The following is a 54,585-nucleotide window of genomic DNA, read 5'->3' as shown; positions in this document are numbered from 1 at the left end:
TGTGGGTGAAGCCGCGGCCGGGATGGTCGCGGTCCTGGATCGGCGCGAACAGGGTGCCGAGGAACAGCGCGAAGCCGTCCGGATACTGGTGCTCGCTCAGCGTCTGGCGGACCAGGTCGGTCGGATCGCGGCTGATCTGGCTCATCTTGTTGGTGCCCTCGAGCCGATAGCCCTCGGGCCCGTCGATGACGAGATCGACTTCGGCCGAGCGGACATCGTCCATCGTGAAGGTTGCGTCGAACAGGCGGATGAACGGCCCCAGCGCGGTCGAGGCGTTATTGTCCTTGGCCTTGCCGAGCAGCAGCGCGCTGCGCCCCTCGAAGTCGCGCAGATTGACGTCGTTGCCCAGCGTCGCGCCGCGCGGCGTGCCGGTCTTGTCGACGATCAGGACGACTTCGGGCTCCGGGTTGTTCCAGTCGCTGTCCGAGCGCACGCCGATATCGGCGCCCCAGCCGACTGCCGAGAGCACCGGCGCCTTGGTGAACACCTCGGCATCGGGTCCGATCGCGACCTCGAGATACTGCGACCACATGCCGGCCTCGATCAGCGCGGCCTTGAGGTTGGCGGCTTCCGATGTGCCCGGCACGACCGAGCGGATGCCCGACCCGACCTTGGCTTCCAGGTCGCCGCGGATCTCGTTCGCCTTGTCGGCATCGCCACGCGCGCGCTCCTCGATCACCCGCTCGATCGCCGAGAGGGCGAAGGTCACGCCGCATGCCTTGACGCATTGCAGGTCGATCGGGGCGAGCAACTTGGGGCCGGTATCGCTACCAATGTCGGCCACGGCGCCGATATCGGTGCCGGCGGCGTTCGCGGGATCGGCCAGGTCGAGCAGGTCCGCCACGGTCGCGGCAGTGGCCGAGACGTCATAGATACGCCCGCCGCGCAGGATCACGGGGCTCGGGCCGGCCTCGGTAAGGATTCGGCCAACCAGAATCGCCTGGGCATGATCGACAGGCAGCATTTCCGCCGGAGACGCGTTCAAGATCCTCTCACCCCGATATTGCTTTTGATAGCGCTACCATGCGGCGCCGCGGGGGGAGCTGTCAAGCCGGTCGCACTGCTTTCGGGCTTATTCCGGAACCGCTTCCAGCAGGGAAATGATCTCGCCGACGATTTCGGCGGGCGGGCGCATCGTGCCGTCGGTGCTGGCATGCACCATCTGCCACGGGCCGAGCAGCCCGGCCTCGACGATCGACTCGTAATTGGCGCGCACGCGCTGCTGCAGCGCCACGTCCGCCTCATAGGCGTCGAAGCTCTTGTCGGTATAGCTGCGCTCGGCCTTTTGCAGGATCAGCGCACGCGCCAGGTCCCAGGGCGTGTTGAGATAGATGGATAGCGCGGGGACGGGCAGGGCGAACTGGCCGGTCTCCAGCGCCAGGATCCACTCCATCAGCGCCCGGCTCTCCCCGGCAGGCACGCGCGCGCCCTGATAGGCCATGTTCGAGGCGACATAGCGATCGAAGATCAGCACGTCATGTGCTGCGACGGCCTTGAGGATCTCGTCCCGCCACTCGAAGCGGTCGAGCGCATAGAGTGTCGCGGCGGCATGCGGGCTCACCGGCACCGGCATGTCGCCGGCCAGATAGCGGCCGATCGTCACCCCGGCCACGGTCTCGCCATAGCGCGGGAAGCCGATCACGGTCGCTGTCTTGCCGGCGGCCTGCAGCGTCTCGCAGAGCAGCCTGGACGTGGTGTTCTTGCCGACGCCGTCGGCGCCTTCGATCGCGACAATGATCCCCATGGGCAGCGCCCTAGCAATACGGGGCGGTCAGAGGAAGACGGCGGAGACGATCGCGGCCAGGCTCGACGGATCGCAATCGTCGAGCGGCACTTCCATGTCCGGATTGACGCTGTAGCCGATCATCCGTCCGTCGCGGCCGGAAGCGACCGAGAGCAGGCGCCAGCCTTCGCCTTCGCGCAGCGCCGCAAGGCCACCGGGAAGCGGCAGGCGATCGGGATCGGCGACCACGGTCGCCTGGGCGGGCAGGCCGCCGCCCAGCGTCGCGCGGCATACCTTGATGCCGAAGGCACGCACGCCGGCGATGTGCGGGGCCTCGACCGTCTCGCCGGTCGGCTGGTCGCCGATCAGCCCCTGGGGCAGCGGCACGCCGAAGACGGGCAGCAGCCGGACGGCGCCGACCGGCCCTGCCAGCGGCAGCGCCACGGCGGGCGCGGGCTCCGCCTGCGGCTCCGCGTTCAGCGCCATGGTCAGTTCGGCAATGCGCTCGCGGGTGCGGGCGATGCGCGTCTCGGGATTGGCGATGGTGGCCAGGAATGCATCCAGCGCGCCCATCGCATGGCGCTGCTCGACTTCCGCACGCAGGGCGGCTTCGTCGGTTACGCCGAACAGGGCGAACAAGGCGTTGTGGATTGCCGCGTTCCAGCGGCCGAACGGCTTCTGGGCATTTTCCACGCGGGAGAGGTTGACCGGAGGCAGCGCGAAATCGCGCTCGATCACGGCAATGGTCAGCGCGGGATCCAGCGTGCGACGGGCACGCAGCGCAGCCCCGAGCAGCACCGCGAACCGCTCCTCCTCCAGGTCGAGCTGGGCCCCGTCGCCGAACGGCGCGGCCCAGGCAGCGATGTCGAAATCCTTCGCGTCGATATCGAGCAGCAGCTCCGTCGGCGCGATGCCAAGAGCGGTGGCGATGCGGCGCAGCTCGTCCGGCCGGGCCACGACTTCACCGCGCTCGATCTTCGAAAGACGAATATAGGGTATTGCGGGAATATTTGCAGAAAGGCGCAGGAGCTTCGCAAAGCCATGGCGCTGGCGCTGCTCACGTACCCGGTTCGGGAAAACGATTGCACGATAGTAATCGATCAGGGGCTCGCCCGCGGATCCCACCCGCATCTTACCCTTGCCGTTCGCGCCTGCCATCAATGATCCCCTCGAATCTGAAGGTATCTTGAAGCAATTCAAGGATAATACAAGGTAAACGCCATTCCGTTAGTGGAATGAACCTGTGGATTGTCCGCCGATCAACAGTCCGCAGGGGCCGGCAGCGTCGAGATCCAGGATCATCGCCAGCGTGCTTTCCCCGGTGGCGTGGCGCAGCAGCCAGCTGTCCGCGGAAGGCGAGGGGTGGTCGGGTGCAAAGGCCACGCCCACGCCGTCGGTGATCACGCCGAGCGCGCCCGGCGGGGTCGGCCAGCGGCCGGCGAGATAATCGAGCAGCGCCGCCGCTGCGTCCTGCAGCGCGCCTTCGTCGCTGTCCTCGGGGCAGAAGGCGTCCGGAGACGCCGAGATGGTGGCGACGCGCTTGAAGTCGTGCTGGCGCCACCAGACCAGGTGGATCTGGCCGTCGGCAGTGGCCTCCAGGCCAAGGAACAGGTCGCTGCCGGTGGGCAGCAGCGGCTGGGCCAGTCGCGCCACATCCTGGGCGAGCGCGGTCAGGCGGCGATTGGGGCGCGGCAGCGAGCCGTGCGACTCCTCCTTGCCGGTCCAGTCGAGATTGCGATGCATCGGGTCCTCCATGCCTCTTGTGAGCATTATAGGATGGCTAGGCGCGCGCGGGGCGTTCCGATGCGATCAGTGGAGCGAAGCGCTCGACGGGGCCGGGGCGGCAAGCTGGGCCGTCTCGGCGCGCTCGACCTGCTGGACGGCCGGGGTGCTGAGCACCGGCGACAGCGTCGTCGGGTCGACGGCGCGGACGCTCGCCAGGCGGTTGTGCGGCAGGTTCGTGTCGGGCAGCAGCGGCGTGGTGCGCGCGGCCGGGGCCGGGCGGCGCTTCGGGGTGCCCGGCTGGCCATATTCGGCCATCACGGCGAAGCGCGGATCCTTGGCGGCGATCTCGGCGATCGCCTTGGCGGCGCGCTTGGTGATCTGGCGGACGCGCTCCTTGGTCACGCCGGTCTCGAGCGACAGGTCGTCGAGGGTGGCGGTCTGGAACACGCGGCGCTCGACGATCTCGCGGTCGCGGGCCAGCTTGGCTTCGAGCTTCTCCAGCTCGGCGGGGTCGATACCATAGGTGGCCGAGCGCAGGCGCGGACCTTCGGCGCGGCGCAGGGCGGCTTCGGCGCGCTTCGGGCGGGGGCGGCGGCGGAGTGCCTCGACACCAACCTTGCGGAGCTGGTCGACATAGGCGTCGATGAGCTGCGAGACGGCGCCTTCGGCGAGATAGTCGGAAGCGGCGGCTTCGGTGCGGAACACGGCTTCTTCGTCCTCGATCATCGCCTCGGGCGAGATCTCGTCGCCATCGATCGAGGTGGCGAGGGCGCTGAGCGAAACGGTGGTGGCCTCGACCTTCTTCGCCGACGGACGCTGATCGGTCATCAGGCGGAAGCGCAGGCTCTGCAGCTCGCCGCGGATCTGCCAGTTCACGAAGGTGGTGAACTGCGCCTTGGCGGGGTCATAGGCTTCGATGGCGCGGTGCACGGCGATGGCGCAGCACTGCTCGGCATCTTCCCAGTGTGCGGTCAGGCCGTACTGGCGGACGAAGTGGCGGATGCGCGGGGCGATCAGCTTGAGGATCTGGGCGAAGGCACGGTCGACATAGACGCGCTGGCGGTTGCTACGAGCGGCGCCGTCTTGCGGCGTATTCTCGATGACGGTGGCGACGGCTGCTTCCAGCGCGATCGTGATCTTCGACATTGCGTATCCCCTGTTTGTCCTGGCCAGCCGGGTCTCGGCCGCCGTTCACAGGGGCAACATGGCTTCTAATCCTTTAACAGAACCCTTAAATTCCTATATGTAGTCCTACCAATCAGGAGGTTTCCCCTACGGAACCCTCAACATGGTAAAACACGGTAAATATGTATTTTTATGGGGATATCGGCGCCTGAAAGGCGCCGCTGCCAGCATTATAGGATAAGAATAATTTAGCCGGCGAATTGTTCCGGACGGATTCGACGATCGATGAATCCGAGCAGCCATTGGCGATGTGCCTGGGTGGCATTGCCTGCCGCGGCGATTCGCTGATCGGCCGCGCCGCCGCCGATCTGGGCGGCAAGCAGCATGCGGGCGCGTCCGGCCTCGATGCCGCCGGCGAGGAACTTCTTCGCATCGCCCAGCCCGAGATGGTGCGAGAGATAGGCCGACTTGGCCAGGGTCTCGGCATCGGTGTCGACGCGGATGCCCGATTGTTCGAGCCGGGTGAGGTTCATCTTGGCGAGATCGGCGACGCCCAGGATCGATGCCTGGCCGTCATAACGGAGCGCCAGCAGCTCGCTGCGCGCGCCGGGCTGCACCTGGCCGCGCCCGTCGAGCCAGCCATTCTGTGATGCGACCTGGTTCAGCCAGGTGCCCGAAGTCTCGGCGAGTTGCTCCCAGGTACCGCTGAGGAACTGGCCAAGCCCCGCCGCGCTGGAACGCGGATTGCGCGACATGGTGTTCCAGACGCCGTCATGCCCCTTGGCCGCCTCGGCGTCGACGATCGCGGCAAGCGCGGTCGCGGGAATGCCGGTGCGCGCCTCGGCCATGGCGAGGGCCGGGGCGAAGCGGGTATTGGCGCCGAGCGCGAGGCCCGAAACCACGGCGCCGTTGGCAACCGATACGGTCGCGCCGGTGCTCATCATCGCGGCCATCTTGCGGCTGCTCTGCTCGGCGGCGTCGCCGATCGCGCCGCGCAGGTCCTCGACGCAGTCATTGGCGAAGCTCGCGCTGGCGGCGGGCTTCTGGTGGCAGGAGCAGGCACAGGCGCAGTGGCAGCCCTGTGCGGCGCCGGCCTGCACTCCGTTCTGCTTGCCGAGCAGCTCGAGCAGCGAATCGCCGGAAAGGCCGTTCTGGCCGATGCCATTGCCTTTGCGGTCGTCCTTGTCGCCATCGCCGAGCGCGGCCTTCCACAACCGGCTGGCAAGCTCGGTCTGGGCCTCGCTGTAGATCACCTTGGCGCGGTTGGCCGGGCTCAGCGAGGCAAGATCTGCGCGCGGGATCATGCGCTGCGTTCCGCATTGCGGCGGGCGATCACCAGCTTGGCGGCGGCGATATCGTCGATCATCGACTGTTCGGCACCGGCGGCGACGCGCTCGGCCTCGTCCTTGAAGCGGCCGGCGGCGCCTTCGATCGCGCGCATCGTGCCATAGGCCTCGACGGCCTGGGCGCGCAGCGAGGTCAGCCGCACATTGGCGAGTTGGGCCTGGTGGTCGAGCCGGGCGCGCTCGGCCTTCATCCGCAGCCGCCATGCATCGCTGGCGATCGGCACGATGGCGGCGAGCGCACGCTCCTCGCGCATGCGCAGGTCATGGGCGTGCGCCTGGCTGTTGAGCGTGGTGATCGTCTCGATCTCGACGCTGATCGACACCTTCACGGCATCGACCTCGCGGCGCTGGACCCTCAGGGCGGTGTCGAACGGAGTCATTGCTCCATCATCTCCATGCTGAGCGCGACGATCTCGCCGAGCGCGGCGAAGGCGGCGTCGGCATTGCCCTGGTCGTTCTTGCCCTGGTTGAGCATCTTCTCGATCTCGGGTGCCAGCGCGACGGCGCGGTCGACCTCGGGCGAGGAACCGGCCTTGTACGCGCCCAGCCGCACCATCTCTTCCATGTCGGTATAGGTGGAGAGCAGCTTGCGGGCGCCGACGCGGATGTCGTTCTGCTCGTCGTTCATGCAGTGCGGCAGCGTGCGCGAGACCGACTTGAGGATGTCGATCGCCGGATAGCGGCCGCGCTCGGCGATCGCGCGGCGCATCACGACGTGGCCGTCGAGGATGCCGCGCACCGCGTCGGCGACCGGCTCATTATGGTCGTCGCCATCGACGAGCACGGTGAACAGGCCGGTGATCATGCCCTTGCCCGGCTCGCCGGGGCCGGCGCGCTCGAGCAGGCGGGGGAGCTCGGCGAAGACGGTGGGGGTATAGCCCTTGGTTGCCGGCGGCTCGCCACTGGCGAGGCCGATCTCGCGCTGCGCCATGGCGAAGCGGGTGACCGAGTCCATCAGGCACAGCACGTTGAGGCCCTGGTCGCGGAAATGCTCGGCGACGGCGAGGGTGGTCCAGGCGGCCTGGCGGCGCATCAGCGCCGGCTCGTCCGAAGTCGCGACGACGACGACCGAGCGGGCCATGCCCTCCGGCCCGAGATCGTCCTCGATGAATTCCTGCACTTCGCGGCCGCGCTCGCCGATCAGGCCGATCACCGCCACGTCGCACTGGGTCCAGCGCGCCAGCATCGACAGCAGCACCGACTTGCCGACGCCCGAGCCGGCGAACAGGCCGAGGCGCTGGCCGCGGCACAAAGGCACGAACAGGTCGAGCGTGCGCACGCCCGTCTCGATCCGCTCGGCCACGCGGGCGCGGTTGGCGGCGGCGGGCGGCGGCGCCTTGATCGGCTGCGGGTCGGCGCCATTGGGGAGCGAGCCGAGCCCGTCCACCGGCTGGCCGAGCCCGTTGATCATTCGGCCGAGCCAGGCCTGGGAGGGGCGGACGCTGAACTGGCCGGCGCCGAGCTCGGCGCGCGCGCCCAGGCCCACGCCCTGCGGGTCGACGAACGGCAGGCACAAGGCGACTTCGCGGTCGAGCGCGGTCACTTCCGCCTGGACGATGCCGTTGGGCGCGGTGATCTCGATCCGGCTGCCGATCTGCGCGGCGCCGGCGAGCCCTTCCACTTCGATCAGCGCGCCGCGAACCGCGACGACGCGGCCGAAGCGGCGATCGGGCATCATGTCCCGGATCGCACGGGCTGCGCTGGCGAGCGTCTGCACCTTATAGCCTCAGGCGGCCTGCTGGGCGATGACGGCGTCCTCGAACGCAATCACGTCGCGCGCGGTGGCCAGTGCCTTGTAATATTCGCCCTGGGCGATCTCGCTGGCGAAGCGGATGCAGGCCGACTTGGCGTCCTGCGTGCCGAGCACGGCGATCAGCGCGCCGACCAGCCCGACCACGGCGTCGTGGTGGCTGTCACGGCTGGCCGGGTCGATATAGGCGAGCATGGCGGCGAAATAGAGCTGGCGCGCCGGGGTGGTCGCTTCCTCGGGGCGCATGATCTCGCGCCCGCGCAGGATGGACACCTTGTTCTCCACGGCGATCTGGGTGCGGCCCACCGCACGGATCACCGCGCCGTTGACGATTGCCTTCTCGCCATCGCGAAGCGTGATGCGAAGCATTGGGAAACAGCCTTTCGTTCGTTTGGCTGCATTATAGGATGTGTTTGCGGGGCAGTGTGCGCGCACCCGGCAATTTTTGCCCATCGAATCTTATTTGCGCCTTTGTTGGGGTCGGCGCCGCGCTCATCCTACAATTGGGGCGTGGGCCCGTGCGCGTTTCGCGGGCATCGAGGGAGTATTCGTCTTGAGCCTCTATTCCGCTCTCTATGCCGGCGTTTCCGGTCTCAACGCGCAGTCCAGCGCGATGGCAGCGGTTGCCGACAACATCACCAACATCAACACCATCGGCTACAAGGGCGTCGAAGCCCAGTTCAAGACGATGGTCACGGACGGCCGTGCCCGTTCGAGCTATTCGGCTGGCGGCGTCGTCGCCGCGCCGACCGCGATGATCTCGAAGCAGGGCATGATGCAGGCTTCGAGCAGCAGCACCGACATCGCCATCGACGGCAAGGGTTTCTTCGTCACCCGCACCGCCTCGGGCGGCCAGGGCGAGGTCGCCTTCACCCGCGCCGGCTCGTTCCGCGCCGATGAGGAAGGCTTCCTGAAGAACCCGGCGACCGGCCTGTACCTGTACGGCTATCGCCTCGATGCCGAGGGCAAGTACAACAACACCGGCAATATCGACGACCTGGAAGCGATCCGCGTCAGCGACCTGACCGGCACCGCGGCGGCGACGTCGCGCATCCAGGCGCGTATCAACCTCAACACCGCGACCGAGGTTTCGCCCGCTGCTGCCACCTACGCCACCGGCGACCTGGCGAAGTATGCGGCCGACAACACCTACACGCCGAAGACCGAGAACCAGTTCCAGCGCTCGTTCACTGTCTATGACCAGCAGGGCGGTTCGCACACGCTGAACATGGCCTTCATCAAGACCGGCCCGAATGCGTGGAAGGCGGAAGTCTATTCCGTCCCGGCCGCTGACGTCATGGACACCAGCGTGACTCCGCCTGTCGCCAGCACCAACGGCTTCATCGCCGGCGGCGACGTCAACTTCAAGCCGGACGGCAGCCTCGACCTCCCGTCGGGCAGCTGGCTGAACAGCGCGCTGAACATCACCTATGCCAACCAGGCGTCCTCGGTGCCGATCAAGCTCGAACTGGGCAGCGACGGCAAGATCGACGGCCTTACCCAGTTCGGCCAGCCGAGCTCGCTGATCTCGGGCAACACCGATGGCGGCACGCTGGGCAATCTGTCGCAGATCGAAATCACCAAGGACGGTGTCGTCAACGCGGTGTTCGACGACGGCACCACCCGTGCGGTGTTCCAGCTCCCGCTGGCGACCTTCCAGAACCCGGATGGCCTCACCCGCGTGTCGGGCAACGCCTACACCGCCAGCCGTACCTCGGGCGGCTTCACGCTGAACGAGCCGGGTGAACTCGGTGCGGGCGCCATCGCGCCGAACTCGCTCGAAGCATCGACGGTCGATCTCGCCAGCGAGTTCACCAACATGATCCGCTTCCAGCGTGCGTACAGCGCGTCGTCGAAGATCATCACGACGGTCGACGACATGCTGCGCGAAGTCAGCGACCTGAAGCGCTAAAACTCTAACTGAACGCAGGGGATCATGGCGCTCAACGACATTCTCGGTACCGCGATTTCCGGCCTGACAGCTGCTCAGGCCGGACTTCGCTCGGTTTCCAACAACATCGCGAATGTCGGAGTGGCCGGCTATGCGCGCGAGCGCGTCAGCCTCACCACGGGCGTGGTCGCGGGGCAGGTCAGCGGCGTGGTGGTGGGCGAGCCCACCCGCGTCGCCGACCGCTTCCTCGAAGCGACGGTCTATACTCGGGCGGGCGATCTCGGCCGCTCGGAAGTGGTCTCCAACTATCTGGATCGCATGCAGGCGCTGCTCGGGCAGCCGGGGGCTTCTTCGGGCCTCCCGGCGCGCCTCGACGCCGTCTCGGCCTCGGCCGTGGCGATGACGGGCTCGCTCGCCTCCACGCAGACGGTGGCACAGTTCACCAATGACGTGCAGGACGCGATCACTTCGATGCAGCAGATGGACAATGACGTGTCCCAGCTGCGTGCCGACGTGGAGTCGGAAGTCGGCTATTCGGTCGACAAGATCAATTCGCTGCTCCAGCGCATCCACGACCTGAACGGCACCATTGCCCAGGCGACCGGGCTCGGCCGCAGCGCCGGCGGCGCGGCCGACCAGCGGATGAGCGCGCTCCAGGAGCTGAGCGGGCTGATGCAGGTCACCATCCGCGATCAGCCGGACGGCCGCGTCTCGATCGAGACCGGCAATGGCCAGACGCTGCTCGACAAGCGCCTGCGCCAGCTCTCCTATCCCAGCAGCGGGTCGGTTTCGCAGGCTACCTATCCCCCGATCGAGATCCGCCTGGCCCAGCCCGACGCGGCGACCGGCGACAAGATCGATTCCGCCGCGATCGGCGGCAAGCTCGGCGGCCTGCTCGATCTGCGCGATCGCGCGCTGCCCGCGGTCCAGGAGCAGCTGGGTACGCTGTTCACCGGCCTGTCCCAGGCGCTCAACGCGGTTTCCAACGCCAACAGCACCGTGCCGCCGCCCGCCAGCCTCACCGGCCGCAACAGCGGCCTGGTCGGCGCGGACCGGCTGGGCTTCACCGGCGCGGCCACCTTCGCGGTGACCAAGGCCGACGGCACGCTCGTCGCCAGCACCAAGATCGATTTCGACGCGCTCGGCCCGACCGCGACGGTCGACGACATGGTCAACGCGATCAATGCGGGCCTGGGCGGCGCCGGCACGGCGAGCTTCGTCAACGGCACGCTCAGCATCAGCGCCACCGGCGCGGGCAACGGCGTGGCCGTCGGCCAGGACGCGACCAAGCCCAGCGCGCGCGCCGGGCAGGGCGTTTCGCAGTTCTTCGGTCTCAACGACCTCGTCCGCAGCGACAGCAGTTCGCTGGTCCCCTCGGGTCTCGCAACTGGCGACCCCCATGGCTTTGCTGCGGGCGAGACCGCGCAGATCGTGCTGCGCGACAGCTCGGGCCGGGCCCTGACCAGCTACACGCTGTCGCCCGCCGCCGGCGGTACCGTCGGCGACATGGTCAACGACCTCAACGCCAGCCCGCTCGCCAATTTCGGCACCTTCTCGCTCGACGATGCCGGGCGCATGCGCTTCCAGCCGTCGGCGAACGTCGCGGGTGCGACGCTGTCGATCCCGGCGGATTCGACCAATCGTTTCGGCACCGGCCGTTCCTTCTCGCAGATGATGAACCTCACCGGGGCATCGAGCGGGCTCGGCATGGCGGAGGTGCGCCCCGAGATCCTCGCCGATCCGAAGAAGCTCGGCCTTGCCCAGCTGCAGGATGTCGCGGTCGGCGCCAAGGCGCTCGGCTCGGGCGACACGCGCGGCGCGACCGCGTTCGTCAACAAGCTCGGCAGCGCGATCGATCTCGGCAAGGACGGCAAGTCGACGGTCGATGCCTTCGCCAGCAACCTGATGGGCCGGATCGGCCTCGATGCCAGCCAGGCCCAGGGCCGGCTCGCCGATGCCTCGGCGCGCAGTGCCGATGCGATCAACCGCCGCGACAGCTTCGCCGGCGTCAACATCGACGAGGAACTCTCGCAGATGGTCGTGCTGCAGAACAGCTATTCGGCCGCGGCGCGGGTGATCACCACCGCCAACGACATGTACGACACGCTCCTCGGCATGCTCCGCTAAGGGCCAGAAAGAAGGGAAGACCCATGACCCGCGTCGCCACCATTCCGCTCCAGAGCACCATGTCCAGCGCGATCATGCGCGCGCAGGAGAAGCTCGCAGCGACCCAGACCCAGCTTTCGACCGGCAAGAAGGCCGCGACCTTCGCCGATCTCGGCACCGAGTCCGTGCGCAACCTGTCGGCGCACACGCTGCTCGCGCGCCAGGAAGCCCAGTCCACCGTCTCGAAGCGCGTCGGTACCACTCTCTCGCTCTACCAGGCGAACATGGAAGGCATCGAGGACGCGACCTCGGACCTGCGCTCCAGCCTGATGAACGCGGTCGGCACCGGCGATTCCGCCGGCCTCCAGGAAGCGATCCAGACTGCCTTCGATCAGTTCCGCACCTCACTCAACGCGTCGGAAGGCGGCACGCCGCTGTTCGCCGGCAGCCAGATCGATCAGGCGCCTTTCTCGGTGAACACGCTGGCCGATGCGGCCGCCACGCCGGGTGCCAGTGCCTTCCACAACGACACTGTGAAGGCGAATGCCCGCGTCGCAGACGGCGTGGACGTGAAGTATGGCGTCGGCGCCAGCGAGATCGGCGCCAATCTCTACGAGGCGTTCCGCACGCTCGGCGCGGCTGGCGCGATCGGCACCAAGCTCACCGACGCCCAGCTCGATTCGATCAAGCAGGCGGTGTCGCAGATCGACACCGGCCTTGGCGATCTGCGCGCCGTCAATGCGGAGAACGGCCGCAAGCAGAACCAGGTCGATACGCTCGCCTCGCGCGGCGAGGAGCGCGGACTGGTTCTGAAGAACGTGATCCAGGAGAATGAGGACGCCGATCTCGGCCAGGTCGCGATCGACCTCGCCCAGCAGAAGAGCGTGCTCGAGGCGAGCTACTCGGTCTTCGCGCAGCTCTCGGGCCTGAACCTGACCAACTATCTGAAGTAAGCATTTCCTTCCCGCAAAGGGATGGGTCAGGAAAGGCCGGGCTCGATGCCCGGCCTTTTCCGTTTGGGCTCGGTTCGCCGCCATTCCCTTGCTTCCCCGGCGGAAGCCGGGGAGCACCAGTTCCTTGCAATGTAGGATTTCGCATGATTGGCTGGATCCGTCCGGGATCCAGTCCCGGCCGCTCTTTCTTCATGTCGAATAGGCGGGCGTAGCCCACCGATGCCTGCGGTTCCCCGGCGAAAGCCGGGGCCCGGGGCTTCTCTGCAGTGTCGCTCGTGACTCTGAACCCCGGCTTTCGCCGGGGAACCGCTACGATCGCCGTGCGCCCTCAGCCGCCCGCGTCGAGCAGGTCGCCGATCGCGCCGGCCGGGCTCGCCTCGGGGATCGCGGCGATCGCGGCGTCCAGCTTGGCGGGATCGATCCTGTCGATGCTGGCGGTCAGCATGTCGAAGGCGCCGGCGCTGGGCAGGCCCTTGAACGCGGCGGCATAGCGGCCCTGCAGGGCGCGCAGCTTGTCCTCGCGATTGGTCATCGCCAGCGCCACGGCATAGCGCAGCACGGCCGCCTGTTGCGGCGCGCCCAGCGCGCCCTTGGCGGCGGGCAGGCTCTTCTCGCTCTCGGTGACGAAGCTGCCCCAGTCCTGGGTGCGCCAGTGGATCTCGGCACGCACCGCCGCGCCGTCCGGCACGCCGTCCAGCGCGGCTGCCGCGGCATCGTCCTTGCCGAGCCGGTGGAGCGCCACGGCTTCCATCCGCTTGCGATCCCAGCGCATCTGGTTGGAATAGCTGGGCTGTTCGCTGTTCTGCAGGGCCTTGAGCGCCAGGTCGGGGCGGCCGGCGAGGATCTGCAGCGTCGCGACGCGCACCGACAGCGGGCCCTGCGCGACGTCCTGCGCGCGCTGGGTGAGCTGGTAGGTGAGGAGTTCGGCGGCGCGGGCGTAGAGGCCCGCGGTCTGCAGCCGGTCGGCGAGCCGGTTGGCGAGCAGGTCGCCGTCGCCGCCCGCCGGGGCCAGTTCGCGATAGTCCCAGTACAGGCCGGCCGCCTGGGGCAGCGGTATGCCGCTTTCCGGAGCCAGTACCGAGATCATGGTCTGCTGGAGCTCGGCGAGCATCGGGCCGGCCTGGGCGCCGAGCTTGAAATAACGCAGCAGCGTGGCGCCGCTCTTCAGCTCGGTGCGCAGATCCTGGGCTTCCTTGGCCAGGCCATATTCGATGGTCAGCGCGCGCCGCTCGACCGGGCCGCCGCGCCAGCCGAAGCGCAGCGCGTCGAGCTGCTTGATCGCGTCGGCCGGGCTGATCGCGTGGCCGTCGATCGAAACCTGGATCGTACCGAGTTTTGCGCCCGCTTTGACCTCGGATGAGCCGGTCAGCGCCGCGCGTTCGAATCTCAGCCGTGCGCCGGCGAGGTCGTTTTTCGCGAGCAGCGCACGTCCGCGCAGCAGGTTCGCATCGGGGTTCCGGTCGCTGAACAGGCCAAGCCATTGCAGCGCCGGGTCGGGCTGGCCGACATCGATCGCGGCGCCCGCGGCGGCCAGCATGAAGTCCACCCGGTCGTGCGGGGCACGGGCATTGATCGCCACGCGTGCGCATTCGATCTGGCCGACGGCTTCGGCCGCCGCACCCGAATGGGCAAGCGCGCGCATCCGCCAGGCACAGGCCTCGGGATTGCCGGTGAGCTCGGCGCTGCTCAGCGATTCCACCGCTTCGGCATCGCGGCCGAGCATGGTCAGCGCCGCGCCGCGGGCAAGCTGATAGGGCGCGACCAGCGCAAGGTCGGTATCGGCTAGGCGCATCACCTCGAGCACGCCCAGCGCCTCGGCACCGCGCTCGGCGGCGATCAGGCCCTTGGCATAGTTCCAGCGGACCGACTGGCGGGTGTCGGGCGTGGCGGTGGCGAGCTGGTGCCACGCTTCGGTGCCGGTCATACCGCTCCAGCCGTCGCCGCCGGTGATCATCGGCATCTGTGCCAGTGTGGCGGCGAAGCGGGGCAGGGCGACGCTCGGGATGGTCGCCGGCGGCGTGGCGCCAGCGGCAGGCGCGGGAGCAGGGGCCGCGGCATGCGCGGCATCGCCGCCATGGACCGTCGGTGCGGTCGTGGCGGGCGCCGTCGTGGTGCCGGCGGCAAGGATGAGGAAGAAGCTGCGCATCAGCCGAGCCCGAACGGACGGATGACGACGACGGCGATGCCGCCGCCGATGCAGGCGAGCAGGAATAGGATGGCTGGCATCATCGGCAGTGCCGGCTTGGCCGGTGCCGCGACGGGAGCCGGGCGGGGCCTGACGACTTCCGCGGTGCCCTCGATGGTGGTCCGCACATTCGGATGCCCCCCATCGCTGACGACACGCATCTTTCCCGGGCGCTGATCGTGGCTCAACTCGTCACCTGCTCACTGATTTCATTCTATTATAGAGTGATGGGCGCCCGCGCGGCGCCATGTACCGATATCGGAGGGCATGATTTTGCGACGCGAAACGCTGGTAGCGCTTGGGCTTGCGGCTTTGCCGATGCCGGGTGGCGGCGCTTTGGCCTCCGGCGGCGGCGCCGCGGGCGAGGGGCTGCACCTCGTGCCGATGGAAGAAGTCACCGTGCCGATCATCGACGCGGACCGGGTCAACGGCGTGCTGCGCTTCAAGCTGGTCATTGATGCCGGCACGGCGGAAGCGGCCACCAAGCTGAATGGCGAGATGCCGGTTCTGCGCGCCGCGACGGTCGCGGCCGGGCTCGAATTCGCCCGGCTCAACGCCTCGGCGTTGCGGGCAGTCGATGCGCAGCAGCTCGACCATGATCTCACCGCCGCCCTGAAGGCTGCCGAGCCCGGGCTGGTCCGCGTACTGATCGTCGAGGTCGACGCCCGCACCGGCTGATCGGTTCGCAACGCGCAAAAGAAAAGGGCCACGCCGGCACGTCGCCGGAGTGGCCCTTTTCTTTGTGCTTCAGCTCAGCGGCGTGCAGCCTGAGCCGGGCCGGTCGCCTGGCGGGGCGCAGCCTGGGGCTGGGCCTGAGCGTGACCGGCGTTGCGGCGAGCCAATGCCATGCTCAGCGACGCGGCGCCCTTGGGCGTCATCGCGGCCATGATCATCGCGGTCGAGCGTTCGCGCATGCGCTGCGCGACCTTCATCTGCACTTCCATGTCGAGCTGCTCGAAGACCACTGCAGCGGCCTTGGGCTTCATCGCCTGGTAGATCCGGGCCAGCTCGTCGAACTGCGAGTCCGCCGGGTTCGGCGCGCCGGGGGCGCCGCTGGGGCCGCCCGCCATCTGCTGCGCTTCATCCTGCTTCTTTCGTGCCTCGGCATCGGCGGCGAGCCGCGCGGTGGCGGCCTTGGCCGCCTGCTCGCGCAGGTCGAGCCCGCGCTTGCGGCGCGCGGCGGCGGCGTCACGGTCGTTCATGTCCTGGGTGATCGCATTGCCCAGCCGCGTGGTGTTCGGGCTGTTGTCCTGCTGGCCGGTCGCGATCGTCGCCGCATTGGCAACCACCGCCATCCCGGCCACGCCGGCGGTGAGGAGGAGGAGGGAAGGGCGGGCCATTACGCGGCTTCCGCCACGGGAGCCGCGGTCTCGCCTTCGCTGTCGGTCTCGACTGTCTCGGCATCCTCGCGGGCGTGGCGCTGGGCATTGGCCATGCTCACCGCGCTGACGATCCGCTCGGCAGCGGAATCAGCCAGGCCGGTCATCAGGCTGAGCTCGTCGCGCAGCTCCCGGGCGCGCTCGACCAGCTGGGCGTGGCGGGCGCAATCGGTTCCAAGCGTGTGCTTCATGTCCGAAAGCACGGCACGGGCCTGGACGGTGGCGACCTGGAGCGCCTCGACCACCTGGGTGAGCGCGCCGTCCTTCACGGTACGCAGGCTCTTCATCATCCGCACGCTCTGCACGAGCACGGCCATGCACAGGATGATCGTCAGCACATTGGCGAGTAGCGCGATGCTCATTGCTTCACCTTCTTGTCGGAGGAAACGTCGTTGATCAGGCGCACGGCAACCTTGCCGCTGCGCTGGCCGATCTGGCCCTGGGCGAGCTTTACGCCGCCACAGGCAATATCGAGTGCGTCGTCGGGGCTCTTGTGGAGCGCGATGGTCTGGCCGATCTCGAGGCTGCGCAAGTCTGCGATCGACATGGCCTTCTCGCCGAGCAGCACGCTCATCGAAACGTTGGTCTTGCGCACCTCGGCGGCCATATGGGCCTCCCAGATGCTGTCGCGGCCGCTCTTCTCGCCCATGAAGCGCTGGAGCAGCTTGTCGCGCACCGGTTCGAGCGTCGCGTAGGGGAACACCAGGGTGAACCGTCCGCCGCGCCCGTCCATATCGACCCGGAAGGTCGCGGTGGCGCAGATGTTGGAGACGCCTGCGATCGCGGCGAAGCGCGGATTGGTCTCGATGCGCTCCAGGTTCATGTTCACGGCTTCGATCGGCGCGAAGGCCTCGGAGAAGTCCGCGAGCGCCAGGCTCAGCATGCGCGATACCAGGCCGGTTTCGATCGTGGTGAAGGCGCGACCGTCGATGACCACCGGCGAACCACCGCCGCGACCGCCGAGCAATGCATCGACCACCGAGTAGATTAGGCCGGAATCGACAGTGACGAGACCGTAGCTTTCCCATTCCTCGATCTTGAACACGCCGACCATCGCCGGCAGCGCGACCCGGTTCATGAACTCGCCGAAGCGGGTGGAGGTCACTTCCTCCAGGCTCACGTCCACGCCGTCCGAAGTCAGGTTGCGCATCGAGCTCGCAAAGGTGCGGACGACGCGGTCACACACCACTTCGAGCATCGGCAGACGCTCGTGGCTGATGACCTTGGACTCGATGACGGCGCGAAGGCCCTTCTTGCCGACCGTGGGCCCGAAATCGCCGAACAGCGCGTCGATATCGGCCTGGTCGAAGCTGCCGCCGCCCATATCGCCCGGAGGGGCGGGGGGATCGGGGAGGTCAAAATCCTCGAGATCGATCATTGCTGCACCAGATCCTGGATCAGAATGTCCTTCACCTGGCCGTCGCCGAGCGTGGCCGTGGCGCGAACCATCATCTCTTCCTTGATGCGGAAGACGGCGGCCGAGCCGGAAAGGTCCTCGGGGCGCAGTTCGCGCAGGAAGGGCTGGAAGCTGTCGAGCACCAGAGGCAACTTCTCCTTCAGGTCGTCCGGGGCGACGCCGTCGCCGGGCACGATCATGAAGTGGAGCTTGAGGAAGCGGGCCTGGCCGTCGGGAGAACGCAGGTTCACCATCATCGCGGGCACGTCGAGGAATGCGTCCTTGCCGCTCTCGGTCCCTTCGCCGTGGCCGCCCTCGGCGCTCTTTGCTTCCGTCTTCGATCCATGCTCGCTCTTGGCTTCCTCAGCCTTGGCGCTCGAGCCGGAGAACATGAAGGCGGCACCACCGCCGCCGCCGAGCAGCAGAACGCCTGCCGCGGCACCGATGATGATGAGCTTCTTCTTCGACTTGGGCTTGGCTGCCTTCGCAGCCTCCGCGCCCTCCTCGATGATTTCCGGAGACGACATTCCCTGGTGACCTTCCGAAATCTGCACGCCGACACCGCGTCGGTGCATTTCGTTCTATTATAGGAGGAGCGCCCGGCAATTGTTGCCTAGTGCGAACTTTTTGAGGGACGTCCGGTGGACATTTCTTCCTATGTGCTGCTCAGCCAGGAAACGGCGCTTCGCCGTCGCATGGACGTGGCGGCGAACAATCTCGCCAACATGAACACGGTTGGCTTCAAGCGCGAGCAGCCGGTCTTCCGCGAATATGTGGAGAAGACCGACAGCGCGGTGAAGCCTGCGAAGCAGACTTCGTTCGTGCTCGATTATGGCGCGGTCCATGATTTCAGCCAGGGGGCCTTCCAGCCAACGGGTAACCAGCTCGACGTGATGATCGAAGGGCAGGGCTATCTGTCGGTCCAGGCGCCTGACGGCTCGACTGCATATACGCGCGCGGGGCAGCTCAAGATGCTGCCGAGCGGCGAGCTCGCCACCTCGAGCGGCAACAAGGTGCTGGGCGAGGGCGGCAAGCCGATCGTCATTCCGGCCGAGGCCGCGAACCAGATCGAGATCGGCAAGGATGGCACGATCAATGGTCCGGGTGGCCCCTTCGGTCGCCTGACGGTGACGCAGTTCGACGAGGCGGGCGTGGATCCGCGCGGCGACGGCCTGTTCAACGGCACCGGTGGCCGTGAGCTGCCCGCGGGCGAGACGCATCTGATGGCCGGCGGCATCGAAGGCTCGAACGTCAATGCGATCCAGGAAACCACCGACATGGTGGAGATCCTGCGCGCCTATCAGACGAGCCAGAACCTCTCCCAGAGCATGAACGACATGCGCAAGTCGGCAATCGACAAGCTCAGCCGGGTCGGCTGACGGGCGCCCTAAGCACAAGGAACTGAACCATGCGTACGCTTTCCATCGCTGCGACGGGCATGCTCGCACAGCAGACCAATGTCGATGTGATCTCGAACAACATCGCCAACATGAACACCACCGGCTTCAAGCGCCAGCGCGCCGAGTTCCAGGACCTTCTCTATGAGCAGGTCGTGCGTCCCGGTTCGTCGACCAGCGCACAGACCCGCAGCCCCACCGGCATCCAGATCGGCTCGGGCGTGAAGACCGGCGCGATCTACCGGATCAACGAGCAGGGCTCGGTCCAGCAGACGGACAACCAGTATGACCTGGCGATCCAGGGCCATGGCTATTTCCAGATCACGCTGCCCGACGGTTCGACCGGCTATACCCGCGACGGCTCGTTCGGCGTGTCGGACCAGGGCGAACTGGTGAATTCGGACGGTTTCCCGGTCCAGCCGGGCATCACCGTGCCGCAGAACGCCGTCAGCGTCACCGTCTCGAAGACCGGTCAGGTCGATGTCGTCCTCGGCGGCGGCGATCCCACCCCGCAGACGCTCGGCCAGCTCCAGCTCGCCACCTTTGTCAACGAAGGCGGCCTGGAGGCCAAGGGCGGCAACCTGTTCCTCGAGACCGCCGCTTCGGGCGCGCCGATCGCCGGTGCCCCGGGCGATCCGGGCTTCGGCACGCTGATGCAGGGCTTCGTCGAAGCCTCGAACGTCAATCCGGTGGCCGAAATCACTGCGCTCATCACCGCGCAGCGCGCCTATGAAATGAACAGCCGCGTCGTGAAGACCGCTGACGAGATGCTGGCGACCACCAGCCAGCTGCGCTGATGTTGAACCTCCTCGGCCTCGCCCTGCTAGCCTTCGGTTCGCCGGAGGACGTGCCCGTCGCCGTGCTCGGCCATGCCGTGCAGAAGGGCGACCGCATCGAGGCAGGCGACTTCTCGGTCGAGCAGCGCCCCGCGGCTTCGGCGCGTGGCGCGCTCACCATCGACCAGGCCGCCGGCATGGAAGCCGCGCGCAACCTGCCGGCAGGCACGGTGGTGCGCCAGGCAGACCTGATGCGGCCGCAGATGGTTCGTCGCGGCGAGCCGGTGACGATCCGTATCGTCAGCGGCCCGCTGATCATCACCGCCGCGGGCCGCGCGCTCGCCGGCGGCTCGAAGGGCGAGGCCGTGCGGGTCGTCGCCAACGCCACCAACCGCACGCTGGACGGGGTCGTCGAGGCCTCGGGCACCGTGCGGATCGTCACGCCCTAAATTCTAACGGTCCACTTGCAGCTTACAGGGAAAGTAGCATGCGTAAGATCATTCTGATTGCGGCGATGGCCGCCACGCTTTCGGGTTGCGGCGCAGTCGGTCGGCTCAAGGCCGTCGGCAAGGCGCCGAAGCTCTCCGAGATGCAGCCGGTCGACATGCCGGAGATCGAGCCGTCGCTCGCGGCGCCTGCGGATCGCACCCGCACCGGCACGCCGGCCGCGGTGGCCCAGCAGCAGGGCGGCAGCGCCTCGCTGTTCCGCACCGGCGCCGGCGCGCTGTTCCGCGATCAGCGCGCGAACAAGACCGGCGACATCCTGACGATCAAGATCAAGATCGCCGACAAGGCCGATCTGGGCAACAACACGTCGCGCACCCGCGGTGGCAGCGAGAGCGGTGGCCTGGGCGGCCTGCTCGGCATCAGCCCGGTCAAGAAGCTGCTCGGCGCCGACGCCAATGCCGCGCTCGAGACCAATTCGGGCTCGAAATATGCCGGCGGCGGTACCACCGCGCGCTCCGAGACGATCAACATGACGATGGCCGCCATCGTCACCCAGGTGATGCCGAACGGCAATCTGATGATCCGCGGCCGCCAGGAAGTGCGCGTCAACTTCGAGATGCGCGAGCTGATCGTCACCGGCATCATCCGTCCGGAAGACATCGCCCGCGACAATTCGATCAGCCACTCGCAGATCGCCGAGGCGCGCGTGATCTATGGCGGCAAGGGCCAGCTCACCGACGCGCAGCAGGCGCGCTGGGGCCAGCAGATCTACGACGCGCTCTTCCCCTTCTGAGCCGTCGCCACATCGACATGAGGATCGCCTCGCAGCCTGTGCTGCGGGGCGATTTTCTTTTGGGCTATGGTGCCCGCCGGGCCGCATTCCGTGGACCTGCTCGCCCCGATCGCGGTCTGCGCAAGTCGCTGAAATCGGGAGGCTTCGCGGCAAGGTTTCAAATTAACCTTTCGCTAACCATTTAAATTCGCGGACTAATTTTGGGCATCCTATAATTTTTCCCACAATGAACATGCGGGCGTACCGATCACGTTCCGTCGCGAACCGGCGTCTCCGGTTTGGGTCGCAGAAGCGGCTCTTCGATCCAAGAAGGATAGTAACATGGCATTTTCGGTTAACACCAACGTCGGTGCGATGGCGGCTCTCCAGAGCCTGAACGAGACCAACAAGGGCCTGTCGCAGGTTCAGAGCCGCATCAACACCGGCCTGAAGGTTGCGTCGACCAAGGACGACTCGGCTTCGTACACCATTGCTCAGGGCCTGCGTGGCGACATGGGCGGCCTCGCTGCCGTGTCTTCGTCGCTGAGCCGCGCCAAGAGCGTGACCGACGTGGCGGTGGCTGGCGCCGAGCAGATCTCGGACGTCGTGAACCAGATGAAGGCGAAGGCCTACCAGGCTGCTGACGCCGGCATCGACACGTCGACCCGTGACGCGCTCAACGCAGACTTCGTTGCACTGCGTGACCAGATCACCACGATCGTGAACTCGTCTGACTTCAACGGCACGAACCTGCTGAAGGCTTCGGGCGGCACCGTGACGGCTCTGCAGTCGCTGCAGGACTCGAACACCGGCTCGACCACCTGGGATCCGGATTCGCTGAGCGTTGCCAACCAGGGTCTCGACCTTGGTGGCTCGGTCGTGACCATCGGCGCCTCGGGCAACATCAGCAGCCAGGCTTCGGCTCAGGCGATGATCGACACGATCACCACCACCCAGAGCAACCTGAAGACCAGCCTCAGCACCCTGGGCGCTGCTTCGCGCAAGATCGACGCACAGTCGACCTTCACGAGCAAGCTCTCGGACGTGATCGAAGGCGGCATTGGCAACCTCGTCGACGCCGACCTGGCGAAGGAATCGGCGAAGCTGCAGGCCCTTCAGGTCAAGCAGCAGCTCGGCGTGCAGGCTCTGTCGATCGCCAACCAGGCGCCGTCGACCATCACGTCGCTGTTCCGTTAAGGCCAGACTTTTCCCTGGAGTCTATGGCCCTGACGAGGAGGCCGGGACGCAAGTCCCGGCCTCCTTTTTTTGTGCCTGTTGGGTCGGTTTCGGCGCGTTCGCGCGTCTATAGTGGTTGACGCCTCTATAATGATCCTAAGAGGAGAATAGGTCTTGTTTCCCAGGATCAGAGAAATCACGGATGCGTTCGGCGGCCGCCTGCAGGTGAGCGTCGAGGAGCATCCTTCAGGGGCACTGGTGGTACTCGAGCGGCCCGACATGCTCGGCCGCCCGCGCGTGATGCTCGACGGCTACGGCGTGGACGTGCTCTCGGGCTATATCATGTCGGCGCGCCTCGCCGTGCCGGATACGCTGCCCGACGAGCATATCGACGGCGTCTTCGCCACGCGTTTCCGCCTCGGCCTGGATCCCTGCGCGGCGCTTGCACTCACGCAGTCGAGCGGCCCGGCCCTCGATATTCCCGCGCCGTTCTGGGATCGGCTCTATGCAGAGCTCTGCCTGGTCGCGGCGCATGCACGCGAACTCGGCCGGCGCGCCGAAGCGCGTGTCCATTGATTCCGCAAAAACACATACGGGCTTGCCCGTACTACGCCCGGGGCCGCGTTTGCTGCATCTAGGGTACAAATTCCACACGAACGGGTCAGGGGTGACAAATGGGCGTTGGTGAATTGGCGTTTGGTACAGGGGTTTCCGCCAGCTACACGGTGACGCTTTCGTTGACGGTGGAGGACGCCCGCACGCTGTGGGCAGCCGCTGCCGAGCGGGCGCTGGCTGCACCGGGGATGACGCTGGCGGACGTGCTCGACACGATCGGGCCGCGCGAGGATCCGTCGATTGCGGATTGCATTGCTATGCTGACGGCGCCGGCGGCGCTGCCCGGCTGCACGCTGGACGGCTATGAGGTGCTGGACCCGGACATGGGCCTGGCTCCGGCACAGATCATCCAGCTGCCGACGCAGCCGCTGCTGCGCGCCGCGCTCGGCTGATCTTCCCGAACTTGTGAAACGGCAACGGGGCCCTTCGGGGCCCCGTTTTCGTATGTGCCGCCGATATCGGCGGGACGGTTCATATGCGGCTGATCAAGGCCGTGCCGCCTGCGTCGCGCACAAAAAAGAGCGGCCCGGTGGAGGAGGAGCCGGGCCGCTCTATTTTAAGCGAAAGGAAAACAGGGCGCCTGGGCGCCGGCAGAGAGGCGGACGGATCGCGAGGGGATTGATACGTCCGCCCGCCTCTCTTCTTTCATTATAGAGGACGGGAAGGGGCCTCCCAAACGTACGCCCCTCAGGAATTCCCCTAGGCGCCGGTGTCGGTGCCAGTGTTGGTGTCGGTATTGGTGGCCGGGGCGGTGCCGATGCGGATGAGCTTGCTCGAATCCACTTCGTTGCCGTTCACCGTCACCAGGACTGCGCCGTTGGCGAGCTGGACGTCGTTGACCACGCCGATGCTGTGCACCGTGGTGTTGGTGATCTCGCCGCCCGAGGCGTCGAGTGCCTTGATCGACAGCGAATACTTGCCGGCGGGCGCCTCAGTGCCGGTCGAGGTCAGGCCGTCCCAGGCGAGCGTGCCCTGGTCGCCCTTCACCTCCACCGTGCGCGTATCAACCACCTTGCCCGAGGCATCGGTGATCGTCGCGACGATCGAGGTGGCGGTGCGCGGGGTCGTCCAGCTCCACTGCGCGGCCTGGGTGTCGCTCAGGCCCGAGACGGGCGAGTCCACCTCCACCGCGCGGCCGATCAGCGACGAAGCCTGAGTCAGGTTCTGCGTGCCGAGCGTCGACAGGATGTCCTTGAGCGTCGAGGTCTGCGCCATCGACTGCTCGACCTGCGAGTACTGCACCAGCTGCTGGGTGTACTGGCTGGTGTCCATCGGGCTCAGCGGATCCTGGTTCTGCATCTGCGTGGTCAGTAGCTTCAGGAACATCGTGAAGTCGGCGTTCAGCCCGGTGCTGTTCGCGGTCGCGGTGCTGTTGGTCGCAGCCGTGTTGGTCGTGTTGGTGACGGTAGTCATGCTGGTGCGCTCCTAGGCGAGGAGATCGACCTGCCCGTCGCCGCGGATGCTGCGATAGGCGGTGTCGTTGGTGTCAGTTTCGTCATTGCCGGCAAGCTGGTTGCCGGAGGCGTTCTGGCCCTGCTGCTGCTGCGACTGGGCGTTGCCGCCCTCGCTGCGGCTCTCGAAGCGGAAGCTCTGCGCGTCGGCGCGGATCCCTGCCTGGTCGAGCGAGCGGCCAAGGTCCGGCATGTCCTGGCGGAGCAGGTCGAGCGCATGGGCGCTTTCCGCGCGCACCGTGGCGTGCAGCTTGCCGCCGTTGTCGAACGACAGCGTCACCTCGACCTTGCCGAGATTGTCCGGGCTCAGGCGGACGCGCAGCGTATCCTCGCCGGCCTCGACCTTGCGGGCGATCTCGACGCCCATCTGCTGGCCGAGATGGCCGGGCCGGGCAACGACGACCGGCTCCGCTGCGACTGCCGCGGGAGCGGTCTGGGTGCGAGCCGGATCGGTGGCGGCATGCGTGGGTGCGGCATGCGACGGAGCGGCGTCCTGGCGCAGCGTGAACGCCGGCGCCTGGCCGCGCTCGTCGCCGCCGGCTGCATTGTCGTTCTTGCCCTGTTTGCCCGTGATGGCGGAGACCGCGCCCGAGGCCTTGTCGGCCACGGTTGCGGAATTGGCACCTGGCGTGTCGGAAGCAGCGGTGCGCGCGGCATCGGCCTTGCGGCCGCCGATCGTGACTTCGCCGATCTGGCGCGTGTCGGAGGGCTGCGGCTTCACCGCGACTTCCCCGCGTACCGGCGCCTGGACGATCGCGACTGCGGCCATGTCGCCGGCCAGGGGCGCGGCATCCGGCGTTGCGGCGGGATCGATCTCGCCTCGCTTCTCCGCACCGTCGGTCTGGCGCGAGCCGCGCTTGACCGGAATCTTCGGAGCATCGGCGGGCTGCTCGGCCTGGACTTCGACCTCCGCTTCGCCCCGCGGCTTGGCGGGTACGCCGGGCTCGGGCGCAGGCTCGGCGAGCACGGGCTTGGAACCGGCTGCGGGCTTGGCATCGACGATCGGCGCGGACGGCTTGTCACCGGTGGGAGCCGGGGCCGCAGGCTCCGCCGTTACCGGCACCGCAACGGGTACCGGCATCATGTCGGCTTCCGGCTGCGCCTCGGTGGGCAACTGCACCACCGGCGCGGTTGCAGTCGGGGCCGCAGCGTCAAGCGGGGCCTCAGGCATCGCCACGGGGGCACATGCCGCCGGCGCCAGCGGCGCGGCGGTGGTGAGCAGTTGCGCCATGCTCAACGGCGTGGCGGGCGCAAGCGTGTCGTTCGCGGCGAGCGGCGGCGTGAGGCCGTTGGCCGGCGAAGCGGCGGGGTTCGCCGGCGCGCCGAGCAGCGCCGCGAAGCCGATGCCACCGGCTGCGGGAATGGCGCCTCCTGCGCCGAACAGACCCGTAGGAGACCCGATCGTGTTTATCTGCATTCAGGCGCCTCATGGGCGGGCATCTGGGCCCGCAATATTCCTTATAGGACGGTCTCGGCCACTAGGGTCGGGACCTCATCCAATTGTCCCGAGCGCACGGATGCGGGCGCGGGAATGGATCTCGTTCTGCGACAGCACGACGGTGGCCGGACGGACGCGCTCGATGATCGAGCGGACGAACGGGCGGATCGCCGGGCTGGTCAGCAGGCAGGGGATCTCGCCGTCCTGCGCCAGCCGGTCATAGGTCTCGCGGACGTGCTGGATGAACTTGTGCAGCGAGCTCGGCGCCATCGCCAGCTGGCGGTCGTCGCCCTGGCCCAGGATGCTCTCGGCGAACTCCTGGTCCCATTCGGGCGACAGGGTGACGACGGGGATCGCTTCGCCGCGGACCTGCGACGCGCTGATCTGACGGGCCAGGCGCGAGCGGACATGCTCGGTCATCTGGGTCAGGTTGCTGGTCAGCGGCGCAGCCTCGGCGATGCCTTCCAGGATCGTCGGTACGTCGCGGATCGAGATGCCTTCGCTCAGCAGGTTCTGCAGGATGCGCTGCACGCTCGAGATCGAGACCTTGCTGGGCACGATGTCCGCAACCAGCTTCTCGGAGTCCTTGTGGACTTCGGTCAGCAGCTTCTGCGTCTCCGAATAGGAGAGCAGGTCGGCGATGTTGTCCTTCACCAGCTCGGTCAGGTGGGTGGTAATGATGGTACCGCACTCGACCACGGTCAGGCCACGGAAGCCCGCCTCGTCGCGCAGCTCGCGATCGATCCACAGGGCGGGGAGGCCGAACACCGGTTCCGTGGTCGGCTCGCCGGGCAGGCCGGCCGGGCCGCCGCCGGGGTTGATCATGAGAAGCTTGTCGATGCGGATCTCGCCGCGCGCGGCCTCGGTTTCCTTGATCGTGATGACATATTCATTGGGCTTTAGGCCCATATTGTCGATGATCCGGACCGAGGGGAGGACGAAGCCGAAGTCGGTCGCCATCTGGCGGCGCAGCGCGCGGACCTGGTCGTCGAGGCGCGGCTCGCGCTCGGCCTCGTTGATCATCGGCAGCAGCGCATAGCCGATCTCGATGCGCACCGCGTCGATCGCCAGCGTCTGCGAGATCGGCTGCTCGACCACGGCGGCGGCGGCCTGCTCCTGCGCGACGGCGAGCTTCTCCATCGCGGTCTTGGCGGCGGCGTTCCTGCTCATCTTCCACGCGGCGAAGCCCGAGGCGGCCGAGAAGATGGCGAAGGGCAGGAAGGGCATGCCCGGCATGATCGCCAGCGCGCCCATCAGGAACGAGACCATCCCGAAGGCCTTCGGGTAGCGGCCCATCTGCTCGCTGAGCGCCGAGCCGGTCTTGCCCTTCACGCCGCCCTTGGAGACGAGCAGGCCCGCCGCGATCGAGATGATCAGCGCCGGGATCTGGCTGACCAGGCCGTCGCCGGCGGTCAGCACGGTATAGGTGTGGAACGCCTCGCCGATCGGCACGCCGTGCGAGACGACGCCGATCGTCAGGCCGACGACGATGTTGACCGCGGTGATCAGCAGGCCGGCGATCGCGTCGCCCTTCACGAACTTCGAGGCACCGTCCATCGCGCCGTAGAAGCCGCTCTCGGCTTCCACTTCGGCACGGCGGGCCTTGGCCTGGTCCTCGTTGATCATGCCGGCCGACAGGTCGGCGTCGATCGCCATCTGCTTGCCGGGCATCGAGTCCAGGCTGAAGCGCGCCGCGACTTCGGCGATGCGCCCGGCACCCTTGGTGATGACGACGAAGTTGATGACGATCAGGATGATGAAGATGGTGAGGCCGATGATGACCTCGCCGCCCATCAGGAACTCGCCGAATGCCCCGATCACGCCGCCGGCGGCGTCATGGCCTTCATGGCCGTGGGTGAGGATCAGGCGAGTCGAGGCGAGGTTGAGGCCGAGCCGCAGCATCGTCGCGACAAGCAGGATCGTCGGGAAGGCGCTGAGTTCCAGCGGCTTCTCGATGAACAGCGCCGTCATCAGGATCATCACCGAAACGGTGATCGACAGGGCGAGGCCCAGGTCGAGCAGCCAGCCCGGGATCGGCAGGATCAGCATCGCGATGATGGCGATCACGCCGACCGCGAGCGCCATGTCGCGGTTGGCGCCGATCCTCTGCATGAAGTTCACGATAACGGGAGGCATTCTGCTCTCACTTTATTTGGGGTCAGCGTGAAACGGCTCAGGCCGCGGGCGGCACGGCGATGCCGCCCTCGATGAAGGTGCGCAGCTTGTTGCGCATCGTGCGCACCGAGATGCCCAGGATGTTCGACGCCGAGGTGCGGTTGCCCTGGCAGCGCTCCAGCGTGCCGAGGATCAGCTCGCGCTCCACCTCTTCCACCGTGCGGCCGATCAGCCCGTTCACTTCGATGCGGCCATCGGCGACCGAGGGCAGCGATACGATCGCTTCCAGCGGCGAGCCGTCGGCGCGGGTCAGGTCCTCCGCCTCGATCTGCTGGCCATGGGCCAGCAGCGCGGCGCGGTGGATGCACTCGCGCAGCTCGCGGATGTTGCCCGGCCAGCCATAGGCGCGCAGCACCGCGATCGCCTGCAGCGAAAGCGGGCGGGCGGGCAGGCCGTCCGCCTGGGCGAACTCTTCCATGAAGTGTTCGGCGAGTCCGGCAATGTCATCGCCATGCTCGGTGAGCGGCGGCACCTCGATGCGGGCCAGGCTCAGGCGGACGAGCAGGTCCTCGCGGAAGCTGCCGGCTTCCACCGCCAGCTCCAGGTCCATGCTGGTCGAAGCGATCAGCCGTGCCTCGAAGGGCACGTCCTCTTCGCCGCCGAGACGGCGGAAGCGCTTCTCGATCAGCGCGGCGAGCAGCCGGGCCTGGGTGGCCGGGGCAAGCGCGCCGACTTCGCGCAGGAAGATCGTGCCGGTGCGGGCACCCTCGAGGCGACCGACGCGGCGTGCGGCGGCGCCCGGAAAGGCACCGGCCTCATGCCCGAACAGTTCGGATTCCAGCACATCGGCGGCAACGCCGGCGCATTCGACCGAGACGATCGGATCGGCACGGCCCGAAAGCCGGTGGATCTCGCGCGCCATCGTTTCCTTGCCGCTGCCCTTGCCGCCGCTCACCAGCACCGGCGAGCCGCTCGGGGCGACCGCGCCGGCCAGCGCCATGGCGCGTTCCAGCACGGGATGGCCGCCGATGCGCACCTGGCTCTGGCGCTCGACCACCGAAGCGATGGCCGCGGCGATCAGCTCGCGCTGCGGGGGCAGGGGAACATAGTCACGGGCGCCGGCACGGATAGCCGCCACCGCACGCTCGGCCGGGGCCGAGATGCCGCAGGCGAGGACCGGCACGACGAAACGCTCGGTGCGCAGGTCGCCCAGAAAGCCGACCACGTCTTCCAGCACGTCGATCATGACGAGATCGGCGCCCTGTTCGCGCAGCGTCTCCAGCGCGGGGGCGGGGGCGTCGGCCATGGTGACCTCCGCGCCGGCGCCCTGCGCCAGCTCCGCCGCCCGGCGGAACTCGCTGCCCGGCGCACCGATCAACAACATCCGGATGGGGCCCATGCTCAATTCTCGGCCCGCACGATCTCGGTGAGCGTGACGCCCAGCGCGTTGTCGATGAGGACGACTTCGCCGCGGGCGATCAGTCGATCGTTGACGAAGATGTCCACCGGCTCGCCGACGCGGCGGTCGAGCTCGACCACGGTGCCGGCACCCAGATGCAACAGGTCGCCGATCGGCATGCGGGCACGGCCCAGCACTGCCTGCACCTTCACCGGCACGTCGTGCACGGCTTCCAGGCCCTCGACGCCACCCTGGTGGGTGTCAACGCCGCCATGGGTATCGAAGTCTTCGAACACCGGCGCGGGCTGGTCGGCCGCGGTATCGGTGGGGATGATGTCGTGGGGTTCGATGTCCATGGTCATAATCCTATGCGTTCATCCACTGACGGATCACCGAGGCCGCTTCGGGCGGGCTGGCGGAGATCGCGTCCCCGATGCGCTTGAGCGCGGAGAGCTTGATGCGGCCGTCGACCTGGGCCAGCGCGATCTCCTGATCGAGCTGCGGCACGTCGGACTGGCTCATGTTTTCGAGCTGGGCCATCGCTTCGGTGTCGCCATCGGCGGCACGCTCGGCGAGCGCGAGCATCTCGGGCGAGTGCGTCGGCAGGGCAGGTGCCGCCTCGGCGAATTCCAGCGCGGGTGCTGGCTTCGGCTTCAGCATGCGCAGCGCCACCAGGCCGACCACGCCGATCACCACCAGCTGGAGCAGGCTCCAGATCCGGTCCATCGGCAGCGACGACAGGAAGCTGCTCGTCGCGTCGGCGGGCGTGTCGTCGGTGTTGAACTTCATGCTCTCGACGACGACGCTGTCGCCACGCTGGGTGTCGGCGCCCACGGCATTCTCGACCAGGCGCTGCAGGCGATCGATCTGCGGCTGGGCCAGGCCCTTATCGCCGCCATCGACCATCACCGCGACGCTCAGGCGCGTCACCTTGCCCGGGGTGCGGACGGTGACCGTCTTGGTCGAGCTGTTGTCGTAGGTCGTGTCTTCCGAAGTCTGGTTGCTGCCCGACTGGCGCGAGGCGCCCGGGGTGTTCGCCGCGCCCATCTGGGCGGCGGGCAGCTGGTTGCCGACCGAGGCAGTCTGCGGACCGGCATCGGTCTCGCGGTTCTGCTCGCCGGTCTCCACGCTCACCTGGCGCGAGATGACCTGCTTGTCCGGATCGAAGACGTTCGATTCCTCGCGCGACTGGTCACGGTCGATCTGGGCCGAGACTTCGGCGCGGACCTTGCCCTGGCCGACGATCGGCGCGAGCAGTGCTTCGATCTCGTCGCGCAGCTTGGCTTCGACGGCCTGCTGGCGCTCATCGGCGTCGCCGGCACTGGCGGTGCCGGGGTCGCCGGCACGGGCGAGCAGCGCGCCGGTCTGGTCGACGACCGAGACGGCGTCGGGCGAAAGCTCGGGGACCGAGGAGGAGACGAGGTAGCGGATCGAGGCGACGGTCTCGCTGGGGATGCGGCCGCGCGTCTTGACGGTGACTGCCGCGGTCGCCTTGCGGCTCTCCTCGGCGAACATCGCGCGCTCGGGCATCACGATATGGACGCGGGCGCCGGTGACGTTCTGGATCGTCTGGATCGACTTGGCGAGCTCGCCTTCGATCGCGCGCGTCTCGTTCATCTTGGCGCGGCTGGCGGAAACGCCGAAGGGCTGCTCTTCGTCGAGCACCTCATAGCCGATCTTGCCGCCCAGCTTCTCGCCGGCCAGGCTCATGCGGAGCTCGGCCAGCTTGTCCTGCGGCGCCATGATCGAGGTGCCGTCGGCCGAGAGCTGGAACTCGACATTCTGCGCCTTGAGCTTCTCGGTGATCGCCGAGGCGGCCGAGGGGTCAAGGTCGGTATAGAGGAAACCCATGCTCGGGTTCGAGCCGCGGGTAGCGACGAAGGCGAGGGCGGCGAGCAGCGCAAGCGCCACGCCTCCCATCAGCATCAGCCGCTTGGGCCCGATCTGGCCTACGAGATTTTTGATCGCTTCCAATGTCGCCCCGTGGGTGAGAACTGGTGGGGCGGATGCCCCTTGCGATCATTATAGAGGGGTGGGGGAGGCGGCAGTTTTTGCCGGGGGAAATTTTTGCCTAGTCGGTTGTGCCGGCTGGCTTTCCCCGAATCAAAAACCCCTCCCTGGAAGGGAGGGGCAGGGCTGGGTGGATGCTTGGCGATGCGGTTACGGCGCCGCATGAGGGTGCCGTAAGCCTGGCCGCGACCCACCCCCGACCCCTCCCTTCCAGGGAGGGGAGGTTTAGATCACGCCCCCTTCAGCAGCGTCTCGAGCTCGCCGAGCACCGCCGCGCGCCGCGCCGTGGCGTCGAGCGCCAGCCCGCCTTCTTCCCAGCCGATACGGGCATCGCCCACCGGGATGGTCTCGTCGGGCACCACGATCAGGTTGAGCTTGCGGCGGTCGCGCGACTGGCGGTCGGCGATGCGGCCCTCGATGTCGTCGAGCAGGTCGGGGTGGACGCGGATCTGCAGCTCGGTGCCGCGGGCGACCTGGCCCAGCGCGCGGCCGATCGCCTCGTCGATCGCGGCGCCCGGCGCCACTTCCAGCGCACGGCCGGCGATCAGCTCGGCGGCGGCGAGCGCCACTTCGGCGGCTTCGCCGGTCACGCGCTCGGAAACCTGGCCGAAGCGGGCGTCGATGCCCTCGATCCCGGCCTGCAGCGCATCGACGGCGCTCAGCAGCGCCACTTCGCGCTCGTTGCGCGCCTGGGCGAGCCCGGCCTCATAACCTTGCGCCCGCGCCAGCGCGAGCGCCGACTCCTGCTCGGAGCGGAGCAGCGCCAGCTCGGCGCGCAGCGTCGCCACTTCGAGCGTGGCGTCGGGGCCGATCGGCGCACCCTTGCCCGGCGGGATCGCGAAGATCCGGTCGAAGCCGAAGCGCTCGACATTCACATGGGCGTGCATGCTCATCGTATCGGTTCCTTAGATGATCATCGCGTCGTCGGACTTGGGGTCGACGAGCAGGATCTCGCCGCGGTCCGCCAGGTCCTTCGCCAGGCGTACCAGCGCCGACTGGGCTTCTTCGCAATCGCGTGCGCGCACCGGGCCCATGCCCGCCATGTCCTCGCGCAGCAGCTTCGACGCACGCTCGGTCATCGCACCGAAGAACAGCGTCTTCAGGCTTTCCGGCGCACCCTTCAGGGCCAGCGCCATCTGGCGCTTGTCGGCGCTGCGGACGATCGCGGCGATCGCCGGCGGCAGCAGGTTGCCGAGGTCCTCGAAGGTGAACATGAGGGCGCGGATCCGCTCGGCGCTTTCCGGCGCCTTGTTGTCCAGCGCGTTGAGCATCGCTTCCTCGGTCGAGCGGTCGAGCGAGTTGAACAGCTCCGCCATCGCCTCGTGCGGATCGCGCTTCTGCGAGCGCGACAGGTTGGTCATGAACTCGCTCTTCAGCGTCTGCTCGACCTGGTTGATGACTTCCTTCTGCACCGTCTCCATGCGCAGCATGCGCATCACGACGTCGACCGAGAAGTCGCGCGGCAGCTCGGCCAGCACGCGGGCCGAATGGTCGGGGCGCAGCTTGGAGAGGATCACCGCCACGGTCTGCGGATATTCGTGCTTGAGCGCACCGGCGAGGACGCTTTCCGAGACGTTCGACAGCTTGTCCCACATCGTGCGCCCCGAGGGACCACGGATGTCCTCCATGATCTCCTTCACCTTCTCGGCAGGCAGTATGCCGGCGAGCAGGCGCTCGGTCGTCTCGTAGCTGCCGTGCATCGACGACATCGAGGCGATCTCGCTGGTGAACTGGACGAGCAGGTGCTCCACCACCGGGGCCGGAATCCGGCCCAGCCCGGCGATGCACGACGACAGCTCCTTCACCTCGTCGGTGGTCAGCTGTTCCCAGATCGGGGCGCCATGATCCTTGCCCAGGGCCAGCATCAGCGCGGCGGCGCGCTGCGGGCCAGTGAAACGCTTGAGTTCGGGCGGTTCGGCAATCGGCGCCATGACGGTCATGATTTTTCGTTTCCCTCGCGAAAAATTTGCGCCCGTACACACGGGTGGGGGCGGCTTTCCCTCTATTATAGGATCGAGGAAGCGAGGCGGAGCGCGATGACGGTTAATTTATCTGGTAGTCTGATCGGCTTAAGTATTCTGACGGGGTCGAGTTCGACGATGACCTCGGCGGTGTCGGCGATCACCTATGACAGCAAGGCCGTGCGCGCTGCCAAGGCGCAGTTCACCACCGCGGCGACGATCGCGCCGTGGAAGAGCAGCAACGAGCTTCCGGTTAACGCCAGCCAGGTTGCGGCGATCACGGCGCTGCGCTCGATCATCACGCCGTCCACCACCGATGCCGGTGGTGCGTTCCTGCCCAAGGACGTGCAGACCAGCTTCACGGCCTATCAGGCGCTCGACAAGCTGCGCGTGCTGGCCGAGACGGCGAGCGCCAAGACCACGTCGGACGCCCAGCGCGCCAATCTCCAGAAGACTTTCCAGAAGGGGCTGGACGAGCTCCAGACCTATCTCAGCACCGCGCCGTCCGATCTGGTGAAGCTCGCCTATGGTAAGCCCTCGTCGAGCGTCACGACGAACAAGCTCGTCTCCACCAATGTGTACGAGACCGAGGGCAAGGGCCTGGTCAAGACGCGTGCCGAGGCCATTCCGGGCCTGACCGGCAGCGAGCAGTTCTCGATCACGCTGAGCAAGCCCGGCGTCTCGGCGCAGACCGTCACCGTCGATCTGTCGCAGGGCGCCCAGCCGCCGACGCTGGACTCGGTCGCGGCCCAGTTCAACGCCGCGATCCAGGCAATTCCCAATTTGAACACCGATGGCACGCCGCAGCTGGATGCCAACGGCAATACGGTGCCGCGCTGGAAGTCTACCCTCAAGGTAACCAACGAAAGCGGCAAATGGGGCTTCACGCTTTCGAATCCCACCGGCTTCGAACAGATCACCCTCGACCAGACCAACGCCAAGGACGCGCTGGTCGTCGCGACCGGCCAGACCGCGCTCGATGCACCGAGCTCGACCCAGCTCTTCCGCTTCGACGATCCTGCCGGTGACAATACCCGCACCGCCATGGGCACGATCCAGGCGCTCGATCGCCAGGCGACCGCGCAGAACGTCGCCGCCGGCAAGACCACCACGACCACTTCGACGACGACTGATCTCGACGGCAAGGTGAAGACCGTCAAGACGTCGACCAGTAACGTCTACGCCAATACCGATGCGGCCTCGGTCGTTACCGACGCGCAGGGCAACAGCTACATCGTCGGCACCACCAAGGGCGACCTTGGCGCCAACCTGTCTGATGGCGACAGCAACCTGTTCCTCACCAAGGTGGACGGCGCGGGCAATGTCGTGTGGCAGCGGAGCCTGGGCGCGACTGGTTCGTCGACCGGCGCCGCTGTCAGCCTCGGCCCAGATGGCAGCATCGTCGTCGCGGGCACCGTCACCGGCAGCTTTGGCGGCGCTTCCACCGATGGCGACATGGTCGTTGCGAAATATGCCGCGAACGGCGACGAGAAATTCTCCACCGTGGTTCGCTCGGGCGGCACCGATGTCGCCAAGGCCGTCGCGGTCGGCGCGGACGGCTCCATCTATGTCGGCGGCCGCATCGCATCGGGCAATGACGGCTTCGTCGCCCGGATCGACGCCAGCGGCAAGATCGCCGAGCGTCGTACCATTACCGGTGCCGGCAGCGACAGCGTCAATGCGCTCGCGGTCGACAATGACGGCAACGTCCTCGCGCTCGTCTCACATGACGGCAATGCCGAACTGCTCAAGATGCAGGGAGGGGCGCTCGCCACCGATCTCGGCAGCCTCAGCCTCGGCACCGCCGATGCACGCGTGCTCGCTGTCGCCGATGACGGCACGATCGGCGTGGGCGGTGCGACCTCCGGCGCGCTTTCGGGCACCCAGGTGAATTCGATCAGCGGCGGTCGTGATGGTTTCGTTACGCGGATCGACGCCAATCTGTCGAACGCCAGCACCACCTATATCGGCTCCTCGGCGGACGACCAAGTCGACAGCATCGCCTTCATGAACGGCGATCTCTATGCCGGCGGCCGCACCACTGGCGATCTCGCTGCGACGCGGCGGGGACCCACCGATGGCTTCGTCACACGTGTCGACGGCTCGACTGGCGCAGTCGAGAATACCACTCAATTCGGCCAGGCATTGCTGCGTACCGAGCCGGTCCGCGTATCGGCCGATAGCGGCGGCGCCAGCGCGGTCTCGGCGCTCGGCTATGGCCGCGGCACGATCAACGCGATCGCGTCGAACAAGGTGACCACCCAGACCGGCCTGAAGGCGGGCGACTATTTCTCGTTCAAGGCCGATGACGGCTCGGTCCGCAAGCTCACCATCCTCGCCGACGACACGCTCCAGTCGATCGCCACGCGCATGCAGGGCATGCTCGGCGCGTCCAAGGCGACCGTCACCGCCACCGCGGTCGATGGCGTCCAGCAGCTGCGCATCACCATGAAGCCGGGACATCAGCTGCAATTGCTGGCCGGCACCGGCGACAGCGATGCGCTCGCCAAGCTCGGCATGGAGCCGCAACGGATCTCGACCCAGGCGGCGGTCTCGAGCAGCGCGCCCAAGGTCCGTCCGGGCGGCAGCTTCGGCCTCGACCTGGGCGAGGGGCTCAACCTGAGCAACCTCGACATGGCCAAGGTCGCGCTCGGCAAGATCAAGGACGCGATCTCGATGACGCAGACCGCCTATCGCTCGCTCTATTGGGACGATTCCAAGAGCAACATCATCAACGGCACCAAGCGCAATTCCGCGACGGGCACCGAGAGCACCGCGATCGTGAATGCCCAGCTCGCAAACTATCAGGCGGCACTCGATCGCCTGAACAGCTCCACTCCTTCTTCATACGGGTTCTGATCCATGGACATGCCTCCGATTCTTGCCGGCATCCGCCGCCAGATGGACAACCTCTCCGATCGCCAGCGCGTGATCGCCCAGAACATCGCCAACAGCGAGACCCCGGGCTTCAAGGCGCGCACCGTCGAGGACGCCGATTTCTCCGATCTGGTCGGCAACAGCACGGGCGGCATCCGAGTCGCCAAGCCGCGCGTCGAGCTGACCGCCGGCATGAAGGGCCTGGGCGCGATCCAGCCGGCCGGCGCGGGCATCGTGCTCGACAAGGACATCAGCGAGACCAAGCCCGACGGCAACAACGTCACGCTCGAAGACCAGCTGCTCAAGCTCGGTCAGGTCCAGGCCGACTTCACCGCGATGACCAACCTCTACCGCAAGCAGATCAGCATGTTGAAAACCGCTGTGGGCAAGGGCGGCTAAGCGCTTCCTTCGGTTGTAGAATGCAAAAAGGCCCGCGAGCGATCGCGGGCCTTTTTTGTTAGCCCTCTCCCGATTGCGGGAGAGGGCTTTCGGAGAGATTTACAGCCGCGCGTTGATCGAGATCGGCGCCGGGGCCTCGCTCGAGGCCAGGCCGCCGCCTGCGCCATAGGTCATGTTGCGGGTGCCGGTCAGGCGCTGGGCCTCGGCGGCGATCGCGCCCATCATGTCGGTCGACAGCTCGATCTGGCGCTTGAGGATTTGCTGGTTGACGGTGGAGGCGTCACGCAGGCCGCGGCTCGCCTCGGCCAGCCGCTCGCGCTCTTCCGGAGCGAGCCGCTCGGCCCAATTGTCCGGCGCTTCGCGCTTCATCCGCGCCACTTCGGCTTCGATCCGGCCGGTCAGGCGCAGCTTGACCGCGGCGATCTCGGGCATCTCGGGGAAATAGGGCGCCCGGGACAGCTGCTCGCTTTCCTCTTCCATGATGTGGGTGAGGGACACCATTGCGTCGATGAGCTGTTCGGTCACTTACTTATTTCCCCCCTGAAGCTTGATGATCTGGTCGAGTACGACCGGCGCGAGGCCGATGCCGCCGCGTTCGGCGATCGAATTGCCGAGCTTCTCCGCCATGATGCCACGGAACATCTCCTCGCCGTGGCCGCCCGAGAACTCGCCATCGCCCTGCTGGACGCTCTCGAGCATCAGCTGGGTCATCTGGCCGAGGAACACCGCTTCGAAATTCTTGGCGGTCTCGCGGTTCTTGGCGTCGAGCTTGGGATTGTTCGTGCTGGTCGGGACCTGCGGTCCCGGCACATTGGTCACGTTCTGCATCACTGTACCTCGATGTCGGCCTGGAGGGCGCCGGCGGTCTTGATCGCCTGGAGGATGGTGATCAGGTCGCGCGGGGATACGCCCAGCGTGTTGAGCCCGCTCACCAGCGTCTGCAGGCTGGCGCCGTCGATCAGCGCCAGGCTGGCGCCGTTGCCGTCGTCCACCTGCACATTGGTGCGCGGCACCACGGTGGTCTGGCCGTTCGAAAGCGGTGCGGGCTGCGAGACCTGCGGGCTCTCGGTGACGGTGATGGTCAGGCCGCCCTGGGCGATCGCCACCGGCGTGATCCGCACATCGGCGTTCATCACCACGGTGCCCGATGCCTCGTTGATGACGACGCGGGCCGGCTGATCGACCTTGACCGCAAGCTCGCCGATGCGGGTGACCAGGTCGATCACGTTGCCGACGAAGTTCGGGCCCGGGGTGAGCTGCACGGTCGCGGGGTCGAGCACGGTGGCGCTGCCCGGATATTTGGCGTTGATCGCCGCGGCGATGCGATCGGCGGTGGCGAAGTCCGGGTTCTTGAGCGCCAGCTTGAGGCCGGTGGCCGACTGGAGCGAATAGGGGACTTCGCGCTCGATGATCGCGCCGCCGGCGATGCGGGCGGAGGTGGTCACGCCGCGGCTGACGCTGGCGGCGGCACCCTGGCCCTTGAAGCCGGAGACCGCGACATTGCCCTGGGCGACGGCATAGATCTCGCCGTCGAGGCCGCGCAGCGAGGAGACGATCAGCGTCCCGCCCTGCAGGCTGGTCGCGTCGCCAAGGGCGGAGACCTGTACGTCGATATGCGAGCCGTTGCGCGCGAAGGGCGGCATCGTCGCGGTGATCGAGACGGCGGCGACGTTCTGCGTCTTCATCTCGGTGCCGCGGATGTTCACGCCCATGCGCTCGAGCATGGCCTGCATCGATTCCTCGGTGAACGGCGTGTTGCGCAGGCGATCGCCGGTGCCGGCCAGGCCGACGACCAGGCCATAGCCCACGAGCTGGTTGTCGCGAACGTTCTCGACGTTGACGACGTCCTTGATCCGCGTCTGGGCCATTGCGGCCGGTGCGATGGCCGTGCTCAGCAGCAGGGCGATCATGGGAGCGGCGTAGCGCAGCATATAACCCCTGGGAGTGGAAAATTTCCGATAATTCTCTTATAGGATAGAGGTAGGCAAAAAGTGCCGAAGGACGAGATTTCGTGCGTATCGAGAACCTCCAGGGACCCATGCTGCAAAGCCTGCTGGCTGCGCTGCCGAAGGTCGCGTCCGGCTTCTCGGTGAAAGAAGGCGAGGCGCCCGCCGCGCCTGCGCCCGTTCCGCAGGGGACCAACGCCGCGCAGGCGCTCAATCCCTCGGTCGCGATGCTCGTCACGCTTGCCGCCGCCGATCCTGCGATCGAGCGCCGCCGCAAGCAGGCAGTCGATGCCCAGCGCGGTGTCGACATGCTCGATCAGCTCCACCGCGAGCTGGTCGCCGGCGTGGTCAGCCCGGCGAAGCTCCAGGCGATCGTCGAATGGTCCGAGACCTTCGAGCACAGCGACGATCCTGCTTTGGCGGCCATCCTGTCCGATATCGAGCTGCGCGTGCGAGTCGAACTGGCCAAACTCGATCTTCAGGCCTGATTTCACGCCCGGATTTACCCTACGGCATCAGCGACTTTTCAGTTTCAAATCCGAACGCATTTGCATACCCGGTTTTTGGAACCTAGGGAGGCGACAACGGTTTCGCGTTCGAAAGGGCGAGATCGTTTCACCCGTGACCGGCCGTGAGAGCCCGGCATGGAGACCCCTCGAGGAGAGTATGCCTATGTTGGCTTTGCTTATGGGGCTCGCCGTCGCAGCGGCCCCGGCACCCCAGTCCGGCGACGCAGTCGTCGGCCGCTGGAAGACCCCCGTGCACAATGGAATCGTCGAGATCGCGCGCTGCGGCACGTCGATCTGCGGCAAGATCGTCTCGTCCGACAAGCTGCGCACCAATCCGAACCTGGCCGATGCCCAGAACAGCGACAAGGCGCTGCGCAACCGGCGGCTGATGAACCTGCAGATCCTGTCGGGCTTCAAGCAGCAGGGCGCCGGCTGGTATGGCGGCAAAATCTACAATGCCGAGGACGGCAAGACCTATAGTGCCGAAGTGACGATGACCGGCAACGACCAGCTCAACCTGCGCGGCTGCGTATTCAAGCCCTTCTGCCGTACCCAGACCTGGACCCGCGTCCGCTGAGGCGCGTTTCCCAGTTTCCGTTCAGTACTGCGTATCAAGGATTACCCGAATGTCCCCCTACAAGGTTTCGCTTGCCACCGGCGGCGCGCTGTTCGCGCTGATCGGCTTCTCTCAGGCTGCCAACGCCCAGGCCTTCTACCTCCAGGAACAGTCCGCGCGCGCTGCCGGCCGCGCCTTCTCCGGTGAGGCCGCCGACACCGGCTCGGCTTCGATCTGGTGGAATCCCGCTTCGATCGGCGGCATCGAGAATGGCGATGGCACCATCTCCGCTTCCGTCATCCTGCCGCGCGGCGAAGTCGTCGACAGCGGCACGCTGATCGTCCGTCCGGGCCAGCCGGCCGCGCCGGTCGGCGGCAACGGCATCACCCGCAATCCGATCAACAACGGCGTGCTGCCCTCGGGCGCGATCGCCGTGCCGCTCAACGATCGCATCGCGCTCGGCGTGTCGATCACCTCGCCCTACAGCTTCACTACCGATTATCCGTCGGACAGCTGGGCGCGCTACAGCGCCGACAAGACCAAGCTGCGCACCATCGACATCCAGCCGAGCATCGGCGTGGCGGTGACCGACTGGCTGCGCGTCGGCGCCGGCCTCAACATCGAGTACACCGATGCCAGCCTGAGCAACGCGCTGCCCAACCTCGCCGCGACGCTGCCGGACGGCCGCCAGGAGCTGAAGGGCGACGGCTGGGACTTCGGCTGGACCGCCGGCGTGCAACTCCACTCGAGCCGCTTCACCCTGGGCCTCAGCTACAAGTCGGCGATCGAGCATACGCTGAAGGGTGACCTCACCGTCTCCGGGCTGGTCGGCCCGCTCGCGACGTCGAACCGGGCGCTCTCGGGCATCGAGGCGAAGTTCTACACGCCGTCCCAGGCGATTGCCGGCGCGCGCTTCGCGGCGACCGACAAGCTGACCCTCAACGCGCAGGTCATCCGCTATGGCTGGGACAAGTTCGACGCGATCCGCCTCGGTGCGCCGGTCAATGCCGCGCTCCCCGAGAATTATCGCACCAGCTGGAGCTATGCCGGCGGCGTCGACTATGCGGTGTCGCCCAAGGTGACGCTGCGTGCCGGCGTCCAGCGCGCGACCACGCCGACCCAGGATACCGAGCGTGACGCCCGCGTGCCGGATTCGGATCGCTGGAACTTCGGCCTGGGCGGGAGCTATGCGGCGAGCAAGAAGCTCTCGCTCGATCTCGCGGCCAACTATGTCAGCTTCGCCGACGCGCCGATCGACCGCGTGACCGCGGCCTATGCCGGCACCGCCGCGCAGACGCCGATCCTCACCGATGGCGAACTGCGCAACGCCAGCGCCGTGGTGCTGACCGCGGGTGCACGCCTGAAGTTCTGACGGACTTTGAACGATCGCGGGGAAGTGGCGCTCAGGCGCGCTTCTTCGCGATCTTCAGCACATAGCTGATGACTTCCGCCACGGCGGCATAATGCTCGACCGGGATCGGGTGATCGAGCTCGGCATTGGCATAGAGTGCGCGGGCGAGGGGGCGGTTCTCGACCAGCGGGATGTTGTTCTCGGTCGCGATCTCGCGGATCTTGAGCGCGATGGCATCGACGCCCTTGGCGACCACTACCGGTGCCGCCATCTGGCCGTGATCGTACTGCAGCGCGACGGCGTAGTGGGTCGGGTTGGTGATCACCACGCTCGCCTTGGGCACGTTCTGCATCATGCGGTTGCGCGAGCGCTGCATCTGGATCTGGCGGATCTTCGCCTTGATGTGCGGATCGCCTTCGCTCTGCTTGTGCTCGTCCTTGATCTCCTGGAGGCTCATCCGCATCCGCTTGAGGAACGCGCGGCGCTGCCAGACGAAATCGAACAGGGCGAGTGCGCCCACCAGCATCGCGATCGGGCGCAGCATCGAATAGACGATGCCATGCGTGGCGCTGCCCACTTCCTGCAGGTCGGCGCCGACCATGGAGTCAACGGTGGCGGCATGGGGCCATGCCAGATACGCGGCCACGCCGCCGACCAGGCAGAGCTTGGCGACGGTCTTGGCGTATTCCACCAGCGCCTGCTTGCCGAACATCCGCTTGGCGCCGCTGGCCGGGTTTAGCTTGGACCATTTGGGCTTGACCCGGCTCCAGCTGATCATCGGTCGGCCCTGGAGGATGCCGCCGATCAGCGCGATGGCGAACAGCGTGCCGAGCACCGGCATCAGCGCGGTGGCGGTGGCGCTCAGCACGCCGGTCGCAAAATCCTCGGCGCCGCGCGGCTCCATCCGGAAATCGTCGGCGCTGCCCCATAGCCGCACGAACAGATTGCCCATCAGCTGCATGGTATAGGTACCGAGACCGCCCATGACGACAAGCATGCCGATGAAGATCGCGGCATGCTTCATCTCGGGGGCCATCGGCACGTCGCCCTTCTCGCGGGCGTCCTCCAGCTTCTTGTCTGTAGGGTCGTGTGTCTTGTCGTCCTGGTCCGTATCGCCCGACATCACCAGCCTCCCTGCATCGCATCGCCCATGGCGCGGGCGAAGAAGGTGAGCATGGTGCCGAGCGTGGCTGCGGCCAGGCTGATGCCGAGCAGCAGGTTGAGCGGCTGGGCGATGAAGAAGACCTGGATCGCCGGGGCGACGCGCGCGGCGAGGCCGAGGGCTACGTTGAAGACGATGCCGTAGATGAGGAGGGGCGCGGCCAGGCTGAGGCCGAGCGTCATCGAACGGGTGATCGCCTCGACCGCGAGCATCGCGAAGTCATGCGCGGGCGGCAGACCGCCGACCGGGAAGCTCTGATAGCTGTGGACGATCGCGCCGAGCCAGAGGTGGTGGACCTGCATGCCCATGCAGACCAGCGCCGCCGCCATGGCGACGAACTTGGAGAGCATCGGCGCGCTGCCGCTCTGCGCGGGATCGAAGATCACCGCGGAGGACAGGCCGATCTGGGTGGAGATGATCGATCCCGCCATGGAGACCGAGAAGAACAGGATCTTGACGATCATGCCCATGGCCAGGCCGGTCATCAGCTCGGCGACGAGCACGGCAGGCAGGGCGGCGCCGGCCTCGACCGCGACGCGGGCAGGGGCGCCGACCAGGCCGTACATGGTGGCCGAAAGCCCGAAGGCGATCATTAGCCGGATGCGGCCCGGGATGGCATCGTCGCCGAACACCGGGAGCAGCATCAGCACCGCGCCCACGCGGGCGAAGACGATGAAGAAGGCCGAGGCCTGCAGGGCAAGATCGGGGGGCAGGGTCATCCGCCGGTCACGATCATGCCGCTGATCTTGGTCATGAAGTCACTCAGCGCCGCGCCGATCGTCGGGAGCATCAACAGCAGCACCAGTCCCATCGCCAGCAGCTTTGGGACGAAGGTGAGCGTCGTTTCCTGGATCTGCGTCAGCGCCTGGAGCAGGCCGATGACGGTGCCCACGATCAGCGAGGTCAGCAGCAGCGGACCCGCGATGGTGAGCACCAGCATCAGCGCACTCTGCGCCAGCGCAAGGACCTGCGACGGCAGCATCGCGGTTAGATCTGCATCCGCATGATATCGGAATAGGCGTTCACCACGCGGTCGCGCACGGCGACCATGGTGTCGAGCGCGGTCTCGGCGGCGCCGATCGCGGTGACGACGTCGATCAGGTCGCCCTTGCCGGCAACCTGCTGGGCCGACGCCTTCTCGGCGGTGCGCAGCTGGTCGGCGGTGCCGGTGACCATGTCCTCGACCATTGCGCCGAAGCCGCCGGCACTGCCGCCGGTCTTGATCGGGTCGGTCTTGCTGTTGGTACCGCCAAGGCCTGCGACGCGGCCATAGGCCGACATCGCATCAAGTGCTCCGATGGACATTCCGGGTATCCTTTACTTGAGGAGATCGATGGTGCGCATCGTCAGGCTCTTCGCGGCCTCGATGGCATTGAGATTGGCTTCGTAGCTGCGCTGCGCAGCCTTCATGTCGGCGGTCTCGATCAGGCCGTTGACGTTGGGCTTGAGGACATAGCCGTCCTTGTCCGCGGCCGGGTGGCCCGGCTGATAGACCTTGGTGAAATCGGACTTGTCGTTCTCGATCGACTTGACCTTCACGCCCATGCCGCCGGTCGAGCGATCGACTTCGGCCTTGAAGCTGGCGACGCGGCGGCGATAGGGATCGCCGCCCGGGGTGTCCGAAACCGAGTCCTGGTTCGCCAGATTTTCCGCGATCACGCGCATGCGCAGCGACTGCGCGCGCAGGCCCGAGGCGGAGATGCCGAGCGAGGTCTTGAGGTCCATGATCGTCCTTCCAGACAGCCCCCGATGGGCCGTTTCCTCCATTGTAGGCAAAAATTGCCGGGCCGGGCGCCGAGCGCGGAAAAAAGGTTCCTATAAGTCATCCAGAAAGGAACACGCATGTCAGTGCTCGACGGAATTATGGTCGATATGTCGATCGTGCTGGGCTCGGCCAATGTGCCGATCCGCCAGGTCCTGCAGATGAGCCGTGGCGCGATGATCCCGCTGGAAAGCAGCCAGGATGATCCCTCGCTCGTATATGTGAATGACGAACTCGTCGCGAAGGGCGTCGTCCTGGTCGACGGCGAAGTGATGTCGCTCGAGATCACCGAGCTCGTGAAGAAGCAGCGCCACTGATGGATATCCTGTCGATGCTGCGCACCATCGGTGCGCTCGGAATGGTGCTCGGCATGCTCGCCGGCGCGCTGTGGTTCGTGAAGCGCTATGACGTGAAGCTGCCCGGCCGCGTGAGCAGCTCGCGCCGCAAGCGTATCGAGATCGTCGAGCGGCTGTCGGTCGACGGCAAGCGCTCGGTCGCGCTGATCCGCCGTGACGGGATGGAGCATCTCGTGATGTTCGGCCCCGAGGGCCAGTCGACGATCGAGACCGGCATCGCCGCGCCCGAGCCGGCCGAGCCGGAAGTCACCGCGGAGCCGGTGCCGGCCGCCAACCTGGCCGAGGATCTCGCCGCGTTGCGCGGCAACTTCGCCAAGCTGGTCGATCGTGTCGAGCTGCCCAAGCTTCCCGAGATTTCGAAGCTGATCGAGCTGCCCAAGTCGATCGAGCTGCCGAAGCGCCCGGCCAAGCGCACTGCCGCCAAGGTGGCCTCGCCCACGGTAGTTGCAGCCTGCACGCCGTCGGCCCAGCGTCCGCCCAAGCGCGTCCGCGAGCCGCGCAACACCACGCGGTGGAACCGCGCAGCGGTCCGGGCCGCGATCGATGCATAAGATCCTCGCGGCGGCGGTCGCCGCCCTGATCCTCATGCCGGCTGAGGCGTATGCCCAGTCCAAGGGCACGACGATCAACATCGGCGGCGCTGACGGCGCGCTCTCGGCCAAGGCGATCCAGCTGGTGCTGATGCTGACAGTGCTCAGCCTGGCCCCGGGCCTGCTGATGACCGTCACCAGCTTCACCCGCATGGTGGTCGCGCTTTCGCTGCTGCGCACCGGTATCGGCGCGCCCGGCGTGCCGCCCAACCCCGTGATCATCAGCCTGGCGCTGTTCCTCAGCTTCTTCGTCATGGCCCCCACCTTCAACAAGGCGTGGGAGCAGGGCGTCGATCCCTACACCAAGGGCCAGATCACCGAGCAGGTCGCGTTCGAGCGCACCGCGGAGCCCTTCAAGAAGTTCATGCTCAGCCAGGTGCGCGACGGCGACCTCAAGCTGTTCGCCGATCTGGGCGGCAAGCCGATCCAGAACCGGGCCGAGACCCCGCTGACGACGCTGGCGCCGGCCTTCATGATCTCCGAGCTGCGCCGCGCCTTCGAGATCGGTTTCCTTTTGCTGCTGCCGTTCCTGGTCATCGACCTGGCGGTGTCGGCGGTGCTGATGGCGATGGGCATGATGATGCTCCCGCCACCAACGATATCCCTGCCGATGAAGATCATCTTCTTCGTGCTGGTGGATGGCTGGGCGCTGGTCGCCGGGTCGCTGGTCAAAAGCTTTGCCACATAGCGAAGCGGCCGAGTGTTCAGGGAAGAAAGGGCGGGTGCCGGGGGGCGTCCGCCCTTTTTGCTTTGGGGGGCGGAGGGTTGTTCAATCAATCCTCCCCGGAGGGGGAGGGGGGCAGCGAAGCTGGTGGAGGGGTATTCTCCACGGGCTATGTCGCTTGAGGCGCGCTCCCCTCCACCACCAGCTCCGCTGGCGGTCCCCCTCGCACTCCGGGGGAGGATTGCGGTGCCGTATATCTGTGCCGCCGATAGCTAACGCATCGAAGATATGCTTCACTCCGCAGATGACGCGTCGGAAAGGCTGCACCATCGCGCTCGTCGCCCTGGCGATGCTGCTGGCCTATGGCGTGCTGTTGCTGCTCTCGCATCTCCCCTGGCCCGTATCCGATCCGGCAAGGCTGGCGGCGATCCGCGGCGAAGCCCGAGCGCTGATCGCAAGATATCCGGCCAGGCCGCCGGAATATTATGCTTCCATCCCGGAGAGCCAATGGCCCGCTGCCATTGCGGGCCTCCATCCCGATCGCGTCATCGTGCACGAATGGGGCGTCGATATCCTGATCAAGCCCTTTTTCGATGGCGGCTGGGGATATCATGTCGGTGCCGGCAAGCGGGCGTTGCCGATGCTCGAGGGCTGTTATTCCGAGCTCAGCCACGAGGTCTTCTGGCACGGCCCCTGCTGAGCGAGGCCGTGGTTCCGTCCCGTCCTTGCAATGTGGGATTTCGCCTGGTCGACTGGTCTGGCTGGCCGCTCTGTCATTCTGTTGGAAAAATAGGATCATGCTGCCGCAAGAATATTGCGAAATCGGACGCGTCTCCGGGAAAATAGGGAAGATAGCGAGGGCGAAAACCCGCTCTTGGCCTGTACTTTGTGTACTTCCGCGAGTCGGAGCGCACCCGGTGTTGGAACGCAAAAAGAGGCGCCCGTGCCACGGCACGGACGCCCCAGTCTGCGTTAAGATCGTAAAATCGTTCAGCTATGCGCTGCGGGGCTGTCCAGCCAGGCCGAGAGTTCGGTGTAGGAAATCGGATCGTGGAAGGCGATGCCCGCGAATTCCTCGTTGCTCCAGCGCGTGGTGCAGCGGCGCGTGGGCAGGCCGGGGATCATCAGGATCACTTCGCTGTCGACGCGCAGCGTGCGCTGCAGGCGGAGGCAGGCGCCGCCCTGGGACAGGTCGGCAACGATCACGTCGATCGAGCGGCCGAGCGAGCTGATCCGCGCCGGCACGTCGGCGGTGAAGCGCGGCGAGCGCGGGCGCGCTGCGGTGGCTTCGGCTTGGGGCTTGCCTAGGATCGCGTTGACGTCGGCGGGTGCGTCGAAGCGGACGCCGGCACGGCTGCCCTTGGTCCACGCGATCGCGCCGCTCAGCTGGGCGCCACCGCGCAGCTCGACGCTGATCTTCATGGCCGGCAGCAGGGACGCGATCGTGTCGATCTGCATGCCATGCTCGGAGATATTCCGTACGCGGCAAAGCTGGCCGGGATTGCCCTCATGGCTCAGCTTGCCGACGAGCAGGGTGGCCACGGCACGTGGCGCGCGCTCGACCCAGTCGTCGCGATCCTCGAATGCGCTGGCGGGGATGGCTTCCACTTTGTCCTCGGCTGGTTGCGGGTTCTTCCTATTTTATAGGGTGGGCGACGGCGGAGGCGGGCCCATATCCTACAAAATACGTAGTTTACGCAGGAGTAGCCTGAGTGATCGCGACCTTGCGGACGACGCCGGCGCCGAACGCTTCGGGGGCCGATGCTTCCACTACCTTGCGGAACTGGTCGAGGCTGGGCAGCAGCCCGTCCTTGCCCGCTGCCATCGGCGTCTTGAAGGTGCGCATGTTGATGGCGTGGAGCAGCAGCGGCAGCCGCGCGGTCACCTCGGACGACTTGTCCTCCGGCACCTCGAGGTTGAACTGGAACTGGACATAGCCGGTCAGGCGGCCGTCATCGGCCGAGACAAGCGGTGCGAGCAGCTTGTCGACGGGCACGAACGCCGTCTTGACTTCCTCTGTAGCTGCCGGAGCCGAAGCGGCCTGGGCGGGGCGGGGCCCCAGCACCAGCAGGGTGCCGAATGCAGCAGCGCCCCCCAGGCCAAGCCCGGAGAGCAGCACGACGATCAGGAACAGGATCTTCTTCATGGCGCCGATACTCAGAACTTGAAGCTGCTGTCGGTCGGCAGCGACGAAGCTTCCGCCTTCAGGACGATGGTGATCCGCCGGTTCTCCGGTCGATCGGGCTGGTCCGGGAACACCGGCCGGGTGCCGCCCATGGCGACGACCTCTGCAAAGCGGTCCGCTGTCATGCCCGATGCGATCATCGCCTGGCGCGCGGCGAGCGCGCGGGCGCCCGAAAGCTGCCAGTTGGCGTCGCTCTGGCCGCCGCCCGAGGCATCGGTGTGTCCCTCGATCGCGATCTGGCCACCCGACTGGGCGAGCTTGGCCGCGGTCTTGGCGAGCAGCGAACGGGCGAACGGATTGAGCTCGGCAGTGCCGGCGCGGAACATCGACTGCTTGTCGGTGTCCATCAGCGTGATGCGCATGCCGTCGCGGTCGGGCTGGATCGCCACGCTCTTGCGGCCCTGGTCCTGCGGCACGGAATCGAGCGCGACCTGCAGCTCGCTGGCGAGGACGCGCATCGAGGTGTCGGGCACATTGGCGGTGCCGCCGCGCGCCGCGCCGCTGGTCGCGGCCTCGGTGGTTGGCGTGCCGTTGGCGCGGCTGCTGTCGTTCGACGAACGGCGCGCCTGGCCGCCGGCACCTTCCGACGTTCCCATCACGGGAGTCGACGGCGCGGTGTCCGACACGGTCGGCGAGAAATAGGCGGCGAGGCCCTTCAGGCGCTGCTTGTCCGGATTGGCGATCAGCCATAGCAGCATGAAGAACGCCATCATCGCGGTCACGAAGTCGGCATATGCGACCTTCCAGGCGCCGCCATGGTGACCCCCGGCGACCTTCTTGACCCGCTTGATGATGATCGGACGATCATTGCCGCCATAAGCTGGCATGGTCAGGCGCTCCGAAGCGCGTCGCGCATGCGCTGCTGCACGGCGCCGAGGCGGATATGGCCGATCGCGGTGAGCGAGTCCTCGCCCCCGGCAATCCGCTCGAGCAGGTTCACGCACTCATCGGCATGCTGGATGAGATAGTCGAAGTCCTGCAGCTGCTCGAGGTACGAGGCCGCGAAATGCTCGTCGCATACGAGCACTTCCGCCAGTGCCTCGAGCTTCACCCGCATCTCGCGGATCTCGTTCGCCACCACGGTGTGGAGCGTCGACGAGAAGGGGTCGAAGCCGGAGATCGCCTGCGAACCGGAGAGCTGTGAGGGGATGGGCATGCAGGACATCAGAACAGCTCCAAATCGCCACCGGAAACCGGGGCTTGAACGGGGACCGGCGGGCGCTCGGGCACGCGGTCCGTAACCTTGACGCAGCGGCTGCGGCCCTCATGCGGCAGGAACTCGATCTTGCGCGCGCTCGTTCCCCCCAGGTCCGCATGCGCCACCTGGATGCCTTCGGTTTCCATGAAGCGACGCGCGAACGACGCGTTCGAGGAGCCGATCGAGCCCAGTCCGGAGACGATGTTGGCACCCCCGTATAGATGCGCCATCAGCCGGCCGCGCACCGCGCCCTTCTGCATCATCCCGTTGATGACCACTTCCATGGCATGCACGCCGTAGCGCGCCATCTCGGCGGCACCCACGCGCTGGTCCGCGCTGGGCTCGCCGAGCAGGAAGTGGTTCATGCCCCCGACCCGGGCGACCGGATCGAACAGACAGGCCGCGACGCAGCTGCCGAGCAGGGTGGACACGACCACCCCCGGCTCGGCGACCACGGCATGCTCGCCCTGAACAATGGCGAGCCGGCGCATCAGGTGAGCTCGCCGAAGACGCGCTCGATCTTCTCCTTCAGCGCGGCGGGCGCGAAGGGCTTCACGACATAGTTGTTCACACCCAGGGCCGCAGCCTTCTGGACGATCTCCTTGTCCGACGAGCCGGTGAGCATGATGAACACCGTCTTGCCGATCACCGCATCGGTGCGGACCGCTTCCAGGAACTGGAGGCCGTCCATTTCCGGCATGTTAAAATCGGAGATGATCAGGTGCACGCGGTCGGCCTTGACCGAGGCCAGGGCTTCCTGGGCACTCGGCTTGTCGCGCACGTCCTTGAACCCGAGATCCTGCAGAGCGCGACGGATCATCGCGCGCATGCTGGTCTGGTCATCGACCACCATCACCTTGATCGCTGCAGCAGCAGGCATCAGACGCTCCCAATCTTTTCGCGGCAGGCCTTGAGGATCGCCTCAGGCATGCCAGACAAACCAACTTCATGTTCCACCGCACCCAGCTCCTTGGCTGACCGCGGCATCCCCCAGACCACGCAAGTTTCCTTGCTCTGGCCCAGCGTACGAGCACCTGCCTGGCGCATGGCCAGCATTCCTTGCGCACCATCCGAACCCATGCCGGTAAGGATCACGCCGACCGCGGCGGCGCCCAGCGGCGCGACCGAGTGGAACAGCGTGTCCACCGAAGGCCGGTGGCCGGAGACCGGATCGCCATCGCGCAGCTTGATATGGCCGCGAATGCCTCCGCGCAGCTCCATGTGGCGCTGCCCTCCAGGAGCAATATAGACGGTTCCAGGCAGCACCGGTGCGCCGTCCGTAGCTTCCACGACATTGACCCGGCATTCGCCGTTCAGCCGCTCCGCAAAGTTGCGGGTGAACGCGGCCGGCATGTGCTGAACGATCAGCACCGGCGGGCAGTTTTCGGGCAGGGCAGGGAGCAGCGAGAACAGCGCCTCGACGCCGCCCGTGGACGAGCCGAGCGCGATGATCCGCTCGCCGACCGCACCGGCCGCGAGGGTCGGCTGGACGGGCAGGCGCTGCGGCCCGGCGCGGGCGACCGAACGGGCGGCGGCCTTCACCTTCTCGCAGAGCAGCACCGCGTCGCGCTCGATATCCTCGGGCGTGCCGCTGGGCTTGGTGACATAGTCGACCGCGCCCAGGCGGAGCGCCTCGATCGTCACTTCCGCGCCGCGGGCGGTCAGCGTCGAGCACATCACCACCGGCATCGGCCGGAGGCGCATGATGCGCTCGAGGAACGACAGCCCGTCCATCCCCGGCATCTCGACGTCGAGCGTCAGCACATCGGGGTTGAGCTGCTTGATCATCTCCCGCGCTGCGAACGGCTCAGGCGCCATGCCGACGACCTCGATTGCCGGGTCCGCGGCAAGCATGCGCTTGAGCGTCGCGCGCATCGAGGCGCTGTCATCGACGATAAGCGTACGTACCGGTGCCATCAGTGCACCTCCGGCTTCTGATAGATGGTGTGACCGCACGAGCGCATGTGGCGCGCCGCCGGCCCGATCAGCCGTTCCGAGTGACCGATATAGAGGTGCGCGCCGGGAGCCAGCTGGTTGACGAAACCCGCCTCCAGCTCTTCCTTCGCGGGATCCCCGAAATAGATCATCACGTTACGGCAGAAGATCACGTCATAGGCGGCCTTGAGCGGCCAGGGCTCGAACAGGTTGAGCACCTTGGCCGTCACCAGCGCGCGTGCCTCGTCGGCCATCTGGTAGCCGCCCTGCACGGGCTTCATCCAGGTGGAGCGATAAGGCTCGGGCACCGCCTCGGCGACGTTGTCGGCGTAGAAGCCGCGACGTACCGATTCCACGACGTGGGGAGCGATGTCGGTGGCGAGCAGCCGGACGTCTGCGTTGCGCAGCCAGGTGGCCGACGTGCGGTCCGGGCCCAGCAGGCACATGGCGATCGTATAGACTTCCTCGCCCGACGAGCATCCCGCCGACCAGATCCGGATCGGACCCTGCTTGCGCTTGAGCACCGGCAGGACGTGTTCGCGGAAATGATCGAAGTGATGCGGCTCGCGGAAGAAATGCGTGTGGTTCGTGGTCAGCGCCACCACCATCGCATGGCGTTCCACCGGGTCGCTCTGCACGAGCGCGACATAGTCGGAGAACTTGGCCAGGCCGTGCTCGCGCAGCCGGCGCCCCAGGCGCGACTGGACGAGCGTGGTCTTCGCCTCGCTCAGCGCGATGCGCGCATCCTCGTGCATGATGGCGGCGATGGCGGCGAAATCGCGGGGCGTGAGCTCCGCATTCGCCGCCGCCATGCCCACCCCGACGCCGGCAGGCGCCAGGGCGCCCCCGGCGGCGGTCACGCTGCGAGATCCAGGTGCTTGGTCAGGCTCAGCGCGTCGAGGTCGAGCAGCAGCACCATGGTGCCCTTCTCGTCCCGGGTGCCGTCCTTCTGGCGCGTGGCGATGCGCACCAGGCCCGCGATCACGGTCGGCTCGATCGTCTCGACCTCGGGGGCCGGCTGGATCTCGGTCTCGCCGATGGCGACGATGTCGTTGACTTCGTCGACCAGGAAGCCGGCCTGCTTGCCCGCGATGTTGACGACCAGCACGCAGGAGCGGGCGTGGATCACGCTCGGCTCCCAGCCCAGGCGCTCGGCGAGGCCGACCACCGGGATCACGTTGCCGCGCAGGTTGGTCACGCCCTTGATGAAGCCCGGGACGTTGGGGAGCGGGGTCGGCTCGTCCCATTCACGGATTTCGATCAGCGCGCGCATGTCGATCCCGAAGGTCTGCTGGGCGAGCGAGAAGGTAACGATCTTGCGGTCGGTACCGGCGTTGTCGTTGGTCGTGGTCATGCTGCCAGTCCTTTCGGGGTATAACGGTTGGTGGAGGCGACGAGCGCCTCGATATCGAGGATGAGTGCGATCGAGCCGTCACCAAGGATGGTGGCGCCGCCCAGGCCGCGGATCGGGTGGAGATTCTGGTCGAGGCTCTTGATGACGACCTCGCGGCGGTCATCGATCGTGTCGACGACGAGGCCGACCTTGCCCGAACCTTCGCTCTCGACGATCACGACGAGGCTGTCCTCGACCGCGCGGTCGTCGTTCAGCCCGAAGATCTCGGTCGTGCGCTTTACCGGCACATATTCGCCGCGCATGTCGATCACTTCGCTGTCCGGCGCGGTGCGCTTGACCTGGCCCGGCTCGGGCTGGACCGTCTCGAGCACATGCGCGAGCGGCAGCACGAAGCGCTGGCCGGCGAGGCGGACGATCATGCCGTCCAGGATCGCCAGGGTGAGCGGCAGGATCATGGTGAAGGTGGTGCCTTCACCCGGAACCGAGTGGATCTCGATGCGGCCGCCAAGCGCTTCCACGTTCGAGCGGACCACGTCCATGCCCACGCCGCGACCCGAGATGTTCGAGATCGTTTCCGCAGTGGAGAAGCCCGGGGCGCAGATCAGCTGATCGATCTCTTCGTTGGACAGCTGCGCATCGGCGGGGATGATGCCCTTTTCGATGGCCTTGGCCTTGACCCGCTCGCGATTGATGCCGCGGCCATTGTCCGAGACCCGCACGAAGATGCGCGCGCCCTTCTGCTCGGCCGAGAGCTTGATCGTACCCTCAGGCGACTTGCCCGCGGCGATGCGCTCCTCGGCGCTTTCCAGGCCATGGTCCGCGGCGTTGCGGATCATGTGGGTCAGCGGATCGCCGATCTTCTCGATCACGCCCTTGTCGACTTCGGTCGTCTCGCCGGTGGTCTCGAGGTTGATCGTCTTGCCGGTCTCGACCGAGAGGTCGCGCAGCATGCGCGGCACGCGGCTGAAGGCCTGCTTGATCGGCTGGGCGCGCAGCGACATGACATTGTCCTGGATCTGGCGCGTCAGGCGGGCCAGTTCCGGGAGTTCCACGCGCTGGCGATCGGCCGGCGAGAGCCGGTCGGCCAGGATCGAGTTGCGGATCACCAGCTCGCCGACCAGGTTGAGCAGCAGGTCGAGCTTGCCCAGGTCGACGCGGATCGTCTGCTGCGCATCGCTGTTCGCCTTGGGGGCGATGGCGGGCGTATCGACGCTGCCGACGGCCGGCGAGGCCGCGGCGATCGTCTCGACGACGCGCTGCATCTCGGCGGCGAAGTCCTCGACGCCGGCGGTCACCGGCACGAAGCCGAACTCGTCCGCGGCGGCAACCTCGACTACCGGCGCGGTGGCCGGGGCAGCGTTCTCGTCACGGCGGACCTCTACGATCGAATCCGGTGCGACGAAGTCGAAGCAGTCGTTGATGTCGCTCTCGCTCACTTCGCCCGGAACGCGCAGCGTCCAGGTGAAATAGGCGTCCTCGGGATCGAGGTCGCGCAGCGGCGGCACCGTCGAGGTATCGACCGCGACGATCTCGGCGCCGAGCGCTTCGAGTTCGCGGACGATCAGCAGCGGCTCGCCGGCATTGGCCAGCGCGGCGCGCGAGGGCTTGAAGGTGACGATCCACGGTGCGTCCGCGGCCGGAGCCTCGGCGGGGGCGTCGAAATCGTCAAGCGACACGGCCATCGGCACGAAGCCGAACTCGTCCGCCTCGTCGGCGGCAGCCGGCGCGGCCGGAGTCTCCACCGCCGCCGGTATGGGGGCGGTGGAGTTGGCCACGGGCGCGCCGTCATCGGCGCCCTTGTTCTCAAGAACCTGCTCGAGCGCGGCGAGCGCGGCCTGGTCGGCCGGGCGGGGCGCCAGGCCCTTGGCGGATTCGACATGGTCGGTCAGGATGTCGAAGGCGCTCAGCATCACCTTGACCACGCCGGGGCTTGGCGGGATCTTGCCGCCGCGCACTTCGTCGAGGACGTTCTCGAACTTGTGCGCGAAGGCGGTGAGGTCAGCATGGCCGAACGCGCCGGCGCCGCCCTTGATCGAGTGGACCGCGCGGAACACGCCCGCGATGGTTTCGGCCGAGACGTCGCCGGCCTGCATGGCCGAAAGGCCCTGCTCGGCGGTCACCAGACCTTCGGCGCATTCTTCGAAGAAGATCGCCTGGATTTCGTCGAGTTCGTCGCTCACGGGCACACGCGGCGGATGGCCGCCCCCAGCTTGGTGGCTTCGAACGGCTTGGTGATCCAGCCGGTGGCGCCGGCCGAGCGGGCGCGGGCCTTCTTCTCGTCCGAGAATTCGGTCGACAGCACGAGGATCGGGGTGCCGCGGAACTCGGCGACGCCGCGCACCGCTTCGATCAGCTCGAAACCGTCCATCTTCGGCATGTTGATGTCGGTGATGAGAAGGTCGGGCTTCACTTCGTGCATGCGCTCGAGGCCGTGTTCGCCATCATTGGCGCTTTCGATGCGAAAGCCCTGGGCGGTCAGCGACGTCTTGAGCAGCATGCGCATGCTCGCCGAATCATCGACGGTAAGGATCAACTTGCTCACAGAACGTCTCCGGTCTCGAGGCCGATCGCCGCTGCCAGCTGGCTGCGGTTCACGCGATCGACG

Annotated in this window: 63 protein-coding genes (2 of these 63 running past the window's edge); 20 read left to right on the top strand and 43 right to left on the bottom strand. The window is 67.0% G+C overall.

What is annotated here, in order from left to right; translation table 11 throughout:
• The 9 genes from O3305_RS09470 to O3305_RS09430 form a co-directional block, all read right to left on the bottom strand.
• A protein-coding gene (locus tag O3305_RS09470) for a fumarylacetoacetate hydrolase family protein (protein ID WP_269576486.1) crosses the window boundary here: on the bottom strand, positions 1-964 show its 5' portion. The gene continues 140 nt to the left of window position 1, outside the view; only the first 964 of its 1,104 coding nucleotides appear in the window; its start codon is at positions 962-964; the stop codon falls past the left edge of the window.
• Between the two features lie 108 nt (positions 965-1,072).
• On the bottom strand, positions 1,073-1,744 hold the full coding sequence (locus tag O3305_RS09465) for a dTMP kinase (protein WP_269576163.1): 672 nt from the start codon (positions 1,742-1,744) through the stop codon (positions 1,073-1,075).
• A gap of 27 nt (positions 1,745-1,771) precedes the next feature.
• Positions 1,772-2,881: a helix-turn-helix domain-containing protein gene (locus O3305_RS09460; protein ID WP_269576162.1), complete on the bottom strand. Its 1,110-nt coding sequence runs from the start codon at positions 2,879-2,881 to the stop codon at positions 1,772-1,774.
• Between the two features lie 69 nt (positions 2,882-2,950).
• On the bottom strand, positions 2,951-3,466 hold the full coding sequence (locus tag O3305_RS09455; RefSeq protein ID WP_269576161.1) for a hypothetical protein: 516 nt from the start codon (positions 3,464-3,466) through the stop codon (positions 2,951-2,953).
• A gap of 66 nt (positions 3,467-3,532) precedes the next feature.
• Positions 3,533-4,594, bottom strand: coding sequence for a sigma factor-like helix-turn-helix DNA-binding protein (locus tag O3305_RS09450; RefSeq protein ID WP_269576160.1), 1,062 nt, complete (start codon positions 4,592-4,594; stop codon positions 3,533-3,535).
• Between the two features lie 227 nt (positions 4,595-4,821).
• Positions 4,822-5,877: a peptidoglycan-binding protein gene (locus O3305_RS09445; RefSeq protein ID WP_269576159.1), complete on the bottom strand. Its 1,056-nt coding sequence runs from the start codon at positions 5,875-5,877 to the stop codon at positions 4,822-4,824.
• A complete protein-coding gene (locus tag O3305_RS09440) occupies positions 5,874-6,299 on the bottom strand; it encodes a hypothetical protein (protein ID WP_184168660.1) in 426 nt (141 codons plus the stop codon). The genes O3305_RS09445 and O3305_RS09440 overlap by 4 nt, the downstream gene beginning before the upstream one ends.
• Positions 6,296-7,636, bottom strand: a complete 1,341-nt coding sequence (gene fliI, locus O3305_RS09435) for a flagellar protein export ATPase FliI (protein ID WP_269576158.1) — start codon at positions 7,634-7,636, stop codon at positions 6,296-6,298. Before fliI ends, O3305_RS09440 begins: the two co-directional genes overlap by 4 nt.
• Positions 7,637-7,645: 9 nt before the next feature.
• Positions 7,646-8,038, bottom strand: a complete 393-nt coding sequence (locus O3305_RS09430; RefSeq protein ID WP_269576157.1) for a flagellar biosynthesis repressor FlbT — start codon at positions 8,036-8,038, stop codon at positions 7,646-7,648.
• A 184-nt stretch (positions 8,039-8,222) separates the two neighbouring features.
• Between O3305_RS09430 and O3305_RS09425 the strand changes: the two genes are divergently transcribed.
• The 3 genes from O3305_RS09425 to O3305_RS09415 are packed head-to-tail and all read left to right on the top strand — an operon-like array spanning position 8,223 to position 12,619.
• Positions 8,223-9,581 carry a flagellar hook protein FlgE gene (locus O3305_RS09425; protein ID WP_269576156.1) on the top strand — a complete coding sequence of 453 codons (1,359 nt, stop codon included), beginning with the start codon at positions 8,223-8,225 and terminating at the stop codon, positions 9,579-9,581.
• 24 nt (positions 9,582-9,605) lie between these two features.
• Positions 9,606-11,687: a flagellar hook-associated protein FlgK gene (locus O3305_RS09420; RefSeq protein WP_269576155.1), complete on the top strand. Its 2,082-nt coding sequence runs from the start codon at positions 9,606-9,608 to the stop codon at positions 11,685-11,687.
• Between the two features lie 23 nt (positions 11,688-11,710).
• Entirely contained in the window at positions 11,711-12,619 is a 909-nt protein-coding gene (locus O3305_RS09415; protein ID WP_269576154.1) for a flagellin N-terminal helical domain-containing protein, read from the top strand.
• Positions 12,620-12,947: 328 nt separating this feature from the next.
• On the opposite strand, the gene O3305_RS09410 is transcribed toward O3305_RS09415, so the two are convergent.
• Together O3305_RS09410 and O3305_RS09405 are read right to left on the bottom strand one after the other, a co-directional pair.
• Positions 12,948-14,765 carry a hypothetical protein gene (locus O3305_RS09410; protein ID WP_269576153.1) on the bottom strand — a complete coding sequence of 606 codons (1,818 nt, stop codon included), beginning with the start codon at positions 14,763-14,765 and terminating at the stop codon, positions 12,948-12,950.
• On the bottom strand, positions 14,765-14,932 hold the full coding sequence (locus O3305_RS09405; RefSeq protein ID WP_269576152.1) for a hypothetical protein: 168 nt from the start codon (positions 14,930-14,932) through the stop codon (positions 14,765-14,767). The genes O3305_RS09410 and O3305_RS09405 overlap by 1 nt, the downstream gene beginning before the upstream one ends.
• A 139-nt stretch (positions 14,933-15,071) precedes the next feature.
• Between O3305_RS09405 and O3305_RS09400 the strand changes: the two genes are divergently transcribed.
• Positions 15,072-15,482, top strand: a complete 411-nt coding sequence (locus tag O3305_RS09400) for a hypothetical protein (protein ID WP_269576151.1) — start codon at positions 15,072-15,074, stop codon at positions 15,480-15,482.
• Positions 15,483-15,556: 74 nt separating this feature from the next.
• On the opposite strand, the gene O3305_RS09395 is transcribed toward O3305_RS09400, so the two are convergent.
• The 4 genes from O3305_RS09395 to O3305_RS09380 are packed head-to-tail and all read right to left on the bottom strand — an operon-like array spanning position 15,557 to position 18,154.
• Positions 15,557-16,144 (bottom strand): MotE family protein, encoded by a 588-nt coding sequence (locus tag O3305_RS09395; RefSeq protein ID WP_269576150.1) that lies wholly within the window; start codon positions 16,142-16,144, stop codon positions 15,557-15,559.
• The gene (locus O3305_RS09390; protein WP_269576149.1) at positions 16,144-16,545 is read right to left on the bottom strand and encodes a DUF6468 domain-containing protein; all 402 of its coding nucleotides are present in this window, start codon (positions 16,543-16,545) and stop codon (positions 16,144-16,146) included. Before O3305_RS09390 ends, O3305_RS09395 begins: the two co-directional genes overlap by 1 nt.
• Positions 16,542-17,561, bottom strand: a complete 1,020-nt coding sequence (gene fliM / locus O3305_RS09385) for a flagellar motor switch protein FliM (RefSeq protein WP_269576148.1) — start codon at positions 17,559-17,561, stop codon at positions 16,542-16,544. The genes O3305_RS09390 and fliM overlap by 4 nt, the downstream gene beginning before the upstream one ends.
• On the bottom strand, positions 17,558-18,154 hold the full coding sequence (locus O3305_RS09380; RefSeq protein ID WP_269576147.1) for a flagellar basal body-associated FliL family protein: 597 nt from the start codon (positions 18,152-18,154) through the stop codon (positions 17,558-17,560). Before O3305_RS09380 ends, fliM begins: the two co-directional genes overlap by 4 nt.
• A 66-nt stretch (positions 18,155-18,220) precedes the next feature.
• On the opposite strand from O3305_RS09380, the gene flgF reads away from it, so the two are divergent.
• The 7 genes from flgF to O3305_RS09345 all read left to right on the top strand — a co-directional run bounded on the left by flgF (position 18,221) and on the right by O3305_RS09345 (position 23,154).
• Positions 18,221-18,958: a flagellar basal-body rod protein FlgF gene (gene flgF, locus O3305_RS09375; protein ID WP_269576146.1), complete on the top strand. Its 738-nt coding sequence runs from the start codon at positions 18,221-18,223 to the stop codon at positions 18,956-18,958.
• A 29-nt stretch (positions 18,959-18,987) separates the two neighbouring features.
• Positions 18,988-19,773 (top strand): flagellar basal-body rod protein FlgG, encoded by a 786-nt coding sequence (flgG, locus tag O3305_RS09370; RefSeq protein ID WP_269576145.1) that lies wholly within the window; start codon positions 18,988-18,990, stop codon positions 19,771-19,773.
• Entirely contained in the window at positions 19,773-20,201 is a 429-nt protein-coding gene (flgA, locus tag O3305_RS09365) for a flagellar basal body P-ring formation chaperone FlgA (protein WP_269576144.1), read from the top strand. Before flgG ends, flgA begins: the two co-directional genes overlap by 1 nt.
• Positions 20,202-20,239: 38 nt before the next feature.
• Positions 20,240-20,992 (top strand): flagellar basal body L-ring protein FlgH, encoded by a 753-nt coding sequence (gene flgH / locus O3305_RS09360; RefSeq protein WP_184168645.1) that lies wholly within the window; start codon positions 20,240-20,242, stop codon positions 20,990-20,992.
• 321 nt (positions 20,993-21,313) lie between these two features.
• Positions 21,314-22,168, top strand: coding sequence for a flagellin (locus tag O3305_RS09355; protein ID WP_269576143.1), 855 nt, complete (start codon positions 21,314-21,316; stop codon positions 22,166-22,168).
• A 153-nt stretch (positions 22,169-22,321) separates the two neighbouring features.
• Entirely contained in the window at positions 22,322-22,723 is a 402-nt protein-coding gene (locus O3305_RS09350; RefSeq protein WP_184168643.1) for a hypothetical protein, read from the top strand.
• Positions 22,724-22,836: 113 nt separating this feature from the next.
• The gene (locus tag O3305_RS09345; protein WP_269576142.1) at positions 22,837-23,154 is read left to right on the top strand and encodes a hypothetical protein; all 318 of its coding nucleotides are present in this window, start codon (positions 22,837-22,839) and stop codon (positions 23,152-23,154) included.
• A 307-nt stretch (positions 23,155-23,461) separates the two neighbouring features.
• Here O3305_RS09345 and O3305_RS09340 read toward each other — a convergent pair whose 3' ends face one another.
• The 8 genes from O3305_RS09340 to O3305_RS09305 form a co-directional block, all read right to left on the bottom strand.
• The gene (locus tag O3305_RS09340; RefSeq protein WP_269576141.1) at positions 23,462-24,175 is read right to left on the bottom strand and encodes a flagellar hook assembly protein FlgD; all 714 of its coding nucleotides are present in this window, start codon (positions 24,173-24,175) and stop codon (positions 23,462-23,464) included.
• Positions 24,176-24,187: 12 nt separating this feature from the next.
• Positions 24,188-25,630 (bottom strand): flagellar hook-length control protein FliK, encoded by a 1,443-nt coding sequence (locus tag O3305_RS09335; protein ID WP_269576140.1) that lies wholly within the window; start codon positions 25,628-25,630, stop codon positions 24,188-24,190.
• Positions 25,631-25,705: 75 nt separating this feature from the next.
• Positions 25,706-27,787: a flagellar biosynthesis protein FlhA gene (gene flhA / locus O3305_RS09330; protein ID WP_269576139.1), complete on the bottom strand. Its 2,082-nt coding sequence runs from the start codon at positions 27,785-27,787 to the stop codon at positions 25,706-25,708.
• A 37-nt stretch (positions 27,788-27,824) separates the two neighbouring features.
• Positions 27,825-29,150, bottom strand: a complete 1,326-nt coding sequence (locus tag O3305_RS09325; protein WP_269576138.1) for a sigma-54-dependent transcriptional regulator — start codon at positions 29,148-29,150, stop codon at positions 27,825-27,827.
• Between the two features lie 17 nt (positions 29,151-29,167).
• Positions 29,168-29,521 carry a flagellar motor switch protein FliN gene (gene fliN / locus O3305_RS09320; RefSeq protein ID WP_269576137.1) on the bottom strand — a complete coding sequence of 118 codons (354 nt, stop codon included), beginning with the start codon at positions 29,519-29,521 and terminating at the stop codon, positions 29,168-29,170.
• Between the two features lie 10 nt (positions 29,522-29,531).
• Positions 29,532-31,139, bottom strand: coding sequence for a flagellar basal-body MS-ring/collar protein FliF (gene fliF / locus O3305_RS09315; protein WP_269576136.1), 1,608 nt, complete (start codon positions 31,137-31,139; stop codon positions 29,532-29,534).
• A 266-nt stretch (positions 31,140-31,405) separates the two neighbouring features.
• Positions 31,406-32,068, bottom strand: coding sequence for a FliH/SctL family protein (locus O3305_RS09310; RefSeq protein ID WP_184168635.1), 663 nt, complete (start codon positions 32,066-32,068; stop codon positions 31,406-31,408).
• Between the two features lie 12 nt (positions 32,069-32,080).
• Positions 32,081-33,115 (bottom strand): flagellar motor switch protein FliG, encoded by a 1,035-nt coding sequence (locus O3305_RS09305; RefSeq protein WP_184168634.1) that lies wholly within the window; start codon positions 33,113-33,115, stop codon positions 32,081-32,083.
• A 159-nt stretch (positions 33,116-33,274) separates the two neighbouring features.
• Here O3305_RS09305 and O3305_RS09300 point away from each other — a divergent pair, with 159 nt between their 5' ends.
• On the top strand, positions 33,275-35,995 hold the full coding sequence (locus O3305_RS09300) for a hypothetical protein (RefSeq protein ID WP_269576135.1): 2,721 nt from the start codon (positions 33,275-33,277) through the stop codon (positions 35,993-35,995).
• 3 nt (positions 35,996-35,998) lie between these two features.
• Positions 35,999-36,412 carry a flagellar basal body protein gene (locus O3305_RS09295; RefSeq protein WP_184168632.1) on the top strand — a complete coding sequence of 138 codons (414 nt, stop codon included), beginning with the start codon at positions 35,999-36,001 and terminating at the stop codon, positions 36,410-36,412.
• 99 nt (positions 36,413-36,511) lie between these two features.
• Here O3305_RS09295 and O3305_RS09290 read toward each other — a convergent pair whose 3' ends face one another.
• The 3 genes from O3305_RS09290 to O3305_RS09280 are packed head-to-tail and all read right to left on the bottom strand — an operon-like array spanning position 36,512 to position 38,322.
• The gene (locus O3305_RS09290) at positions 36,512-36,937 is read right to left on the bottom strand and encodes a flagellar protein FlgN (RefSeq protein ID WP_269576134.1); all 426 of its coding nucleotides are present in this window, start codon (positions 36,935-36,937) and stop codon (positions 36,512-36,514) included.
• Positions 36,938-37,240 (bottom strand): rod-binding protein, encoded by a 303-nt coding sequence (locus O3305_RS09285; protein WP_269576485.1) that lies wholly within the window; start codon positions 37,238-37,240, stop codon positions 36,938-36,940. It abuts the gene before it with no gap.
• Positions 37,240-38,322 (bottom strand): flagellar basal body P-ring protein FlgI, encoded by a 1,083-nt coding sequence (locus O3305_RS09280; protein WP_269576133.1) that lies wholly within the window; start codon positions 38,320-38,322, stop codon positions 37,240-37,242. Before O3305_RS09280 ends, O3305_RS09285 begins: the two co-directional genes overlap by 1 nt.
• A 101-nt stretch (positions 38,323-38,423) precedes the next feature.
• Here O3305_RS09280 and O3305_RS09275 point away from each other — a divergent pair, with 101 nt between their 5' ends.
• The 3 genes from O3305_RS09275 (at position 38,424) to O3305_RS09265 (ending at position 40,795) form a co-directional block, all read left to right on the top strand.
• A complete protein-coding gene (locus O3305_RS09275; RefSeq protein WP_269576132.1) occupies positions 38,424-38,846 on the top strand; it encodes a flagellar assembly protein FliX in 423 nt (140 codons plus the stop codon).
• Between the two features lie 184 nt (positions 38,847-39,030).
• Positions 39,031-39,444: a DUF2147 domain-containing protein gene (locus O3305_RS09270; protein WP_184168628.1), complete on the top strand. Its 414-nt coding sequence runs from the start codon at positions 39,031-39,033 to the stop codon at positions 39,442-39,444.
• A gap of 49 nt (positions 39,445-39,493) precedes the next feature.
• The gene (locus O3305_RS09265; protein ID WP_269576131.1) at positions 39,494-40,795 is read left to right on the top strand and encodes an OmpP1/FadL family transporter; all 1,302 of its coding nucleotides are present in this window, start codon (positions 39,494-39,496) and stop codon (positions 40,793-40,795) included.
• 31 nt (positions 40,796-40,826) lie between these two features.
• On the opposite strand, the gene flhB is transcribed toward O3305_RS09265, so the two are convergent.
• The 5 genes from flhB to flgC are packed head-to-tail and all read right to left on the bottom strand — an operon-like array spanning position 40,827 to position 43,661.
• Positions 40,827-41,897: a flagellar biosynthesis protein FlhB gene (gene flhB / locus O3305_RS09260; RefSeq protein WP_269576130.1), complete on the bottom strand. Its 1,071-nt coding sequence runs from the start codon at positions 41,895-41,897 to the stop codon at positions 40,827-40,829.
• Complete coding sequence (gene fliR / locus O3305_RS09255; RefSeq protein ID WP_269576129.1) at positions 41,897-42,655, bottom strand: flagellar biosynthetic protein FliR; 759 nt, start codon at positions 42,653-42,655, stop codon at positions 41,897-41,899. Before fliR ends, flhB begins: the two co-directional genes overlap by 1 nt.
• Positions 42,652-42,918, bottom strand: a complete 267-nt coding sequence (locus tag O3305_RS09250) for a flagellar biosynthetic protein FliQ (RefSeq protein WP_184168624.1) — start codon at positions 42,916-42,918, stop codon at positions 42,652-42,654. Before O3305_RS09250 ends, fliR begins: the two co-directional genes overlap by 4 nt.
• A 5-nt stretch (positions 42,919-42,923) precedes the next feature.
• Positions 42,924-43,241, bottom strand: coding sequence for a flagellar hook-basal body complex protein FliE (gene fliE, locus O3305_RS09245; RefSeq protein WP_184168623.1), 318 nt, complete (start codon positions 43,239-43,241; stop codon positions 42,924-42,926).
• 12 nt (positions 43,242-43,253) lie between these two features.
• A complete protein-coding gene (flgC, locus tag O3305_RS09240; protein WP_269576128.1) occupies positions 43,254-43,661 on the bottom strand; it encodes a flagellar basal body rod protein FlgC in 408 nt (135 codons plus the stop codon).
• A gap of 117 nt (positions 43,662-43,778) precedes the next feature.
• Between flgC and O3305_RS09235 the strand changes: the two genes are divergently transcribed.
• The 4 genes from O3305_RS09235 (at position 43,779) to O3305_RS09220 (ending at position 46,008) form a co-directional block, all read left to right on the top strand.
• The gene (locus O3305_RS09235) at positions 43,779-44,015 is read left to right on the top strand and encodes a FliM/FliN family flagellar motor switch protein (protein ID WP_184168621.1); all 237 of its coding nucleotides are present in this window, start codon (positions 43,779-43,781) and stop codon (positions 44,013-44,015) included.
• On the top strand, positions 44,015-44,605 hold the full coding sequence (locus O3305_RS09230; protein ID WP_269576127.1) for a FliO/MopB family protein: 591 nt from the start codon (positions 44,015-44,017) through the stop codon (positions 44,603-44,605). The genes O3305_RS09235 and O3305_RS09230 overlap by 1 nt, the downstream gene beginning before the upstream one ends.
• The gene (fliP, locus tag O3305_RS09225) at positions 44,598-45,332 is read left to right on the top strand and encodes a flagellar type III secretion system pore protein FliP (protein WP_184168619.1); all 735 of its coding nucleotides are present in this window, start codon (positions 44,598-44,600) and stop codon (positions 45,330-45,332) included. Before O3305_RS09230 ends, fliP begins: the two co-directional genes overlap by 8 nt.
• A 280-nt stretch (positions 45,333-45,612) precedes the next feature.
• Positions 45,613-46,008, top strand: a complete 396-nt coding sequence (locus tag O3305_RS09220; RefSeq protein WP_269576126.1) for a hypothetical protein — start codon at positions 45,613-45,615, stop codon at positions 46,006-46,008.
• 290 nt (positions 46,009-46,298) lie between these two features.
• Here the strand turns inward: O3305_RS09220 and O3305_RS09215 are convergent, their stop codons facing one another.
• The 12 genes from O3305_RS09215 to O3305_RS09160 all read right to left on the bottom strand — a co-directional run.
• The gene (locus O3305_RS09215; RefSeq protein ID WP_269576125.1) at positions 46,299-46,916 is read right to left on the bottom strand and encodes a PilZ domain-containing protein; all 618 of its coding nucleotides are present in this window, start codon (positions 46,914-46,916) and stop codon (positions 46,299-46,301) included.
• 85 nt (positions 46,917-47,001) lie between these two features.
• Positions 47,002-47,454, bottom strand: coding sequence for a hypothetical protein (locus O3305_RS09210; protein ID WP_269576124.1), 453 nt, complete (start codon positions 47,452-47,454; stop codon positions 47,002-47,004).
• Positions 47,455-47,465: 11 nt separating this feature from the next.
• A complete protein-coding gene (locus O3305_RS09205; protein ID WP_269576123.1) occupies positions 47,466-48,320 on the bottom strand; it encodes a flagellar motor protein MotB in 855 nt (284 codons plus the stop codon).
• Between the two features lie 2 nt (positions 48,321-48,322).
• On the bottom strand, positions 48,323-48,658 hold the full coding sequence (locus O3305_RS09200) for a hypothetical protein (RefSeq protein ID WP_269576122.1): 336 nt from the start codon (positions 48,656-48,658) through the stop codon (positions 48,323-48,325).
• Complete coding sequence (locus O3305_RS09195; protein ID WP_269576121.1) at positions 48,658-49,182, bottom strand: chemotaxis protein CheD; 525 nt, start codon at positions 49,180-49,182, stop codon at positions 48,658-48,660. The genes O3305_RS09200 and O3305_RS09195 overlap by 1 nt, the downstream gene beginning before the upstream one ends.
• On the bottom strand, positions 49,182-49,571 hold the full coding sequence (locus O3305_RS09190) for a response regulator (RefSeq protein WP_184168612.1): 390 nt from the start codon (positions 49,569-49,571) through the stop codon (positions 49,182-49,184). Before O3305_RS09190 ends, O3305_RS09195 begins: the two co-directional genes overlap by 1 nt.
• Positions 49,571-50,608 (bottom strand): protein-glutamate methylesterase/protein-glutamine glutaminase, encoded by a 1,038-nt coding sequence (locus O3305_RS09185; protein WP_269576120.1) that lies wholly within the window; start codon positions 50,606-50,608, stop codon positions 49,571-49,573. Before O3305_RS09185 ends, O3305_RS09190 begins: the two co-directional genes overlap by 1 nt.
• Positions 50,608-51,486 carry a CheR family methyltransferase gene (locus tag O3305_RS09180; protein WP_409372639.1) on the bottom strand — a complete coding sequence of 293 codons (879 nt, stop codon included), beginning with the start codon at positions 51,484-51,486 and terminating at the stop codon, positions 50,608-50,610. The genes O3305_RS09185 and O3305_RS09180 overlap by 1 nt, the downstream gene beginning before the upstream one ends.
• A complete protein-coding gene (locus O3305_RS09175; RefSeq protein ID WP_184168610.1) occupies positions 51,483-51,980 on the bottom strand; it encodes a chemotaxis protein CheW in 498 nt (165 codons plus the stop codon). Before O3305_RS09175 ends, O3305_RS09180 begins: the two co-directional genes overlap by 4 nt.
• A complete protein-coding gene (locus tag O3305_RS09170) occupies positions 51,977-54,160 on the bottom strand; it encodes a chemotaxis protein CheA (protein WP_269576119.1) in 2,184 nt (727 codons plus the stop codon). Before O3305_RS09170 ends, O3305_RS09175 begins: the two co-directional genes overlap by 4 nt.
• Positions 54,157-54,522 carry a response regulator gene (locus tag O3305_RS09165; RefSeq protein ID WP_269576118.1) on the bottom strand — a complete coding sequence of 122 codons (366 nt, stop codon included), beginning with the start codon at positions 54,520-54,522 and terminating at the stop codon, positions 54,157-54,159. The genes O3305_RS09170 and O3305_RS09165 overlap by 4 nt, the downstream gene beginning before the upstream one ends.
• A protein-coding gene (locus O3305_RS09160; RefSeq protein ID WP_184168607.1) for an STAS domain-containing protein crosses the window boundary here: on the bottom strand, positions 54,519-54,585 show its 3' portion. It continues 251 nt past the right edge of the window; the window shows 67 of its 318 coding nt (coding positions 252-318); its start codon lies off the right edge, out of view — the gene reads right to left on this strand; it ends in the stop codon at positions 54,519-54,521. Before O3305_RS09160 ends, O3305_RS09165 begins: the two co-directional genes overlap by 4 nt.

The sequence above is a fragment of the Sphingomonas sp. NIBR02145 genome (assembly GCF_027359115.1).
GTDB classification, from domain to species: domain Bacteria; phylum Pseudomonadota; class Alphaproteobacteria; order Sphingomonadales; family Sphingomonadaceae; genus Sphingomonas; species Sphingomonas kyeonggiensis_A.
The sequence above is the reverse complement of the archived record's forward strand: the minus strand, read 5'-3'. Positions and strand labels throughout refer to the sequence as shown.

Bases quoted from the DNA above. Each gene is read 5' to 3' on its own strand.
- O3305_RS09465 (WP_269576163.1), bottom strand. From the start codon at position 1,744: ATGGGGATCATTGTCGCGATCGAAGGCGCCGACGGCGTCGGCAAGAAC.
- O3305_RS09220 (WP_269576126.1), top strand. From the start codon at position 45,613: ATGACGCGTCGGAAAGGCTGCACCATCGCGCTCGTCGCCCTGGCGATG.
- O3305_RS09195 (WP_269576121.1), bottom strand. From the start codon at position 49,182: ATGCGCCGGCTCGCCATTGTTCAGGGCGAGCATGCCGTGGTCGCCGAG.
- O3305_RS09280 (WP_269576133.1), bottom strand. From the start codon at position 38,322: ATGATCGCCCTGCTGCTGAGCACGGCCATCGCACCGGCCGCAATGGCC.
- O3305_RS09265 (WP_269576131.1), top strand. From the start codon at position 39,494: ATGTCCCCCTACAAGGTTTCGCTTGCCACCGGCGGCGCGCTGTTCGCG.
- O3305_RS09420 (WP_269576155.1), top strand. From the start codon at position 9,606: ATGGCGCTCAACGACATTCTCGGTACCGCGATTTCCGGCCTGACAGCT.
- O3305_RS09285 (WP_269576485.1), bottom strand. From the start codon at position 37,240: ATGCAGAACGTGACCAATGTGCCGGGACCGCAGGTCCCGACCAGCACG.
- O3305_RS09325 (WP_269576138.1), bottom strand. From the start codon at position 29,150: ATGTTGTTGATCGGTGCGCCGGGCAGCGAGTTCCGCCGGGCGGCGGAG.
- O3305_RS09450 (WP_269576160.1), bottom strand. From the start codon at position 4,594: ATGTCGAAGATCACGATCGCGCTGGAAGCAGCCGTCGCCACCGTCATC.
- O3305_RS09400 (WP_269576151.1), top strand. From the start codon at position 15,072: ATGATTTTGCGACGCGAAACGCTGGTAGCGCTTGGGCTTGCGGCTTTG.
- fliP (WP_184168619.1), top strand. From the start codon at position 44,598: ATGCATAAGATCCTCGCGGCGGCGGTCGCCGCCCTGATCCTCATGCCG.
- O3305_RS09445 (WP_269576159.1), bottom strand. From the start codon at position 5,877: ATGATCCCGCGCGCAGATCTTGCCTCGCTGAGCCCGGCCAACCGCGCC.
- flhA (WP_269576139.1), bottom strand. From the start codon at position 27,787: ATGCCTCCCGTTATCGTGAACTTCATGCAGAGGATCGGCGCCAACCGC.
- flgH (WP_184168645.1), top strand. From the start codon at position 20,240: ATGCGTAAGATCATTCTGATTGCGGCGATGGCCGCCACGCTTTCGGGT.
- flgG (WP_269576145.1), top strand. From the start codon at position 18,988: ATGCGTACGCTTTCCATCGCTGCGACGGGCATGCTCGCACAGCAGACC.
- O3305_RS09185 (WP_269576120.1), bottom strand. From the start codon at position 50,608: ATGGCACCGGTACGTACGCTTATCGTCGATGACAGCGCCTCGATGCGC.
- O3305_RS09335 (WP_269576140.1), bottom strand. From the start codon at position 25,630: ATGCAGATAAACACGATCGGGTCTCCTACGGGTCTGTTCGGCGCAGGA.
- O3305_RS09410 (WP_269576153.1), bottom strand. From the start codon at position 14,765: ATGCGCAGCTTCTTCCTCATCCTTGCCGCCGGCACCACGACGGCGCCC.
- O3305_RS09455 (WP_269576161.1), bottom strand. From the start codon at position 3,466: ATGCATCGCAATCTCGACTGGACCGGCAAGGAGGAGTCGCACGGCTCG.
- O3305_RS09415 (WP_269576154.1), top strand. From the start codon at position 11,711: ATGACCCGCGTCGCCACCATTCCGCTCCAGAGCACCATGTCCAGCGCG.
- fliM (WP_269576148.1), bottom strand. From the start codon at position 17,561: ATGATCGATCTCGAGGATTTTGACCTCCCCGATCCCCCCGCCCCTCCG.
- O3305_RS09380 (WP_269576147.1), bottom strand. From the start codon at position 18,154: ATGCACCGACGCGGTGTCGGCGTGCAGATTTCGGAAGGTCACCAGGGA.
- O3305_RS09390 (WP_269576149.1), bottom strand. From the start codon at position 16,545: ATGAGCATCGCGCTACTCGCCAATGTGCTGACGATCATCCTGTGCATG.
- O3305_RS09355 (WP_269576143.1), top strand. From the start codon at position 21,314: ATGGCATTTTCGGTTAACACCAACGTCGGTGCGATGGCGGCTCTCCAG.
- O3305_RS09230 (WP_269576127.1), top strand. From the start codon at position 44,015: ATGGATATCCTGTCGATGCTGCGCACCATCGGTGCGCTCGGAATGGTG.
- O3305_RS09250 (WP_184168624.1), bottom strand. From the start codon at position 42,918: ATGCTGCCGTCGCAGGTCCTTGCGCTGGCGCAGAGTGCGCTGATGCTG.
- O3305_RS09210 (WP_269576124.1), bottom strand. From the start codon at position 47,454: ATGAAGAAGATCCTGTTCCTGATCGTCGTGCTGCTCTCCGGGCTTGGC.
- fliE (WP_184168623.1), bottom strand. From the start codon at position 43,241: ATGTCCATCGGAGCACTTGATGCGATGTCGGCCTATGGCCGCGTCGCA.
- O3305_RS09395 (WP_269576150.1), bottom strand. From the start codon at position 16,144: ATGGCCCGCCCTTCCCTCCTCCTCCTCACCGCCGGCGTGGCCGGGATG.
- O3305_RS09430 (WP_269576157.1), bottom strand. From the start codon at position 8,038: ATGCTTCGCATCACGCTTCGCGATGGCGAGAAGGCAATCGTCAACGGC.
- O3305_RS09440 (WP_184168660.1), bottom strand. From the start codon at position 6,299: ATGACTCCGTTCGACACCGCCCTGAGGGTCCAGCGCCGCGAGGTCGAT.
- O3305_RS09270 (WP_184168628.1), top strand. From the start codon at position 39,031: ATGTTGGCTTTGCTTATGGGGCTCGCCGTCGCAGCGGCCCCGGCACCC.
- fliN (WP_269576137.1), bottom strand. From the start codon at position 29,521: ATGGACATCGAACCCCACGACATCATCCCCACCGATACCGCGGCCGAC.
- O3305_RS09340 (WP_269576141.1), bottom strand. From the start codon at position 24,175: ATGACTACCGTCACCAACACGACCAACACGGCTGCGACCAACAGCACC.
- O3305_RS09460 (WP_269576162.1), bottom strand. From the start codon at position 2,881: ATGGCAGGCGCGAACGGCAAGGGTAAGATGCGGGTGGGATCCGCGGGC.
- O3305_RS09300 (WP_269576135.1), top strand. From the start codon at position 33,275: ATGACCTCGGCGGTGTCGGCGATCACCTATGACAGCAAGGCCGTGCGC.
- O3305_RS09235 (WP_184168621.1), top strand. From the start codon at position 43,779: ATGTCAGTGCTCGACGGAATTATGGTCGATATGTCGATCGTGCTGGGC.
- O3305_RS09295 (WP_184168632.1), top strand. From the start codon at position 35,999: ATGGACATGCCTCCGATTCTTGCCGGCATCCGCCGCCAGATGGACAAC.
- O3305_RS09200 (WP_269576122.1), bottom strand. From the start codon at position 48,658: ATGTCCTGCATGCCCATCCCCTCACAGCTCTCCGGTTCGCAGGCGATC.
- O3305_RS09190 (WP_184168612.1), bottom strand. From the start codon at position 49,571: ATGCCTGCTGCTGCAGCGATCAAGGTGATGGTGGTCGATGACCAGACC.
- O3305_RS09310 (WP_184168635.1), bottom strand. From the start codon at position 32,068: ATGAGCATGCACGCCCATGTGAATGTCGAGCGCTTCGGCTTCGACCGG.
- flgA (WP_269576144.1), top strand. From the start codon at position 19,773: ATGTTGAACCTCCTCGGCCTCGCCCTGCTAGCCTTCGGTTCGCCGGAG.
- O3305_RS09175 (WP_184168610.1), bottom strand. From the start codon at position 51,980: ATGACCACGACCAACGACAACGCCGGTACCGACCGCAAGATCGTTACC.
- flhB (WP_269576130.1), bottom strand. From the start codon at position 41,897: ATGTCGGGCGATACGGACCAGGACGACAAGACACACGACCCTACAGAC.
- O3305_RS09305 (WP_184168634.1), bottom strand. From the start codon at position 33,115: ATGACCGTCATGGCGCCGATTGCCGAACCGCCCGAACTCAAGCGTTTC.
- fliR (WP_269576129.1), bottom strand. From the start codon at position 42,655: ATGACCCTGCCCCCCGATCTTGCCCTGCAGGCCTCGGCCTTCTTCATC.
- O3305_RS09205 (WP_269576123.1), bottom strand. From the start codon at position 48,320: ATGCCAGCTTATGGCGGCAATGATCGTCCGATCATCATCAAGCGGGTC.
- flgC (WP_269576128.1), bottom strand. From the start codon at position 43,661: ATGGACCTCAAGACCTCGCTCGGCATCTCCGCCTCGGGCCTGCGCGCG.